Source organism: Paraburkholderia caffeinilytica, assembly GCF_046030355.1.
GTDB lineage: Bacteria > Pseudomonadota > Gammaproteobacteria > Burkholderiales > Burkholderiaceae > Paraburkholderia > Paraburkholderia caffeinilytica_B.
The window spans coordinates 401,518-459,188 of record NZ_JAQQCQ010000003.1; the positions used below are offsets into that span (position 1 = coordinate 401,518).

At 61.7% G+C, this 57,671-nt stretch carries 51 protein-coding genes and 1 pseudogene (1 of these 52 running past the window's edge); 15 read left to right on the forward strand and 37 right to left on the reverse strand.

The window, feature by feature from the left end:
* Window positions 1–184 precede the first annotated feature (184 nt).
* The 8 genes from PQQ95_RS06525 to PQQ95_RS06560 all read right to left on the reverse strand — a co-directional run bounded on the left by PQQ95_RS06525 (window position 185) and on the right by PQQ95_RS06560 (window position 11,652).
* Entirely contained in the window at window positions 185–1,267 is a 1,083-nt protein-coding gene (locus PQQ95_RS06525; RefSeq protein WP_408435942.1) for a formimidoylglutamase, read from the reverse strand.
* Window positions 1,264–2,040 carry an amino acid ABC transporter ATP-binding protein gene (locus PQQ95_RS06530; RefSeq protein WP_408435944.1) on the reverse strand — a complete coding sequence of 259 codons (777 nt, stop codon included), beginning with the start codon at window positions 2,038–2,040 and terminating at the stop codon, window positions 1,264–1,266. The genes PQQ95_RS06525 and PQQ95_RS06530 overlap by 4 nt, the downstream gene beginning before the upstream one ends.
* On the reverse strand, window positions 2,037–2,705 hold the full coding sequence (locus PQQ95_RS06535) for an amino acid ABC transporter permease (protein ID WP_408435945.1): 669 nt from the start codon (window positions 2,703–2,705) through the stop codon (window positions 2,037–2,039). The genes PQQ95_RS06530 and PQQ95_RS06535 overlap by 4 nt, the downstream gene beginning before the upstream one ends.
* 17 nt (window positions 2,706–2,722) lie before the next feature.
* Window positions 2,723–3,478 carry a transporter substrate-binding domain-containing protein gene (locus tag PQQ95_RS06540; RefSeq protein ID WP_408435947.1) on the reverse strand — a complete coding sequence of 252 codons (756 nt, stop codon included), beginning with the start codon at window positions 3,476–3,478 and terminating at the stop codon, window positions 2,723–2,725.
* Window positions 3,479–3,550: 72 nt separating this feature from the next.
* Window positions 3,551–4,300 carry an IclR family transcriptional regulator gene (locus tag PQQ95_RS06545; RefSeq protein WP_175048865.1) on the reverse strand — a complete coding sequence of 250 codons (750 nt, stop codon included), beginning with the start codon at window positions 4,298–4,300 and terminating at the stop codon, window positions 3,551–3,553.
* Between the two features lie 249 nt (window positions 4,301–4,549).
* Window positions 4,550–5,440: a transglutaminase family protein gene (locus PQQ95_RS06550; RefSeq protein WP_408435949.1), complete on the reverse strand. Its 891-nt coding sequence runs from the start codon at window positions 5,438–5,440 to the stop codon at window positions 4,550–4,552.
* The gene (locus PQQ95_RS06555; RefSeq protein ID WP_408435950.1) at window positions 5,437–8,112 is read right to left on the reverse strand and encodes a circularly permuted type 2 ATP-grasp protein; all 2,676 of its coding nucleotides are present in this window, start codon (window positions 8,110–8,112) and stop codon (window positions 5,437–5,439) included. The genes PQQ95_RS06550 and PQQ95_RS06555 overlap by 4 nt, the downstream gene beginning before the upstream one ends.
* A gap of 51 nt (window positions 8,113–8,163) precedes the next feature.
* Entirely contained in the window at window positions 8,164–11,652 is a 3,489-nt protein-coding gene (locus PQQ95_RS06560; protein WP_408435952.1) for a transglutaminase family protein, read from the reverse strand.
* Between the two features lie 20 nt (window positions 11,653–11,672).
* On the opposite strand from PQQ95_RS06560, the gene PQQ95_RS06565 reads away from it, so the two are divergent.
* Complete coding sequence (locus tag PQQ95_RS06565) at window positions 11,673–11,882, forward strand: hypothetical protein (protein ID WP_408435954.1); 210 nt, start codon at window positions 11,673–11,675, stop codon at window positions 11,880–11,882.
* Window positions 11,883–12,032: 150 nt separating this feature from the next.
* Window positions 12,033–13,097: pseudogene (locus PQQ95_RS06570) on the forward strand (zinc-binding metallopeptidase family protein); the annotation flags it as partial.
* 413 nt (window positions 13,098–13,510) lie between these two features.
* On the opposite strand, the gene PQQ95_RS06575 reads toward PQQ95_RS06570, so the two are convergent.
* The 4 genes from PQQ95_RS06575 to PQQ95_RS06590 form a co-directional block, all read right to left on the reverse strand.
* Complete coding sequence (locus tag PQQ95_RS06575) at window positions 13,511–14,785, reverse strand: DUF3443 domain-containing protein (protein WP_408435955.1); 1,275 nt, start codon at window positions 14,783–14,785, stop codon at window positions 13,511–13,513.
* Window positions 14,786–14,796: 11 nt separating this feature from the next.
* A complete protein-coding gene (locus tag PQQ95_RS06580; RefSeq protein WP_408436135.1) occupies window positions 14,797–15,246 on the reverse strand; it encodes a DUF2844 domain-containing protein in 450 nt (149 codons plus the stop codon).
* A 628-nt stretch (window positions 15,247–15,874) separates the two neighbouring features.
* Window positions 15,875–16,300, reverse strand: coding sequence for a TIGR01841 family phasin (phaP, locus tag PQQ95_RS06585; protein ID WP_408435957.1), 426 nt, complete (start codon window positions 16,298–16,300; stop codon window positions 15,875–15,877).
* 424 nt (window positions 16,301–16,724) lie between these two features.
* Window positions 16,725–16,958: a hypothetical protein gene (locus PQQ95_RS06590; protein WP_408435959.1), complete on the reverse strand. Its 234-nt coding sequence runs from the start codon at window positions 16,956–16,958 to the stop codon at window positions 16,725–16,727.
* Between the two features lie 169 nt (window positions 16,959–17,127).
* On the opposite strand from PQQ95_RS06590, the gene PQQ95_RS06595 reads away from it, so the two are divergent.
* A complete protein-coding gene (locus PQQ95_RS06595) occupies window positions 17,128–17,898 on the forward strand; it encodes a DUF4410 domain-containing protein (protein ID WP_408435961.1) in 771 nt (256 codons plus the stop codon).
* Window positions 17,899–18,061: 163 nt separating this feature from the next.
* Here PQQ95_RS06595 and PQQ95_RS06600 read toward each other — a convergent pair whose 3' ends face one another.
* The gene (locus tag PQQ95_RS06600) at window positions 18,062–19,159 is read right to left on the reverse strand and encodes an NADH:flavin oxidoreductase/NADH oxidase (protein WP_408435963.1); all 1,098 of its coding nucleotides are present in this window, start codon (window positions 19,157–19,159) and stop codon (window positions 18,062–18,064) included.
* Between the two features lie 87 nt (window positions 19,160–19,246).
* On the opposite strand from PQQ95_RS06600, the gene PQQ95_RS06605 reads away from it, so the two are divergent.
* A complete protein-coding gene (locus tag PQQ95_RS06605; protein WP_408436138.1) occupies window positions 19,247–19,576 on the forward strand; it encodes an ArsR/SmtB family transcription factor in 330 nt (109 codons plus the stop codon).
* A 76-nt stretch (window positions 19,577–19,652) separates the two neighbouring features.
* On the opposite strand, the gene PQQ95_RS06610 is transcribed toward PQQ95_RS06605, so the two are convergent.
* On the reverse strand, window positions 19,653–19,778 hold the full coding sequence (locus tag PQQ95_RS06610) for a hypothetical protein (protein WP_408435965.1): 126 nt from the start codon (window positions 19,776–19,778) through the stop codon (window positions 19,653–19,655).
* Window positions 19,779–19,803: 25 nt separating this feature from the next.
* Here PQQ95_RS06610 and PQQ95_RS06615 point away from each other — a divergent pair, with 25 nt between their 5' ends.
* Window positions 19,804–21,459, forward strand: a complete 1,656-nt coding sequence (locus PQQ95_RS06615; RefSeq protein ID WP_408435967.1) for a phospholipase D-like domain-containing protein — start codon at window positions 19,804–19,806, stop codon at window positions 21,457–21,459.
* 20 nt (window positions 21,460–21,479) lie between these two features.
* On the opposite strand, the gene PQQ95_RS06620 is transcribed toward PQQ95_RS06615, so the two are convergent.
* Entirely contained in the window at window positions 21,480–22,736 is a 1,257-nt protein-coding gene (locus tag PQQ95_RS06620) for a flavin-dependent oxidoreductase (protein WP_408435969.1), read from the reverse strand.
* A 297-nt stretch (window positions 22,737–23,033) separates the two neighbouring features.
* On the opposite strand from PQQ95_RS06620, the gene gtdA reads away from it, so the two are divergent.
* The 4 genes from gtdA to PQQ95_RS06640 all read left to right on the forward strand — a co-directional run bounded on the left by gtdA (window position 23,034) and on the right by PQQ95_RS06640 (window position 26,178).
* The gene (gene gtdA / locus PQQ95_RS06625; protein WP_408435970.1) at window positions 23,034–24,086 is read left to right on the forward strand and encodes a gentisate 1,2-dioxygenase; all 1,053 of its coding nucleotides are present in this window, start codon (window positions 23,034–23,036) and stop codon (window positions 24,084–24,086) included.
* A 59-nt stretch (window positions 24,087–24,145) separates the two neighbouring features.
* On the forward strand, window positions 24,146–24,844 hold the full coding sequence (locus tag PQQ95_RS06630; protein ID WP_408435972.1) for a fumarylacetoacetate hydrolase family protein: 699 nt from the start codon (window positions 24,146–24,148) through the stop codon (window positions 24,842–24,844).
* Window positions 24,845–24,923: 79 nt separating this feature from the next.
* Entirely contained in the window at window positions 24,924–25,568 is a 645-nt protein-coding gene (gene maiA / locus PQQ95_RS06635; RefSeq protein WP_408435973.1) for a maleylacetoacetate isomerase, read from the forward strand.
* Window positions 25,569–25,689: 121 nt separating this feature from the next.
* Window positions 25,690–26,178, forward strand: a complete 489-nt coding sequence (locus PQQ95_RS06640; protein WP_408435974.1) for a MarR family winged helix-turn-helix transcriptional regulator — start codon at window positions 25,690–25,692, stop codon at window positions 26,176–26,178.
* A gap of 93 nt (window positions 26,179–26,271) precedes the next feature.
* Here PQQ95_RS06640 and PQQ95_RS06645 read toward each other — a convergent pair whose 3' ends face one another.
* Complete coding sequence (locus PQQ95_RS06645) at window positions 26,272–27,861, reverse strand: ABC transporter substrate-binding protein (protein ID WP_408435976.1); 1,590 nt, start codon at window positions 27,859–27,861, stop codon at window positions 26,272–26,274.
* Between the two features lie 398 nt (window positions 27,862–28,259).
* On the opposite strand from PQQ95_RS06645, the gene PQQ95_RS06650 reads away from it, so the two are divergent.
* Entirely contained in the window at window positions 28,260–29,336 is a 1,077-nt protein-coding gene (locus PQQ95_RS06650; RefSeq protein WP_408435978.1) for a porin, read from the forward strand.
* Between the two features lie 255 nt (window positions 29,337–29,591).
* Here the strand turns inward: PQQ95_RS06650 and PQQ95_RS06655 are convergent, their stop codons facing one another.
* From PQQ95_RS06655 to PQQ95_RS06720, 14 genes are all read right to left on the reverse strand, one after another.
* Window positions 29,592–30,620, reverse strand: a complete 1,029-nt coding sequence (locus PQQ95_RS06655) for an ABC transporter ATP-binding protein (protein ID WP_408436141.1) — start codon at window positions 30,618–30,620, stop codon at window positions 29,592–29,594.
* Window positions 30,578–31,564 (reverse strand): ABC transporter ATP-binding protein, encoded by a 987-nt coding sequence (locus PQQ95_RS06660; RefSeq protein ID WP_408435980.1) that lies wholly within the window; start codon window positions 31,562–31,564, stop codon window positions 30,578–30,580. Before PQQ95_RS06660 ends, PQQ95_RS06655 begins: the two co-directional genes overlap by 43 nt.
* Window positions 31,561–32,436 carry an ABC transporter permease gene (locus PQQ95_RS06665; RefSeq protein ID WP_408436143.1) on the reverse strand — a complete coding sequence of 292 codons (876 nt, stop codon included), beginning with the start codon at window positions 32,434–32,436 and terminating at the stop codon, window positions 31,561–31,563. The genes PQQ95_RS06660 and PQQ95_RS06665 overlap by 4 nt, the downstream gene beginning before the upstream one ends.
* Window positions 32,437–32,560: 124 nt before the next feature.
* Window positions 32,561–33,538 (reverse strand): ABC transporter permease, encoded by a 978-nt coding sequence (locus PQQ95_RS06670; protein ID WP_408435982.1) that lies wholly within the window; start codon window positions 33,536–33,538, stop codon window positions 32,561–32,563.
* Window positions 33,539–33,679: 141 nt separating this feature from the next.
* Window positions 33,680–34,807 (reverse strand): histidinol-phosphate transaminase, encoded by a 1,128-nt coding sequence (gene hisC / locus PQQ95_RS06675; protein ID WP_408435984.1) that lies wholly within the window; start codon window positions 34,805–34,807, stop codon window positions 33,680–33,682.
* 60 nt (window positions 34,808–34,867) lie between these two features.
* Complete coding sequence (locus tag PQQ95_RS06680) at window positions 34,868–35,632, reverse strand: HD domain-containing protein (RefSeq protein ID WP_408435986.1); 765 nt, start codon at window positions 35,630–35,632, stop codon at window positions 34,868–34,870.
* A gap of 49 nt (window positions 35,633–35,681) precedes the next feature.
* On the reverse strand, window positions 35,682–36,350 hold the full coding sequence (locus tag PQQ95_RS06685; RefSeq protein WP_408435988.1) for a 4-carboxy-4-hydroxy-2-oxoadipate aldolase/oxaloacetate decarboxylase: 669 nt from the start codon (window positions 36,348–36,350) through the stop codon (window positions 35,682–35,684).
* Window positions 36,351–36,414: 64 nt separating this feature from the next.
* A complete protein-coding gene (locus PQQ95_RS06690) occupies window positions 36,415–37,089 on the reverse strand; it encodes an RraA family protein (RefSeq protein WP_408435990.1) in 675 nt (224 codons plus the stop codon).
* Window positions 37,090–37,091: 2 nt separating this feature from the next.
* Window positions 37,092–37,775 carry an RraA family protein gene (locus tag PQQ95_RS06695; protein WP_408435992.1) on the reverse strand — a complete coding sequence of 228 codons (684 nt, stop codon included), beginning with the start codon at window positions 37,773–37,775 and terminating at the stop codon, window positions 37,092–37,094.
* A 58-nt stretch (window positions 37,776–37,833) separates the two neighbouring features.
* Window positions 37,834–38,841: a DODA-type extradiol aromatic ring-opening family dioxygenase gene (locus PQQ95_RS06700; protein ID WP_408435994.1), complete on the reverse strand. Its 1,008-nt coding sequence runs from the start codon at window positions 38,839–38,841 to the stop codon at window positions 37,834–37,836.
* A 40-nt stretch (window positions 38,842–38,881) separates the two neighbouring features.
* The gene (locus PQQ95_RS06705; protein ID WP_408435996.1) at window positions 38,882–39,919 is read right to left on the reverse strand and encodes an amidohydrolase family protein; all 1,038 of its coding nucleotides are present in this window, start codon (window positions 39,917–39,919) and stop codon (window positions 38,882–38,884) included.
* 26 nt (window positions 39,920–39,945) lie between these two features.
* Window positions 39,946–40,668, reverse strand: coding sequence for a FadR/GntR family transcriptional regulator (locus tag PQQ95_RS06710; RefSeq protein ID WP_408435998.1), 723 nt, complete (start codon window positions 40,666–40,668; stop codon window positions 39,946–39,948).
* Window positions 40,669–40,885: 217 nt separating this feature from the next.
* Window positions 40,886–42,334 carry an NAD-dependent succinate-semialdehyde dehydrogenase gene (locus tag PQQ95_RS06715; RefSeq protein WP_408436000.1) on the reverse strand — a complete coding sequence of 483 codons (1,449 nt, stop codon included), beginning with the start codon at window positions 42,332–42,334 and terminating at the stop codon, window positions 40,886–40,888.
* Between the two features lie 80 nt (window positions 42,335–42,414).
* Window positions 42,415–43,674, reverse strand: a complete 1,260-nt coding sequence (locus PQQ95_RS06720; protein ID WP_408436002.1) for a Rieske 2Fe-2S domain-containing protein — start codon at window positions 43,672–43,674, stop codon at window positions 42,415–42,417.
* 256 nt (window positions 43,675–43,930) lie between these two features.
* Here PQQ95_RS06720 and PQQ95_RS06725 point away from each other — a divergent pair, with 256 nt between their 5' ends.
* Together PQQ95_RS06725 and PQQ95_RS06730 are read left to right on the forward strand one after the other, a co-directional pair.
* Window positions 43,931–44,890 carry a PDR/VanB family oxidoreductase gene (locus PQQ95_RS06725; protein WP_408436004.1) on the forward strand — a complete coding sequence of 320 codons (960 nt, stop codon included), beginning with the start codon at window positions 43,931–43,933 and terminating at the stop codon, window positions 44,888–44,890.
* A 156-nt stretch (window positions 44,891–45,046) separates the two neighbouring features.
* The gene (locus tag PQQ95_RS06730) at window positions 45,047–45,796 is read left to right on the forward strand and encodes a FadR/GntR family transcriptional regulator (RefSeq protein WP_408436006.1); all 750 of its coding nucleotides are present in this window, start codon (window positions 45,047–45,049) and stop codon (window positions 45,794–45,796) included.
* Window positions 45,797–45,953: 157 nt separating this feature from the next.
* On the opposite strand, the gene PQQ95_RS06735 is transcribed toward PQQ95_RS06730, so the two are convergent.
* On the reverse strand, window positions 45,954–46,610 hold the full coding sequence (locus tag PQQ95_RS06735; protein ID WP_408436008.1) for a hypothetical protein: 657 nt from the start codon (window positions 46,608–46,610) through the stop codon (window positions 45,954–45,956).
* A 192-nt stretch (window positions 46,611–46,802) separates the two neighbouring features.
* Here PQQ95_RS06735 and PQQ95_RS06740 point away from each other — a divergent pair, with 192 nt between their 5' ends.
* Window positions 46,803–47,426, forward strand: coding sequence for a LysE family translocator (locus tag PQQ95_RS06740; protein ID WP_408436146.1), 624 nt, complete (start codon window positions 46,803–46,805; stop codon window positions 47,424–47,426).
* Window positions 47,427–47,438: 12 nt separating this feature from the next.
* On the opposite strand, the gene PQQ95_RS06745 is transcribed toward PQQ95_RS06740, so the two are convergent.
* Window positions 47,439–48,854 carry an aminotransferase-like domain-containing protein gene (locus PQQ95_RS06745; protein WP_408436010.1) on the reverse strand — a complete coding sequence of 472 codons (1,416 nt, stop codon included), beginning with the start codon at window positions 48,852–48,854 and terminating at the stop codon, window positions 47,439–47,441.
* 213 nt (window positions 48,855–49,067) lie between these two features.
* Here PQQ95_RS06745 and aptA point away from each other — a divergent pair, with 213 nt between their 5' ends.
* Entirely contained in the window at window positions 49,068–50,396 is a 1,329-nt protein-coding gene (gene aptA, locus PQQ95_RS06750) for an omega-aminotransferase AptA (protein ID WP_408436011.1), read from the forward strand.
* A 201-nt stretch (window positions 50,397–50,597) separates the two neighbouring features.
* Here the strand turns inward: aptA and PQQ95_RS06755 are convergent, their stop codons facing one another.
* Window positions 50,598–51,122, reverse strand: coding sequence for a DUF6496 domain-containing protein (locus PQQ95_RS06755; RefSeq protein ID WP_408436013.1), 525 nt, complete (start codon window positions 51,120–51,122; stop codon window positions 50,598–50,600).
* 299 nt (window positions 51,123–51,421) lie between these two features.
* Between PQQ95_RS06755 and PQQ95_RS06760 the strand changes: the two genes are divergently transcribed.
* Window positions 51,422–51,673, forward strand: a complete 252-nt coding sequence (locus PQQ95_RS06760; RefSeq protein ID WP_408436015.1) for a hypothetical protein — start codon at window positions 51,422–51,424, stop codon at window positions 51,671–51,673.
* 92 nt (window positions 51,674–51,765) lie between these two features.
* On the opposite strand, the gene PQQ95_RS06765 is transcribed toward PQQ95_RS06760, so the two are convergent.
* The 4 genes from PQQ95_RS06765 to PQQ95_RS06780 all read right to left on the reverse strand — a co-directional run.
* Window positions 51,766–52,974, reverse strand: coding sequence for an ABC transporter substrate-binding protein (locus tag PQQ95_RS06765; protein WP_408436017.1), 1,209 nt, complete (start codon window positions 52,972–52,974; stop codon window positions 51,766–51,768).
* A gap of 188 nt (window positions 52,975–53,162) precedes the next feature.
* The gene (locus PQQ95_RS06770; RefSeq protein ID WP_408436019.1) at window positions 53,163–56,774 is read right to left on the reverse strand and encodes a molybdopterin cofactor-binding domain-containing protein; all 3,612 of its coding nucleotides are present in this window, start codon (window positions 56,772–56,774) and stop codon (window positions 53,163–53,165) included.
* Window positions 56,771–57,277: a (2Fe-2S)-binding protein gene (locus tag PQQ95_RS06775; RefSeq protein ID WP_408436021.1), complete on the reverse strand. Its 507-nt coding sequence runs from the start codon at window positions 57,275–57,277 to the stop codon at window positions 56,771–56,773. Before PQQ95_RS06775 ends, PQQ95_RS06770 begins: the two co-directional genes overlap by 4 nt.
* 31 nt (window positions 57,278–57,308) lie before the next feature.
* Window positions 57,309–57,671, reverse strand: the 3' end of a protein-coding gene (locus PQQ95_RS06780; protein WP_408436023.1) for an amidohydrolase family protein. 837 nt of this gene lie beyond the right edge of the window; only the last 363 of its 1,200 coding nucleotides appear in the window; its start codon lies off the right edge, out of view; its stop codon occupies window positions 57,309–57,311.

Here is a 57,671-nt window from a genome sequence, read left to right on the forward strand (position 1 = left end):
CGCACACTGTCAAGTTTCCTTTTTGTACGATGAATATTTCCCAAAAAGTGATTTCGCTCCTGTCGCTTGGGGCGTTCGCGCGGTAACTACGCGCGCCCGAAATGGAAAACGGCTCGCCGGAGCAATCCGGTGAGCCGTTCTGTTTGGGGCAGTGCACTGCCCTGCCCTGTGCGATCAGCCCGTGTTAAAGCAGCCGGTACGCCAATCGTGCCGCAGCCCTCGCCGTGCGCTTATCCTGGTCGAGCGACGGGTTGTACTCCGCAATATCCGCCACGCGCAGTTTGCCCGAGGCACGCACGCGCTGCACCATCGCTTCGACCACCGACAAGGGCACGCCCAACGCGGCAGGCGCCGACACACCCGGCGCGGTAGCGGCCGGGAGCACGTCGAGATCGATGGTCAGGTAGACGTCGTCTGCTGAATCCAGCAATTGCTGCAGGTCATCCAGACGCTGCGGCAATTGCGGCTCCTGCATGTCAACGTCGAGCACGTAACGCACGCCAAGTCGTTCTGCATGCGCGAACAGTGAAGCGGTGTTGCCCAGATCACTGATACCAAAGCAGGCGTAGTTGAATGGCACACCCCGCTCGGCGCAGTCGTTCGCGATCTGATCGAACGGCGTGCCCGAATTGGCCGGCCGTTTCTGGCGCAGATCGAAGTGGGCGTCGAAGTTGATGATGAGTAGTTGGCGGGTTGCAGTTGCCGACATGACTGCCGAACTCGCACCCGCACTTGCTTGCGCATCCGCAGCCACTGGCGTTACCGAAGTGGCCGCGGCCTCAGCACCTCGGCTCGCTGCCTCATCCACGCGATCCTGATGCAAACGAAAACCGCTATACGTCCCCCACGCGACCTCATGGCCGCCGCCGAACACCAACGGCCGCCCGCCGCTCGCGAGCACCTCGCTCACTACATTCGCGAGTTCCGCCTGCGCGCCTTCGAGGTCACCGTCGTCGCACACCACATCACCCGCATCGGCGAGCGCCGCCATCGATGCTTTCGCCGGTAAACCGGCCAGCGCTCGACGCAACTCCTTCGGCGCGTGAGCCGCGCCAACGCGCCCCTGATTGCGCCGCACCCCTTCATCGGAGCCAAAGCCGACGATCACCGGCGTATCGCTTCCCATGCACGGCGCACCACGAAAAACATCCTCATGCCGTGCCGCGCCGCCGAACGGCGCGACCTGATTGAAAATACGCCGCGTGTCGCCGGGCTCACCTTCATCGGAACGGCCGCTCCACACCTTGTCATCGAATGGAACTCTCATGCGCGCGACAACACCGCCTGCAAAAAGGCCCGTGTGCGTGGCTGCGAAGGCGCCGAGAAAATCTCAGCAGGTGGCCCCGCCTCGACGATCACGCCGCCGTCCATCACCACCACCACATCGGCGACCTCCTTCGCGAACCCCATTTCGTGCGTGACGACGACCATCGTCATGCCCTCGCTCGCAAGCAGCTTCATCACTTGCAGCACTTCGCCGACCAGTTCAGGGTCGAGCGCGGACGTGGGTTCGTCGAACAACATCACGCGTGGCTGCATCGCCAATGCGCGAGCGATGGCAACACGCTGCTTCTGACCGCCCGACAAACTCGCCGGCATCCCATGCGCTTTGTGAGCAAGCCCGACTTTTTCCAGCAACGCCATTGCAGTTGCTTCGGCTTCGGCCTTGCTGGCGCCACGCAACATCCGCGGACCAACCGTGATGTTATGCAGCACGGACAGGTGCGGAAACAGATTGAACGACTGAAACACCATGCCCACTTCGGTGCGCAGCGCATTCAGCGAACGCTCCTTGAGCATCGCTCCATGATCGACCAGCCGATGCCCACAGATATCGATCGTGCCGCCCTCTGCCTGTTCAAGCCCGTTGCAGCAACGCAGGAAAGTACTCTTGCCCGAGCCGCTCGGCCCGATCACGACCACCACCTGCTGCGGCTGAATATCGAAGTCGATGCCGTTCAGCACGGTATGCGAGCCGAACGATTTGGTCAGCCCGCGAATGCTGACGATAGGTTCCTCTACTTTGGCTACGGTATTCATTGCACCATCCCTCCTGCACGCAAGCGGCGCTCCACACGATGCAGCGCGTAATTCGTTACCTGCGTCAATACCAGATACACCAGCGCGATGGCCAGATACACTTCGAGCGAACGGTACGACACGCTGATGATCTTCTGGCCTTCGTGCATCAGATCGTCGATCGTCAGCAGCGACACCAGCGCCGAGTTCTTGATCAGCGCGATGAACTCATTGCCGAGCGGCGGGATCATTCGCACAATCGCCTGCGGCAGAATGATTGCGCGCATTGCCTGACCCGACGACATGCCGATCGAACGCGCCGCTTCCATCTGCCCGCGTTCCACCGACTGAATCGCACCGCGCACGATCTCCGATACATAGGCTGCCGAATACAGGCCGAGCCCAAGCATCCCGCACACGAAAGCCGGCAATAGAATGCCGAATTGCGGCAAGCCGAAAAACAGCAGGAAAAGTTGCACGAGCAACGGCGTGCCGCGGAAGAACGTCAGGTACGCGGTACAGAAGCCGTACACGATGCGCCGCTTCGGCGTAAGCCGGCCGATGCCGATCAACAGGCCCAGCACGCAGCTCAGCGCGAGTGCCGCGGCGGTCACTTCGACCGTCACCAGTGCGCCATGCATGATGTCCGGCCAGCCGGCAATTACCGGCGAAAAATCGAGTTCCATTATGTCTGCCCAGCCGGTTATTGCGCGGTGGCGCCGAACCACTTCTTGACGATCGCCGCGTACGTGCCATCGGCCTTGATCTTCGCCAGCGCCGTGTTGAATGCCGCCTTCAGTTGCGGTTCGTCCTTGCGCACGGCGATGCCGTAGGCTTCGGTGGTCAGCGGTTTATCGAGTACGCGGAAACCGCCGCGCGTCTTCACCAGTTGATAGGCGGCCGGTTTGCCGGTCACAGCAGCGTCAGCACGGCCGATACCGACCAGGTCGAACATCTCCTGATTCTTTTCGACTTCGACGCGGTTGATTTGCGGGAAGTTGTCGCGCAGGAAGTTGACCGACTTCGTGCCCACCTGAACCGACACTTTCTTGCCGTTCAGATCGGCGACCGACTTGATCGGCGAATCGCTTTTCACCAGCGCGACCAGACCGCCGGCATAGTACGAATCGGTGAAGTCGACCACTTTCGCGCGCTCATCAGTGATGTAGATGCCGGAGATCGCCGCGTCGAAACGATGCGCGATCAAGCCCGGAATCAGGCCTTTGAAGTCGATATCGGTCCATTGCACGCGTTTGCCCATGGCTTTCGCGAGCGCATTCATCATGTCGACGTCGAAGCCGGTACGTGCGCCGTTTTCGGTGTACTCCATCGGCGGGAAGGTCGCGTCGGTAGCGACGTTCAGCACGTCCGGCGTTTGTGCGGACGCTGCACCGGAAAAGCCGGCAAACGTCACCGCAAACGTGACGCATGCGAGGGACAACAGTCGATTCAGTTTCATGGGAAGGCTCCTGGTGGTCGTTCAGTTCGTTCGGTATCCAGATCGAATATGGCCGCGAGCGGCCCTGCCCGATCAATCGGTTTGCATATGCTCGGAAATAGCGCGGGCCGTACGTAGCGTCCCGTCGATGAATTGGCTTTCGCGGCCGATGGCGCGCGTGGACGGCGCCATCAGCGTAATCGACGCGCTGCTTCCGGCGCCGCGTCCGCTGCGATGAAATATCGGGGCGCTCACGCCCCACACGCCCGGATCGACTTCACTGTCGCTGACGGCGTAGCCTTGAGCGCGAATCTGTTCAAGTTCGGCTTCGATTGCGGCACGGCCGGCGGGGTCGTTGTCGAAGACGCTATCGAGCACTTCAGTGCGCGCCTTGTCGGCCATGAATGCCAGCAACGATTTCGCCGAAGCGCCGGCTTTTAGCGGTACGGCGCGGCCTTTTTCGAACGAGCAGCGCAACGAGTGCTGGCTGTCGACCATTTCCAGGCACATCACCTGATGCTTGACCGCGACCACCAGCCCAATGCTTTCCTGCGACGCACGCGCCAATTGCTGCATTTCCGCACGGCTCGCTTCGACGAGCAGCGAATTCACGTCGAAGCCGAGCGCGAGCTGCAGGCTGATCGGACCCGGCGCGTAATGACCCGCGTTTTCAGCGACGAAACCCCAACGCTTGAGCAAGGCGATCTGCCGATACAGCGTACTTTGTGCGAGACCGGTGACAGCGAGCAGGTCCTTGACCGACATGGCCTTGCCATGACTGGCGAGCGCCGCCAGCACCAGCAGCACCCGTTCAGCCCCTGTCACACTCTGTTCCGCGTTCACGATGAAAACTACCCACAATGAATAATGGAATCAGAATGCCAGAACATTCTCGGATTTCAAAAAATGGATTCCCGGTGAATGGGAATGATGAGAGAGGGTTTTCCCGGAAGCGGGATAAAAGAGCGTGCCGCAACGGACGCGCGGCACGTGGAGTGAGTTCGTCTGACCAGAAAGCGGCTTGCTGAAGAGCTAAATGAAGGGCTAAACGAAGGGCTAAAGCGAGTTGAAGCAGCCGGTAAAAGCGGCGGCTTAAAGCGCCAACACCGTCACCCCCACTTCAACCCGATGCGCCCCGCCTCCCAGGATCATCCCGCGCAGCAACGACACGTCGCTATAGTCACGCCCGATTGCGAGCGTCACGTGATCCATATCGGCGAGCACGTCATTGGTGGGGTCGAGATCGATCCAGCCACTCTCGGGACAATAAACGGACACCCACGCATGCGAGGCATCCGCGCCGATCAACCGCGGCTGCCCAGGCGGCGGATCGTTACGCAGATAACCGCTCACGTAACGCGCCGGCAAACCCAGCGAACGCAAACAACCGATCATCACCTGCGCGAAGTCCTGGCATACCCCGCTCTTCAATTCGAAAGCCCGGTCGGCCGGCGTATCGAACATCGTCGCCGACGGTTTGTACGCGAAGTCTTCGTGAATCCGGTGCATCAGATCGATCGCCCCCGCCACAATCGGCATGCCAGGAGGAAAGCTCGGCAGCGCATAAGCGCGCAACGACGGCCGCGGCACGATGTTCGGCGACGCAAAGCAGAACTCCACTTCGGGCCGGAATTCGCCGCCTACCCAGAAACGCAACGCGTCCGCCACCTCTTCCCATTCAGGCGTCTCGTCGGGGTCGAGATCGGTCCAGCGCGGCGTCAGCGCCACCGTGGTTTCGCTGACGAGTTGCAGGCGTTCGTGCGGGGCATCCAGCGCAAAGTACAGAACGTCATTGCCGAATGCGTCGATACGGCTGGTCTGATACGACGGCTCCGGTTCGATCTTTTCGCTGTGAGAGACCACACGCTGCCACGCACAGGCGATCGGCCGGATCGTCGCGAGATGCTGGGCGGTCTCCACATAGGTGGAGTAGTGGTAAGTCGTGCGATGCGAAACGGACAACACGGTCGGTGTATTCTTCATGACCACACCTGCGATGCCACCGTACTGGCATGACTGAAATAGCGCGCGCTGATCTCATGCGCCGCCGCGCCGACATAGCCGCCAATCTGATCGCACACCGTAATCAGGTCGGCGTATGAATCGTTTTCGTCGATGGCGCAGAGCAATTCGAGCGCCGGTAAAGAAGCGGCAGGCGGCATCAATTCCGCAAACGGACGATGCCGCATACTGCCCGCGGCCACGGCGATCTCGTCGAGTTTCTTGCGCAGGCGCTCATAAACGCCATAGACGCCGCGCGGGTTAGTCGGCTCGATCACCAGCAGGTCGAGCAAGGCCGGCACTTCGAAACGGCCCGGATACAGCGAGCGATATGTCAACGTGCTGTCGAAAAATTGCAGCAGCAGATCGAATCCGGCCGGCGTCGAGAGTTGGCCCTTATCGGCGACCACACGCACAAACGACGTCATCGCCGACACGCGTTCGATGTGCCGTCCGACAAATAGCAGACGCCACGCTTCGTCGCGTGTCATGCGGTCACCTTGCGCGCCGCTGATCGCCGATAGCTGCACCGACAGGTGCTCGAGCGCGTTCATCAGCGTCACGCGGTCGTAACGATCGTAGCGTTCGCCGCGCTCAGCGCGACCGTTGCCATTCGCGCCGCTCTGCGATGAACCACTACCGCTGCCGCCACCACCACCGCCATTGCCATTGAGACCCGCAGCCGGCATCAAGGTCTGCAACGCATCGCGGAAGTCATTACGCGCCGCGAGAATCGTGCGCCAGTGATCGTTCGACAGACGCCCGCGCACTTCGCCATTCGCCCGTGCCTGGCAACTGAGGTTCTGACCAATGCCCGCAGCGCCGGTGCTCTCACTCAGATTCGCGACCAGCGCGCGCTCGAATGCTTGCGGCGAATACGGCGAGGACATGTCGCCGGCTTGCACGAGACCGCAATGCATCGCAAGCTCGACCAGGGTCGGGAACATCGCGTCGGCATCGTTGCCTTCCAGCGAGCCGAGAATCAGCCGCAACAGCCGCACATTGTTTTCCGCGCGTTCGCCGTAGCGTCCGGCCCAGAACAGATTTTCCGCCGCGCGGCTCGACACGGTGCGATGCTTGCGCGCGAGATCGGCGGGTTGCATCGGCGAAGGCAGCAGCGTGAAGGTCGACGTCGGCTGACTCGACAATACCCACGTGTCGACGCTGCTGCCGCCGTATTGCATCGACACGGTCGCCCGGCGCTCGGCGGCCATTCGCGTGAAGCCACCTGGCATCACATGCCAGCCGCCGTTGACGTCGGCAATCGCATACACACGCAACACCGATGGCCGACGGCCGATGGTGCCGTCTTCGTAACGCGGCGTGCAGGAAAAGCGTTGCGGCTGCTGGATCGTATAGGCGTCGGGCATCGCTTCGATGCGTTCACGCCATGTCGATAGCCGTTGCCTGCCGTGCTCGATGCCAGGTGGCGCATCGCGCGCCGCGACCGGCCACGTCGGCACGATGAACGCTTCGTCCAGCCGCCCGAATGCGTGGACGCGCGCCGCCTTTTCGCCGCACCACCAGGTCGCCACGCTCGGCAGCACGAGGTCCTCGTCGAGCAGAACCTCGGCGATGCCCGGCAGAAAGCCATGCAAGGCCGGTGATTCGACAAAGCCCGAGCCCGGCACGTTCGACACGATCACATTGCCCGCGCGCATCACCTGCAACAGGCCCGGCACGCCGATGCTCGAATCCGCGCGCAGTTCGACCGGATCGCAGAACGCGTCGTCCAGACGGCGCAGCACGACGTGCACGCGTTCGAGACCGGCGAGCGTTTTCAGATACAGCATGTCGTCACGCACGGTCAGGTCTTTGCCTTCGACCAGCGTGACGCCGAGATAGCGCGCGAGAAACACGTGCTCGAAGTAGGTTTCGCTAAATGGTCCAGGCGTGAGCAACGCAATATGCGGCAAACCATCGGCGCCGGAACTGTCGTGCGCCATCGTGGCTTGTGCGGCCTGCGCGAGCGTCGCGATCAGTTGCGAATAAGTCGGCGCGAGGCGGCTCACGCGCATCGCGCGGAACGGTTCGGCGAACAGCGTCGACACGATCAGCCGGTTTTCCAGCGCATAACCCAGGCCGGACGGCGCCTCGGTGCGATGCGCCATGACGGTCCAGTTACCGTCGGGCGTACGCGCCAGATCGACGGCAACCACCTGCAGGTACTGTCCGCCAGGCGGCGTGAAGCCTTTCACGGATCGCAGATAGCCCGGATGCCCGAACACCAGCGCGGGCGGCAACTGCCCACGCTCAAGCAAGCTCTGCGGCCCATAAATATCGGCGACGATGGCATTGAGCAGATGGGCGCGCTGCGTCACGCCACGCTCGATATGCGCCCACTCGGCCTCGCTGATCAGGAACGGCAGCAGGTCGAGCGCCCACGGGCGCGGCTCGCCGTTATCCGCGTAGACGTTGTAGCTGATGTCGTTGTCGCGGATCTGCTGCGCGATCGACGCGTAGTGATCTTCCAAACGCGCGATGCCGTCTTCGCCGAGCCGCTCGAAGAATTGCCGCCACGGTTCGCGCAACGCGCCTGAGGCGTCGCGTAACTCGTCCCAATGTCCTTCGGAAGCCGGCAAGAGCCGTAATAAGGACGAAGCGTCCGCGCGGGCGGCGGACGTTTCGAAGGGAAAAGTCGATTGAAAGGCCAAGGTCGTGTCGTTCTTAAAGGTGGGCTGCCGCTTTTTTTTCAGTCTACCAGGTTACCAGTAGCGCAGGTCCAGCGTGAACGGAAACTCGAGGCTGCGCTGCGGTACACCGACCGTGAGCGGCCCCGGCGTATGACCCGAGGCGAAGAAGCGCGCGCGCCGCCTGCTCTCTGCCTCATACGCGTTGACCGGGAAGGTCTGATAGTTGCGCCCGCCCGGATGAGCGACATGATACTGGCATCCGCCCACCGAGCGGCCCGTCCATGTATCGATCAGGTCGAAGGTGAGCGGCGCATCCACGCCGATGGTCGGATGCAGCGCCGAGGGTTGCGACCACGCGCGAAAACGCACGCCGGCCACATATTCGCTGACGCGGCCCGTCGGTTGCAACGGCACCGGCACGCCGTTCACGGTCACCACATGACGGTTGGCGTTCAAACCGAGTGCGCGCACTTCAAGCCTTTCCACCGACGAATCCACGTAACGCACCGTGCCGCCCGGCGACCCCTCCTCGCCCATCACGTGCCAGGGTTCGAGTGCATTGCGGATGGTCAGCGAGACGCCGTCCACCGTGGTCTCGCCGACCAGCGGGAAGCGGAATTCGAAGTGCGGCGCGAACCAGCTGCTTTCGAAGGCGAAGCCCGCCTGATTGAGTTCGCCGAGCACATCGTCGAAATCCATCTTCGCGAAGGTGCCGAGCAGGAAGCGGTCATGCAGCTCCGTACCCCAGCGCGTGAGCCGCTGCGTGTAGGGCGTGTGCCAGAAGCGCGCCACCAGCGCACGCAGCAGCAACTGCTGCACGAGACTCATACGTGCATGCGGCGGCATTTCAAAACCGCGCAATTCGAGCAGGCCAAGGCGGCCGGTCGGACCATCGGGCGAATAGAGTTTGTCGATGCAGAACTCGGCGCGGTGCGTGTTGCCCGTCACGTCGATCAGGATGTTGCGCAACGAGCGGTCGATCATCCACGCCGGCAGGTTCGCGCTGTCGCGGCCGCCGAGCAGATCAATCTGCCGCTGCAACTCGCGGAACGCCACTTCGAGTTCATACACCTGATCGTTGCGCGCTTCGTCGACACGCGGCGCCTGGCTGGTCGGCCCGATAAAGAGCCCGGAAAACAGATACGACAGCGACGGATGGTTGTGCCAATACGCGATCAGACTCGCCAGCAGATCGGGACGGCGCAGGAAAGGACTATCGGCAGGCGTCGCGCCGCCGAGCACGAAGTGATTGCCGCCGCCGGTCCCCGTATGCCGGCCGTCGGTCATGAACTTCTCGCTGCTCAGATAGCTTTCCGCCGCGGACTGATACAGATACTCCGTGTTGTCGACCAGTTGCTCCCAGCTCGAAGCCGGATGAATGTTCACCTCGATCACACCCGGGTCAGGCGTCACCTGCAGGACCTTCAGGCGCGCATCGCGCGGCGGCGGATAGCCTTCGAGCACCACCTGCATCTGCAATTCGGCCGCCGTCGCTTCGATCGCGGCGAGCAGATCGAGGTAGTCGTCGAGTTCGGTGAGCGGCGGCATAAACACATGCAGCAGCGAGCGGCCGCTGCCGAACGCTTCGGTTTCCGCTTTCGGACCGGCTGCGCGTTTCGGGTCGCGCGCTTCGACGCAAATCGCCGTGCGCAATGTTTCCTTCGACGACTGCCCCTTTGCCGGCGGCGACTGATCGCCCGGCTGAGGCGCAAAGGCCAGCACGCCGCTGCCCGCCATGCCGCTCAGCAAATCCGCTGCCGACGACGACAACGCCGCCGCACGCCGCGCATCGGCAGAACTCAAGGTGCGGCGGGACTCCCCGTCGCCGTCGCTGTCGTATTGCATGCGCAATTGCGCGGCCGGGCGCAACGGCACCGGCGGCGCGAACGGATCGTGCGCGTGCTGATACGGATAGTCGGTCTTCGACACCCATGGCAGCGAATCGAGCGGCAAGCGATAACCCATCGGCGAGTCGCCGGGAATCAGGAACATGCGTTCGTCGCGGAAGAACCAGCGGCCGCTGACCCACTTTGGCGCCTCGTTCGGCACATCGCGTTCGCGCGCGAGCGGCAGGACAAAACCGGTCGCGCCGCCCAGGCCCGCATCGAACACGCGCCGCAGACGCACGCGTTCCAGCTCGTCGTCCAGACGCGCATCGAGCGGATCGACGTTGACCGGCAGGCGGCGCTCACGCCACAGGTAGTACCAGACGTCTTCGAAGCCGGGCTGGATGCAATCCGTGTCGAGCGACAGCTTGGTCGCCAGATGCGAGAGGAACCGTTGGGCGTCGTCGGCCGTATAGGTGCCCGGCTCGCGTTCGTCGGCGAAAAGCGCCGGGTCTTGCCAGCACGGCTCGCCGTCGGCGCGCCAGTAGAGCGACATCGCCCAGCGCGGCAACTGTTCGCCCGGATACCACTTGCCCTGACCGATGTGCAGAAAGCCGTTCGCGCCGTAGCGCGAGCGCAGCTTGTCCATCAGCGCGACTGCGTAGCCGCGCTTGGTAGGGCCGAGCGCGTCGGTGTTCCATTCGGCGGCGTCGCGATCGCGCACCGACACGAAGGTCGGCTCGCCGCCCATCGTCAGGCGCACGTCCATCTCGGTGAGGCGCTGGTCGACCTGCTCGCCCATTTTCAGCACGTCGCTCCACACTGCTTCGCTGAACGGCCTGGTGACGCGCGGCGTCTCCAGGACCCGTTCGATCGACATGGTGTGCTCGAACTCGACTTCGGATTCGTCGACTGCGCCGGAGATCGGCGCCGCGCTGCCGGGTTCGGGTGTGCAGGCGACCGGAATATGGCCCTCCCCGGCGAGCAAGCCGGAGGTCGGATCGAGACCGATCCAGCCCGCCCCGGGCAGGTAGACCTCGCACCATGCGTGCAGGTCGGTGAAGTCGACTTCGGTGCCGCTCGGGCCGTCGATAGATTTGACGTCGGGCGCGAGTTGCAGCAGATAGCCGGAGACAAAGCGCGCCGCCAGCCCCAGTTGCCGGAGCGTCTCGACCAGCAGCCACCCCGAATCGCGGCACGAGCCCGCCGCGCTCACGAGCGTTTCCTCGGGCGTCTGCACGCCGGGCTCCATACGGATCAGGTAGCGGATCTCGCGTTGCAGCCGTTGGTTCAGTCCGACGAGGAAGTCCGCGGTAGCCATCGGCGTGCGGTCGATACTCGCGACGAACTCGGCGAAGCGCGGCGTCATCGGCCGCTTGACGCGGTACGGGGCGAGTTCCAGCGCGAGGCCGGGCGCATACTCGAACGGAAACTGTTCCGCCGACGGTTCGAGAAAGAAGTCGAACGGGTTGTAGACCGCCATCTCGGCGACCAGATCCACGGTCACCTTGAACTCGCGTGTCTTCTCGGGGAATACGAGGCGAGCCTGATAGTTGGCAAACGCGTCCTGCTGCCAGTTGATGAAGTGTTCAGCCGGTTCGACCCGCATCGAATAAGACAGAATGGGGGTCCGGCAATGCGGCGCAGGCCTGAGACGCACGACCTGGGGCGACAGCGCAACCAGCCTGTCGTAGCGGTAATGTGTGACATGATTCAACGCGACGCGTATGGACACACCGGACTCCTGGACAAGGGATGGCAGCCCGCCAAAAAGCAAGCTTCATGCCGTTGATCAAAAAACCGCTCGAACTGCCTGTATTGCCCGGACGACCGACTGCTGCGAAGTTTGCCGCCTCTGCCGACCGTCCGGTCGATCGATCTGCGCGCCTTTCTACTGCCTTTTCGGCGGACACGCACCAAAGCGGCGCAGTGCCGATGCACGATCATGTACGTAATGTGCGTTAAACCAGTGACGTCTGGCAAATGCGGCATGAAGATTGCGCATCGTCTTCGCTCTCGCAGGCGCGCAATGGTGCCCGGCAGCCGGGATACGGCCGGCTGGTGCAACGCCCCGCCTGCTGCTCCACGACTGCTACCCATCAACAGGTCCGATCGATGAAAACTTTCCACTGCAATCGCTGCTCGCACCTTGTGTTCTATGAAAACGTTCGTTGCGAACGGTGCGAGGCCTTGCTCGGATATGTGCCTGAACTGGCCGAAATCAGCGCCTTCGAAGAGGCCGGCGAGGGCCGCTGGCGCAGTCTGCATCCGAATGCCGGGGGCGCGCTGTTCCGGCAGTGCCACAACTACGCGGTCGAAAATGTCTGCAACTGGATGATCCCCGCCGACTCGCCCGACACGCTGTGCCGCGCCTGCCAGCTCACCCTCACGATACCGAATCTGAGCGCGCCGGATAACCGGCTCTACTGGTACCGGCTGGAGATGGCGAAACGGCGTCTGCTGTACACGCTGGCCGCGCTCGGCCTTGACGTTCCATCGCGCCAGACCGATCCGGAGCACGGCCTCGCATTCGAATTTCTCGAGGACGGCGGCGACGGCGAACGCGTCATGACCGGCCACGACAATGGTCTCATTACGCTGAACATCGCCGAAGCCGACGACGCCTACCGCGAAAAAGTGCGCAGCGCGATGGGCGAGCCCTACCGCACGCTCCTCGGCCACTTCCGCCACGAGACGGGCCACTACTATTTCAGCCAGTTGATCGAAAACGATCCGCGCTGGCTCGAACCCTACCGCAAGCTGTTCGGCGACGAGCGGGCCGACTACGGCGAAGCGCTGACGGCTTACTACCGCGACGGCGCACCGAAGGACTGGCAGGCTTCCTATATCAGCGCCTATGCGACGATGCATCCCTGGGAAGATTGGGCGGAGACGTGGGCGCACTACATGCTGATTGTGGACGTGCTGGATACGTCGACCTCGTACGGCCTCGCCTTGCTGCCCGACGACCCGAGCGAGCCGACGCTGACCGACCGCACGCCCGTCGAAGATGCGAGCTTCGAGAATCTGATGAAACGCTGGTTTCCGCTCACGTATGCGTTGAACAGCCTGAACCGCAGTCTCGGCATGCCCGACGGCTATCCGTTCACGCTGGCGTCGCCGGTCGTGGACAAACTGCGGTTCGTGCATCGGGTGATTGCGGCAGCCGGCGACAAAACGCAACCGCGCGAAGCGGCGACGCCGGTGAGCGAAACCGCGGCGGTGCAGGCGCCGTTAGAAACGACAGCGGCCGGCGCACCGCAGACGACGTCCGCGCCACCCGCCATGCAGCCGGTGGCGCAAGGTGTGGTGTCACAAGAACCGCCGCCACAACCGGCTCAACCCGTCGCCCAAGTGGTGGTGTCGCAGGACTCCGCGCAGGCACCCGCCACGCAAGCGGTCGCTTCTTCAACACCGCCGTTGCAATCCGAACCCACCATCGTCAAAACAACACCGCCCGGGCGGGCCGCGCGACGTCGCTAGTGCGGTTGCAACACTCACGTCTTGCGCGCTGTACGCAACCATAAATAAAAAGCCCGCTGCCGAATCAGTCGGCAACGGGCTTTCTCGACAGGCACGCCTCGCTATATCGCTCAATACGCGACGTAAGGCCCCGTCCCGCCCGGTGTCGGCTGCTGCTCGACGGCGGCGTACACGTTGCGCCCGTAGAAGAACGGCAAGCCCCAGTCGAAAATCGACGACGTCACGAAGGCCGGTCCGGCCAGCAGCGGCAACGCTGAATCGCCGCTGTACGTCTGGGAGATCATCGTGGCATTGCCGACGCTGAAGTTCACCGTGCTCGTGACGCCGTTCGCCCCCTGGATCATTGCACTCAACGGTTCGGTCGACACCGGGCAGTAGTACGCGCTATTGGGACTCGCGCACGTCGGCAAGCCACTGGTCTGGAAGAACAGACCGGTCGAGCCGCTGTCCAGAATACTGCTGGAATACGTCGTGCCGTTCTGCACCGTCGTAAAGGTGCCATTCGACGGACTCACCCCGATTACCTGCGCGCTGCCCAGCGAATTGTTGGTCTGCGTACCGATGCCGAACACCAGTTGCCCGCTGACGGACTGCGCACCGCCCGACACCATCGGCAGGCTCAGCATGGAACCGTTGTTGTCGGTGGTGAAGTACGGAACCGGATTGGCGACCTGCAGCGCTTCGGCGAGCGGAATCGACGTGCAGGACGTGCCGCTGCAGCCGTAATACGTGCCGGCCACCGCCTGTTGCACACAGTTCGCGCCGCAGTCGTGCTTGAACACGCCGATGCCCAGAATGCCGTTGGCCTGCAACGTGCCCGGCGTATTACGCGACGCGCCGACGCTCGCGCAATCCGACGGCACCGAAGCGTAGTTCGGGTCGATCACCTGAATCGGCAGCGAGGCCGCTTTTTCACCGGCGATCTGCAGGTCCGCGAGCTTCACCGCGCCCCACGTGTAGCCGTCGAAGAACTGCATGCATTCGGCAACCAGATTGCCCGAGGCGTCCTTCTGTTGCGGCAGCGTCATCGACGCGGGCAATTGCGAGGCAAATACGCGCACGCCCCACGAACCGGTATCCACCAGGATGTGATCGATGGTTTGACACTGGGTGGTGCCGGGCGCGCAAATCGTGATGCTGACGAACGGCATGTTCGGCACATTGCTCACGCCGGAATCGACCGTTACGCGCACCGCGTTGGCGGCCACCACTTGTGGCGAAGGCGACGTGTTGGTGACGGTGGGACCGGCCGAAAGGCTCGTCGTGCCGGAACTCGACGAGGAACCGGAACCGCCGGAGCCCCCGCCTCCGCCGCCGCAGGCACTCACGAGCAACGCGAGCAGCGCCGCGCACAACAAGGTAACGAACGAAGACGTATGACGCATGATCCGCTCCGTTATTGAATGACACTGACATCGACGCCCGCAGGCACCGCTTGCGGCAGATAGGCATAGCCGGCAAACGCGCGCAGATGCCCACCGGAATAGATCACCAGGTCGCTGCTGGACACCGCGAGCGGCGTGCCGCGCCGCGTTGCGGTGGCGGCGACGTATTGGTCGAACGAGGTGCCCAGCATGGATTTCAGATCCGGCAGCGTCGGGCCTTGCCACGCGACACCGAAGACGATGCCGTTGGGCGCCACGTACTCGCGCACCAGCGTGCCGGACGGCATCGTCATCAGGTGCACCGAATACGCACTTTGCGTGCTGGCGGTATGCGCCACTGCGTGAAGGCGTGTCTGATCGCTGTCGACGGTACTGACGTTCTGGCCGAGCGTGGCGTGCGCGGCAAACGACAGCGCGCAGCTTGCCCCGAGCATTACGCGAGCAATGCTTGTAGAGAGCATCGGTTTCAAGAGATTTCCTTCGAGGTGAAACGCTCGTGTCCGGCGGGTGAGCCGATCACGAACGGGAATCCAGGGGCGCATTCCTGACCGGCGGTGCCGGTTCTGCATTCACACCGGTTGGGTTGCGTAAATGCGTCTACGGAGTGGCGGCGCGAAACTTTAGTCAGCGCGAAGGGGCACGGCAATCGTTTGCGGGGCGATTCAAACCTTCTACGCGCCAGACGCCGTTTTAATCTGTTTGATATTTGAGGACAGGATCACCAAGGGGCATCGCTTCCGCGCCCATTTTTCCGATACGCGCTGTTTAAAGCGAACACACTCATCGAATAGCGAGGCCCCAGCAGAAAAAATACCAATGCGCGTCGCATGCCACAAGCAATGTAAGCGCTCGCTGAATAATTCGCCTCGACCAGCCTGTTTCATCTGATCATTGCGGCGCATACGGATGTCTTTTGTGTGAAGAGAAAGTCGCGTATGAACGCAGTTCGATGCGGCAAAAAAAATGCCGCGGATAACTTGATCGTCATCTGCGGCATCGGGTACTTCACTGCTGCTTTATGGCAACTTCATGGCAACTTCGGCAAGCCGCGCCGGATTCGAATCGGGCGATTCGATGCGGCAGCGTCCGTTACTTTTTCTGCTGCTGCAAGAGTGATTTAAGCTCCTGCACATTTTCTTCTACGCGTTTTGCGATCACGGCATACGACTCGGCCTGCGTTTGATACGCGGCTTGCGCCAACTGCTGCATGTCGGCGAGCGATTTATGCAGGCTTTGCTGGATCAGTTCGGCGGCTTTCGCAGGAGGCGCAGCGCCGCCGGCCGACAGTTGCCCCGTGAGGGACTGCAATTCGCCCAGCGTGGCGCGCAGCATCTCGGTCTGTTTCTGCGCGAGCGACTGCATGCCCTGGAATGCCGTCTGGTTCGCCTGAACGAGTGCTTCCACGTCCTTGCGTCGCGCTTCCATGATGGCGGGTACGTCGAAGCCGGGAAGCTTGAACTGCTCCAGCATTTTGGTGAAATCGCCAAACGGATTGGTGGCGTCAGGTCGGTCCATGCGAAATCCTCCTTAACGGTTGAATACTCGCCCGCAGTGCATCGCCGCGATGGGTTTCTCCGGCATATGCACCAGTGGCGTCGCGTGCGCCGCACTCCCGCAAAGGCGTGCTGCTTCTGGGGTCGGACGGCACATTGCATCAATCATGCGCCATCCGGCCACATTGCGCCAGCGGGCACACCCTGGCGTCGAGCGTCTCTTCATCCGTTTCAGTTTCATCGTGCCGGCACGCATGCGCGTTCACTTCCAACGTTCGTCTTCATACACCGGTAATTTCAACCCATGAACACGGATCCGGCAATTCGTCCCGATGCAGAATCGGTTGGAAGCGCTCCCGTCGAAAAGCAGCGCAGCCGTTCGGCGCGCTGCGTTAGCTTTCGCACATAGCCGCCTCACTGACCACTTTTCATCTTCCATCAGGTGATTAGGATGAGAGCACCCCAACGCTGGTGCCTGGTGAACAATGCGCTATCCGCTGAATATGGCCGTCGCCGCGGTCCTTCTCGTTCTGGTTCTTGGCTGCATCATCAAACTCGCCTTGACTTGACACCTCCGCCGTCGCTTTCACCCCATGCCAAACCCGCTCCGCAGCTGCATGTTTCGCCGTGACATTGCGCGAAATAATTGTTGAATGGAGTTCGGGAAGTGACTCACTCATACTTCGTCTCGCTGCCGGTGCGTACGAAAAAAGACGCATGAGATCAAGGGTGCTTTACGTGAAAATGCGCGTGCGAATGCGCTCCCGATGATCAACGATCCCACGGTTGCCCGATCATCGGAAGATGCGTTCGCAACGAACGGCACTGCGTGCCGACGACAGGACGAACATGTTGACTTCAGTGAGTTTCCTCAAAAAGAATGCCGCCCGTTTTGCATGCATTGCAATGGTCTGCTGCAGCGCGCTCCTGACCGGCTGTGCCGGCGGCAGCATCAACAATGCGACCCAAGCCAGCGCGCAGCCGCAGGTGCGCCCGGACAACATTTATGTCTACACCTTCGACAGCAATCCGGATCAGGTAAAACTGGACAACGGTGGCATGCTGAAGAAATTGAAGTCGCAATTCGACGGCTCGACCGCTGCGGAAAAGCAATCGGCCGATGCGATTGCCGTACGTGACCAGGTGGCCGATGAAATCGTGCGTCAATTGCAATCGATGGGGCTGCGCGCGATTCGCTCGGACATCCCCGCGCCTGCTGACCAGAACGTCCTGCTCGTGCAAGGCAGCTTCGACACGATCGACGCGGGTAATCGCCGCCGCCGTGTGCTGATCGGCCTGGGTGCGGGCAAGAGCGAGGTGAGCGGCTCCGTGCAGATTCTGTACAAACCGGCAGGCGGCACAGCGCGACTGGTGCAAAGTTTCAATGCTACCGGCGACAGCGGCAAAGCACCCGGCGTGGTTGCAACAGCCGGCGTGGGCGCCGCGGCCGGGAGCATCGCGACTTCCGCAGCGGTGGGCGGCGGCTTGCACGCAGTCTCCGAAACCAGCAAGGCCGGTGTTGCTGCCGACGCCAAACGCCTGGCTGACGCGGTGGCAAAACAGGTGGCGCAGATCGGCGTAAGCGGCGGCTGGCTCTCGACGGAGCACCTCAAAGGATAAGCAGCCCGCAGCAGGTTCGGACTGTTGTAGATGGCGCGTGGCGGAGAGTGAATGGAATTCACACCCTGCCACGCGCATTTTTACGCCTTCACAGCCTTCACAGCCTTCGCAGCCTTCACAGCCTTCACAGCCTTCACAGCCTTCATGCAGCGTATCGCCGCGCTCAAGCGACGGCGTAACGTTCGAGCCAATGCGCGTACGGCGCCGGCAGCGTCCACGAAGGACGTTCAATCCCCAGCTTGCGCGCCGCATGGTACGGCCAGTGCGGATCGGCCAGATGCGCGCGGCCGACCATCACCAGGTCCAGTTGCTCGTTCCTGACGGAGCGGTCGGCCAGTTCCGGCGTATCGATGCCCCACGCCGACGAAACGGCGATGCCGGCTTCGCGGCGCACACGCTCAGCGATCGGCGCAAGAAACGCCGGTGCCCATGGAATACGTGCCGCGGGCGTGGAGAAGCCCACGCTGACGCTCAGCATATCCAGCCCTTCGCGCTTGAAATTCTTCGCCAACTCGATCGATTCGGCGAGGGTTTCCTCATCGCGCCCGTCGTACTCGATCACGCCGAAACGCGCCGTCAATGGCAGATGCTCGGGCCACACCTTGCGCACCGCGGCCAGTGTTTCCAGCAGGAAGCGGCTGCGGTTTTCGAGGCTGCCGCCATACGCATCGTCGCGTTGATTGGAGTGCGTCGAGAAAAAGCTTTGACCCAGGTAGCCGTGTGCGAAGTGCAGTTCGAGCCATTCGAAACCCGCATCACGCGCCCGCCTGGCGGCGGCGACAAAATCTTCGCGCACGCGTGCGATGTCGTCGAGCGTCATTGCTTTCGGTACTTTCGGCAAGCCACCGCCGAAGGCGATCGCCGACGGCGCGATAGTCTGCCAGCCGCGGGGATCGTTGTCGGCGATGTGGTCATCACCTTCCCATGGCCGGTTAGCGCTGGCTTTGCGGCCCGCGTGACCGATCTGGATGCCCGGCACGGCGCCCGCTGCCTTGATCGACGCGACCACCGGCGCGAAAGCCTGCGCCTGCTCGTCGGTCCAGATGCCCGCGCAGCCCGGCGTGATACGGCCTTCGGGCGACACAGCCGTCGCCTCGACGATCACCAGCCCCGCACCGCCACGCGCCAGACCGGCGAGGTGCACGCGGTGCCAGTCGTTGATCAGGCCGTCTTCGGCGGTGTACTGGCACATCGGCGGAATGGCGATGCGATTGCGCAAAGAAACGTCCTTGAGCTTGTAGGGCTGAAATAATGCGGACATCAGGCTAAACTCCTGTGAATAAGCTTGTACGGTAGTTCGATAAACATCGAACTATGGAGTATGGCAGAAACCCTTATCATCTGCACCATGCGCACATATACCCATCCTGCCGCTGAGGACTTCACGCTCGGCCGGCTCTTTCATGCTCTTAGCGACCCAGTGCGCCTCGAGATCGTCCGTCAGCTTTCAACAGTCGACGAGGCCACCTGCGGCGACCTCGACGGCGGCCGTCCCAAGTCGAGCGTCTCCCATCACTTCCGGATCCTGCGTGAAGCGGGACTGGTACGCACACGCGTTGCCGGCACCGTGCATCAGAATTCGCTGCGGCGAGCCGAGCTGGATGCACGATTTCCGGGCTTGATGGAGGCGATCATCAAACAGATCGTCAATGAACCGGCGCTGAGCGAACCCGCTTGATTGCCATTGCTCAGGATTGCCTGGCAGCGGTCGCCGTGGTGACGGCGCCGGCGGCGAGATTGTTACAGCGGCCGGCTCAGGCCGCGGCCGCATAGGTCAAACTGACCGGTAAATCCTGCATTGCCATCGGCAACCTGCACAGGAGCGCCTTACTGCTGTCATGGCTGCGCCACATCACCGCGTCACGCTGTGCATGAGTCATTCCGTCCTCGTCATGGAGACATCTCATGCTGACCGCCTGCGCTGGAATCGTGTCGCAATCCGCCCTCGCACGCTACACCGACGGCGGCGCTGAGTCCGCATCGATCGATATACGGGGCGTGCTCGATGCGCACGCCGAATCGTTCCGGCACGCAGGCGTGCTGTCCGTGCGCAGCGGCTTGCAGTGGCCCGCATCTGGCGACACGGCCGCACACGCGATCGTCGTGACCGTCATGGCGGACAAGCTTGCCACGCTGCAGGCCGCGCTGCCACAGCAGATCGACGGCGTACCCCTCGACGTACGCGCTGCGGACGCAATGGAATCGATGCAAGCGCTCGACCCTTCACGATATTGTGCACTGGCGGACGCTCGCCACGAATTGCGGCAGCCTTTTTTCGCGGACCAGGTATTCTTCGACAAGCAAGGCAACCCGCTTGCCAATGCGCCCGCACCGCTGCTGGCATTCGCTGCCGCTCGGCCGCACAAAGAGGAGATTGCGTATACGCCGGCGCCCGGCGCGAATCTCGATCCGGTGACCGGACAAGTCACGCTGGTGCTGCATGCAAGTCCTGATGCCGGATGGGCAGAGCTATCGAACTTCATCGCCGGTATTCGCGAAGAACTGGTGGTGGGTATGTACGACTTCACCTCCGCGCACATTCTCACCGCCGTGGAGACCGCGTTTGTCGACGGCAAAAAACTGACGCTCACGCTCGACCATCCCGCGAAGAATCCCACCGCCGATCAGACCGACGAGCAAACCCAGACCGATCTCTCGCACCGCCTCGGCGACCGCTTCGCCGGCACCTGGGCGCTCACCAACGCCGACCCGAAGGCGCCCGTCTGGATCTATCCGAACGCGTATCACATCAAGGTCGCTGTGCGCGAAGACGATACCTTCTGGCTCTCCTCGGGCAACTGGAACAACAGCAATCAGCCCGAGATCGATCTGTCGAACGTGGCGGCCGCACGCAAGCTCGCGGAGACGTCCGATCGCGACTGGCATGTGATCGTCACCAACAAGGCGTTGGCAGACACGTTCCGCGCCTTCCTGCAGCACGACTATACGGTCTCTCACGACGCGATCACGCAAGCTCGGGAACAGCATCGGGCTGTTCAAGGCGCGGGCGCCGTCGCACTCGAAGTTCCGATCGAAGCGTTTGCCACCGGCCGCGCTCCCCACCAGTTCTTCGCGCCGAAGACCTTGTCCGGGAGCGTAACGATCCAGCCGCTACTCACACCCGATAACTATCAGCCTCATGTTCTCGCGCTCATCGAGTCCACGCAGCAGCACTTTTACATGCAGACTCAATATATCCATCCGAGCGGACGCCCTGACGATGCGGAACATGACGCGTTGATCGCGGCGCTGAAGGCGCTGATCGAGCGCGACCTCGACGTGCGCCTGATCACCAGCCAGTTTCAGAACGACGCATGGGTCGAGAAGCTGATCGCCGCGGGCGTGCCGTCGTCCGTATTGCGACGGCAGGCGAATGTACACAACAAGGGTATTGTCGTGGACGGCAACGTCGTTCTGGTCAGTAGTCAGAACTGGTCGGCGGACGGCACGCTACGCAATCGCGATGCGGGCCTGATCATTCATAGCGCCGAGGCCGCGGCTTACTTCGAGCAGATTTTCCTGCACGACTGGAATTACCTGGCCTCGCCGGTAAGCAGTTGAGGAGCTTGCAGTGGGTTGCATCACCCTACCCGTTGCTTTGCCTTCAGATCGTCGAGATGAAAACCGGCCACCGTCTTGTACTGGTTCGCGATCTGACTCAGCTCCTCCGCACTGACCACGTCTTCGATCCGCTCGAAGCGCTGCCCTTGCGTGCGCTCATAGACCACCTGCAAAATCCGGTCGGGCGGCGCCTTGCGGTTCATCAGCACGACGTCGCCGGTCGCTTTGACGCGCGCCCGGTCGTAGGCTAGCAGCGCTTCCTCGCACACGCCCAGCTCCGCGCAACGGTCCGCCAGAAAGCGAGCGTCCAGAATCGCCTGCCCGGCGCCGTTCGAGCCACGCGGCACCATCGGATGCGCCGCGTCCCCCAACAGCGTAATGCGGCCAAAGGTCCAGCGTGGCAGCGGATCCTGATCGACCATCGGATACTCCAGAATCGTCTCCGTTGCTTCGATCATCGCGGCCCCGTCCAGCCAGTCGAAATGCCAGTCCGCGAATGCCGGGAAGAAATCGGCGAGTCGCCCTTTTCCGTTCCAGTCGCGGCGCGCAGGTTGCGGAGCCTCGATTTCGGCGACCCAGTTCACCAACTGATTACCCGCGGCATCGACGTTATCGCGGATCGGATAAATGACCATCTTGCCGTGCGTCAGCCAGCCGGCACGCACCATGCTGCCACCGGTAAGGAACGGCGGCGCTACGATCGTTCCACGCCACATGTTGAAGCCGGAATAGCGCGGCGCGCCTTCGTCCGGATAGAACTGTTTGCGAATTACCGAGTGAATGCCGTCGCACGCCACGATCGCCGCGCCGCTCGCGAGATACTCGTTGCCGGCGCTGTCGGCAAAGCGCGCGATGGCGCCCGTTTCGTCCTGAGTCGCGCTGATACAGCGGCGGTCAGTTACCACGCTGTCTGGTCCCAGGCGTTCAAGCACCGCCTTCAGCAATACGCTCTGCAGGTCGCCGCGATGAATTGAGAACTGCGGATGATCGTATCCAGCGAAACGCCCGGCCGGCTCGCGGTAGATCAACTGGCCATGGCGATTGAAAAACACCGATTCCTGCGTCGTCACACCTACCGCGGCCAATTCGGCGAGCAGATCGAGTTCCGCCAGTTCACGCGTTGCGTGCGGCAACAAGTTGATGCCGACCCCGAGTGGCCTGATTTCAGGCGCCGCTTCGAAAATCCGGCTCGCAATCCCTGCCTTGTGCAACGTCAGCGCCAGCGTCAGCCCGCCAATCCCTGCACCGACGATGACAACCTCACTATCCTTTTTCATCTGTCTCCTCTTTCGTGTTGGGCGCTAAACCGCGCCGTTGAATCTGTCTCCTTCTCTGCGAGAATGTTCACCATTTACGCAGACGTCTGCCGAAATATAGTGAGCCGTTTCTGCTTCGTCAAGCGGTTCATCTGGACAACGGAATTCATTTGACATGGCGATCGAGATTCAATATCTTTTGACATACGTCTGCCTATTATTCGTCAGAACACTGCCAGACATCCTCACGTATCGCCGGATAAACACACATCGTTCGACGAGACACCGAGATTTCAGAAAAAGGACAGGAGACAAGCAATGAACACCAGCCTTCCCACGTCAGACAGGAAAGCTTTCTACGCGCAGATCCGCGAACTCAACATGACGCCCCTATGGGAATCGCTCAGCACGCTGGTGCCGCATCAGCCCAACGGGCCCTGTGTGCCCGCACTATGGAAATGGCGCGACGTACTGCCCTACATCGAGCAAGCCGGCACCTTGATCACGGCGGGGGAAGCCGTGCGCCGCGTGCTCGTGCTGGAAAACCCCGCGCTGCCCGGAAACGCCAGCGTGACGCAATCGCTCTATGCCGGATTGCAACTGATTCTGCCGGGCGAGGTCGCGCCAGCCCATCGCCACGTGCAATCGGCATTGCGCTTTATCGTCCACGGCCGCGGCGCCTATACGGCGGTCGACGGCGAACGCACCACCATGATGCCGGGCGATTTCATCATCACCCCGAGCTGGACATGGCACGATCACGGCAACGACGGCATTGACGGCGAGAGCGAACCGGTCGTCTGGCTCGATGGGTTGGATATCCCAATGATTCGTTTCTTCGATGCGGGCTTCGAGGAAAAGAGCGCGGCAATGTCGCAACGCGTGACCCGCCTCGAAGGCAACGCACTCGCGCGCTATGGACACAACCTGTTGCCGGTCGACTATCAGCCTTCATCGCCTACCTCACCGATTTTCAGCTACCCGTACGACCGCACGCGCGAGGTGCTCGACCGCCTCTATCGCGACGGCGAGCTCGACGCCTGGCATGGCATCAAACTGCGCTACGTCAACCCGGCAACCGGCGGCTGGCCGATGCCAACACTTGCTACGTTCATGCAGTATCTGCCGGCCGGTTTTTCCGGAAAACCGTTCCGCAGCACCGACGGCGCCGTGTATTCGGTGGTCGAGGGAACCGGACGCGCGGTCATCGACGGCCAAAGCTTCGAGTTCGGCCCGAAGGACCACTTCGTGGTGCCGTCGTGGAAAACCTTCACGCTGCACGCGAACGACGATGCGATTCTGTTCAGTTTTTCCGACCGGCCAGTGCAAGCCGCGCTCAACATCCTGCGCGAAGAAAAACTGGACGCGTAAGCGCGGCACAAGCCATCGCTGCGTCCGCACAAAACACAATCACACATGGAGAATATTCAATGAGTCTGGTCTTTGAGTCCGCACCCGCGGTAACAGTCCCGGTTGCCGGTTCGGATGACGCGTTTCCCGTGCGCCGCATTTACTGCGTCGGGCGCAACTACGCCGCCCATGCGCGCGAGATGGGCTTCGACCCTGATCGCGAGCCGCCGTTTTTCTTCTGCAAACCGACCGACGCCATCGTCTACGTCGCGCCGGGCACAACGGGTGAGTTTCCGTACCCGTCCGAAACGGACAACTGTCACTACGAAATGGAACTCGTGGCCGCAATCGGCAAAGGGGGCAAAAACATCGCCGTCGGCGATGCACTCGGCCACGTATTCGGCTACGCGCTCGGCCTCGATATGACGCGCCGCGATCTGCAAATGGAGATGCGAAAGATGGGCCGCCCATGGGATATCGGCAAGGCGTTCGATCACTCCGCGCCGATCGGCCCACTACATCGCGCTGAACAGACGGGGCATCTGAAAGACGGTTCGATCTGGCTGAATGTCAATGGCACCTCGAAACAACGCGCGGACGTCTCGCAACTGATCTGGTCGGTCGCGGAAACAATCGCATATCTGTCGCGCTTCTTCGAACTGACGCCCGGCGACCTGATCTATACCGGCACGCCGGAAGGCGTCGGCGCAGTAGTCAAGGGCGATACGATGCACGGCGGCATCGACGGGCTCGGCGAATTCCAGGTCAAGGTAGTCTGATCAACTCACGTCATTTCGGAGCGTCATGCGAGCACTACTAGCGATGCCCGCATGACGCTCCGTTTATCGGGGATATTCCGTGCAGCTTCACAATTTTTTCCGTAGTTCCGCATCGTATCGGGTACGGATCGCGCTGGGTCTGAAAGGCCTGCCGTTCGACTACCTGCCGGTGCATTTGTCACGCGACGGTGGCGAACAATTCGCGCCCGCCTATCGCTCGCTCAGCCCGGAGGCGCTCGTTCCCGTGCTCAGAGACGGTGAGGTGTCGCTCCATCAGTCGCTTGCGATCATCGAGTACCTGGACGAACTCCATCCCGAGCCTCCGCTATTGCCAGGTGACCCGCTCGGCCGCGCCACGGTGCGCGCGCTGGCCCTGGACATTGCCTGCGACATCCATCCGCTCAACAATCTGCGCGTACTCAAGTACCTCGGAGACAAGGCCGGAATGTCACAGGAAGCACGAGACGCCTGGTATCACCACTGGGTCCACACCGGCTTCTCCGCGTTGGAAACACGGCTGGCTCAGCGTCACACAACGGGCCAGTTCTGCTACGGCGACCAACCGACGCTGGCCGATCTCACACTCGTGCCACAGGTTTTCAACGCGCAACGTTTTAACGTCGATCTGAACGCCTATCCTGTGCTCAGCCGCATCGCGCAACGCTGCGAGCAATTGCCTGCGTTCGCTGCGGCGGCCCCTTCGCAACAGCCTGACGCACAGTAAGCTACGCGGATGACGACGCTCATCCGCCCCGCTCTGCAACCATCCGTTTACACTGCGCGATAATATCCGCCAGTCACGCTTGCCGCCCGACCACGGGCAGCCCACTTCCAGATACGAGTCCATGGCAAAAAACCCGGTGGCGCGCGATACGCGCCAGACTCCGCTCGACCGCCTGTACGCCCGCCCCGGCTTCATGATCCGGCGCGCACACCAGATTTCGACCGACCTCTTTATCGAAGCCTGCGCCGCGCTCGACATGACGCCCAGCCAATACGGCGTGCTGTATATCCTGTTCCATAGCGGCCCGCTCGAACAGATTGGCATCGCGCGCCTGATCGGCCTCGACCGCTCGACCACCGCGCTGGTCGTCAAGATTCTCAGCGAACGCGGCCTGCTCGAGAAAACAAAAAGCGAAACGGACCAGCGCAAAGTGGAAATCTCCCTGACTGAAGCGGGCCGGCAATGCTTCCGCCAGTGCGAGCGCTACGCGCAGAAATCGGTCGACGCGTTGCTTGCGCCGTTCGAACCTGCCGAGCGCACGCAATTTCTTGCGCTGCTCGACAAGTTCGTTTCGCACTTCAACGACAACACGCGCGTGACATTGGGATAAACGGATCAGCGACGCGCCTGCCCGCTGACCTTTGTGCTACTGCTTGTTCGCCGCTCGCGCCGCTCGCTGGCAACACGTAGCGGCGCTCACCGATTACTTCGCCGGTGCGGCGTCAAACCCGTACATCTGCGAATCGACGCGCGGCACGATGTGAATCCCGTTACGCGCAGCGAAAGTCGACACCTGCAGATGGGTCGGGATGATGCCTACTTCGTCATGCAACACCTTCGACGTTTCCTGGTAAAGCGCTTCACGCTTCGTATCGTCGACCGTTGCCAGCCCCGCATTCAGCGGCTTCCAGAAATTCGGCGAATCGTACGTCTGGATGTTGATCTTGCGGAACGGATTGTTGGTCGGATTCGAGAACAGCGATTCGAGCTGCACGCCCATGTCGCCCGCATCCGCGCCCCAGCCGATCATGAAGAAGCCCAGTTGCAACTGGTTCACGCGAGAGATGAACGTGCCCATCGGCTGCGTCTCGACCTTGGTCTTGCACCCAATGCGCGTCAGCATTTGCGCGACACCCTGGGCCAGTTGCGAATCGTTGACGTAGCGATCGTTCGGCGCAAACAGCGTCAGCGAGAAGCACTCCGGATAGCCCGCTTCGGCCAGCAGCTTCTTCGCTTCATCGGGCTTGTACGGATCGGGCGGTAGCGCCGGGTTATAGCCGAACATCGTGCTCGGCACACTGTTCTGCGTCGCCACGCCCAGGCCCTGCAGAACCTTGTCGACCAGTACCTGGCGATTGATGGCGAGCGAGAACGCACGGCGCACACGGACATCCTTGAACGGATTCTTGCCCAACGGTTTGCCGTTGTTATCCGTCACATACGGCGCGTTGTCGTTGAGCTGATTCATCACCCAGAAGACCATCAACGTACTGGGCTTGGTGTAGACGGCAAGCTTCCTGTCAGCCTTGATGCGCGAAACATCCGCGCTCGGCACGTCGATCACCGCGTCGACGTCGCCCGACAGAATGGCTGCCACGCGCGCCGCCGCATTCGGCAGGATACGCACCGTCACTTTGTCATAAGCGGGCTTGTCGCCCCAATACGCGTCGTTGCGAACGAGTTCGACACGATCGCCCCGCAGGAAGCGGGAAAACTTGTAAGGCCCGGTACCGACGAGGCCCTTGCCGGTTTCGAAGTCTGCGCTCTTGAGTCCCTGCGTGTCTTTCTTCGACAGCATGAAAATCATCGACAGATAGTTCGGCAGCACCGCCAGCGGGCGGGCCGTTGTGAGCTTGACCGTGTACGGATCGACCACCTGCACCTTGGTGATGTCTTTCGTGAAGACGCCGAATGTAGCCGGTGAATTGGTCAATGTGTCGGGACGTGCGAGCGAATAAACCACGTCATCCGCCGTGAACGAAGAGCCGTCCTGGAACTTGACGTTCTTGCGCAGCTTGATTTCCCATGTCTTATCGTCAAGCGGCTTCCACGATTCGGCGAGCCCCGGTTGCAAGCGGCCGTCTGGTGACATATCGATCAACGGTTCGAACACGTTGCGCGCCACGTTGCGGTTGCCCGGCAAGTTGGCGAACTGAGGATCGAGCGACGTAACGTCCGCGCTGACTCCATACTTGAATTCCGCTGCACCTGCATTCTGCTGCACAAATACGCTCGCGGCCAACGCACCAGCCATTACCGCCAGCCGGCCCAAGCCCCGCAAAGTTGTTCCCATCTCCGTCTCCTATATGTGCAGAACCCGCAAGGGTACCCGCTTTATTGAGGGAGCCGTCAACGACTTGACGGCTCCCCTCTGAAAACAGCGCATCGAACTGAAAGCCCGCGCATTACCGGCAAGTGCGCGGTCGAGTCACTTCGTGTTTACGAGCATCTTCGTCGCTGCAAAATGCCTTCTGTATAACTATATTATCGTTATACACTTCTATCGAAGTCAAGCACTGCTCAAGTTGATGACGGGCGATGCAGGACCGCCGCGCGGCCTTTCGTTGCCACAACAAAATGGTTGCGCGTGCAACACGTTGCGAGGCGGGAACAACTGCGAACGAAGCCTCGCAAAACATGCGGCATCTTCAACAAAACTGGCGCAGACTATTCATGGATAGGAGACAAACAATGAGAAAAACCCTCGCGGTACCCCTTGCTGCCGTATCGCTTTTTGCTTTTGCAGCGGGTGCGCAGGCGCAGAGCAGTGTGACAATTTACGGGATCGTCGACTCGGGCATCAGCTACGTGAGCAACAGCAACGGCCATTCCGCATGGGTCTTCGATACGGGTGTCCCACAGGGCAACCGGCTCGGCTTCATGGGCACGGAAGATCTCGGCGGCGGAATGAAAGCGCTGTTTCGCCTGGAGAACGGTTTCAACCTGAACAACGGCACGCTCGGACAAGGCGGCATCTTCGGGCGTCAGGCATATGTCGGCCTGTCGAACCAGATCGGCACGCTCACAATGGGCCATCAGTACGACTTCATGGGCGACATCATCGGCAACTATTCGATTGCCTACGTTGCCGGCGTGTATGCGTTCCATCCGGGTGACTACGACCGCGTATCGGGCGACCGTCTGGACAACACGGTCAAATTCGTCAGCAATAACTTCGGGGGTTTCACCGCCGGTGCGATGTACGGCTTCGGCAATACGGCCGGCAACTTCCATCAGAACAGTTCGATGAGTTTTGGCCTGACCTACGATCATGGCCCGCTCAGTCTTGGCGCTGCCTATACGGATATCAACAACTTCCGCATCGACCCGAGCAACGATCTGGGTGTCAACACACTGTTCGGCCAGCCGCTGACTGGGCCGATCGTGGCGGACAGCTTGAAGACATGGGCACTCGGCGGCAGCTATTCGATCGGCAAGTTCGGCATCATGGGGAACTACACCGGTACGCGGATCTCGTACATGGGCAATGCATCCACGCTGACCACCCTGGAAGGCAGCCTGCTGTACCACTTCACACCGGCGCTGGTCGGTGGCGCGGGATACACGTGGTCGAAGCTCGAGAGTTCGCATTGGGGCCAGACGTCAGTCGGCCTCGATTATTTCCTGTCGAAACGCACTGACCTGTATGCACAAGTCAACTATCAACAGGCAAGCGGCGACGGTACACGTGCGGTGATTCTGACGCTGCCAACGTCGAGTACCAACAAGCAGGTCGTCGCCGGCGTTGGCATCCGTCACAAGTTCTGAGCCGGCTTCAACCCGATTGATCGCGAGAAGTGCCGCTCGATGGCGAGAGTCGAGCGGCCCGATTTGATGCCGGCTCAAGCCGGCTTTTTTGCGCCGTCGGATCGAGGCTCACACGGACACACCGGCTTACGTTTATACCGCCCATGAAAAAACCCGGTGTGGATTGCATAGCTTAACTGCCATGCAATCCACACCGGGCCGGACTTCAAGACTACAAGACTTCAAAACTTCAAAACTTCAAGCGTACCGCCGACCTCAGTCGATCAGATGACACGCCGCGAATTGTCCATCTGCAGCGCGCTTCAATTCAGGCGCGGCTTCCTTGCAAACGGGCAACGCGTGCGGGCAGCGCGGATGAAAATGACATCCCGCAGGTGGATTCATCGGCGACGGAATCTCGCCCTTGATGGCATAGAACGTCTTCTTGCGCTTGTCGAGCGACGGCACTTCCGCCAGCAATGCCTGCGTGTACGGATGTTGCGGATTCTGATAGACCTGCTCGGTGGGGCCCGATTCAACGATCTTGCCAAGATACATCACGACAATGCGATCCGCGATATGGCGCACCACGCCCAGATCGTGACTGATGAAAAGATAGGTCAATCCCAGCTCTTCACGCAGCTTGATAAACAGATTCAGCACCTGTGCCTGGATGGACACGTCGAGCGCCGCCACCGATTCGTCGCAAACGAGAAACTTCGGATTCACCGACAGTGCGCGCGCGATTCCGATACGGGCGCGCTGCCCGCCGGAGAACTGATGCGCGAAGCGGTCCATCGAATCGGGATCGAGGCCCACCCGCTCAAACAGCGTGCCGACGAAATCGCGAGTGTCCGCCTTGCGAATGAAACCATGCACGTGCGCCCCTTCCGCGACGATATCCGCGGCACGCATACGCGGATTCAGCGACGCGTACGGGTCCTGGAAGATCATCTGGATATCGAGCTCGGCACGATCGCGTTCGCGCCGTCCGAGCGAGGCCATGTCCGTATCCTGCCAGTAGCGTTTTCCGCTCGTCGGCCAGTAGACACCGGCCGCAAGACGCCCGACTGTCGACTTGCCGCAACCGGATTCGCCGACGAGGCCGACCACTTCGCCCGCGCTCACACTCAGGCTCAGATCGGTGACCGCATGCACGCCCTTCGGCGGCTGCCGCCCGGTGACGGCCCGCACGAAGCGTCCGGTTGCATCCTGTCTGGGCGCGAACGTCTTCGTGACATTGCGCAATTCGAGCAGCGGGGTCATGCAATCTCCTCGTGTTCGTCGACGACGGGCCGGATACAGCGAACCATGTGGCCGTCGTGGTCAATCGTTTCGGCAATCTCATGCGCGCATTCGGGTACCGCGGAGGAACAGCGCGTGCGGAATGCGCAGCCCTCGCCCAATGCGAGCAGCGACGGCGGCGCACCGGGAATCTGCCGCAGCATCACACCTTTGGGATTGCGGCTCGGAATCGAATTCATCAAGCCGCGCGTATACGGATGACGCGGCATATCGAGCACCTGATCGACGCTGCCGTGTTCGGCGATCCTGCCGCCGTACATCACGCACACGCGATCCGCGAGCCCCGCGACCACCGACAGATCGTGTGTGATCCAGATCAGCGCCGTGCCCGAGTTGCGGCAAAGCTGCTGAATCTCGCCGAGAATCTGCGCCTGAATGGTGACGTCGAGCGCGGTAGTCGGCTCGTCGGCAATCACGACTTCGGGCCGGTTGATCAGCGCGATCGCAATCGCCACGCGCTGGCGCATGCCGCCAGAGAACTGATGCGGATAGCACTTCAGCCGCTCGTCCGGCGCGGGGATACCCACCTGAGCAAGCGCCGCGCGTGCTTCGTCGAGTGCCGCGCGACGACTCATCGGCCGGTGTGCGAGCACCGCCTCGATCATCTGCGTATCGATGCGCAGCACGGGATTGAGCGTCATCATCGGATCCTGGAAAATCATCGAGATCCGGTTGCCGCGAATCTTGCGCCACTGTGCTTCGGTGCATGCGGCCAGCTCCTCGCCCGCGAGCTTGATGCTGCCGCTCACCACCTTACCAGGCGGATCGATCAAACCCATGATCGAATAGCCGGTTTGCGATTTACCAGATCCTGATTCACCGACCACGCCCAGAATTTCGCCGCGCGCGACGCTGAAACTCACACCGTTCACCGCTTTCACAATGCCGCGCGGCGTCGTGAAGTGGGTGCACAGATTGTTCACCTGCAATGCGGGCTGAGTCATTTCTTCAACCTCGGGTTGAGCACATCGCGCAGGCGATCCGCCATCAGATTCAGGCATAGCATCAGCAATAGCAGCGCGACGCCGGGGAAAACGCTGATCCAGTAAGAACCGGACAGCAAGTAGTTATAGCCGTTCGAAATCAGCAGACCGAGTGAAGGCTCGGTGATAGGCAACCCGAGGCCCAGAAACGACAGCGTCGCTTCGAGCGAGATCGTGGTCGCCATCTGCACGGTTGCGACGACCAGCAGCGGCGGCACGCAATTGGGCAGCACGTGGCGAAAGATAATCCGCGTGTCGCTCAGTTTCAGGCAGCGCGCCGCCTCCACGTACTCCTTGCGCAACTCGACGAGCGCGGAGCCGCGCGCGGTACGCGCATACACCGCCCACTGAACCAGCACGAGCGCGTAGACGATCTTGTCGACGCCCTTGCCGAATGCAGCGATAAACACCAGCGCAATCAGAATCGAAGGAAACGAAAGCTGGATGTCGGCGAGCCGCATGATCAGCGCGTCGACCTTGCGTCCATAGAATGCACCAACCAGACCCAGCGCTACGCCGAGCACCAGCGCGAGCACGGTACAGGCAAGGCTCACATACAAGCTCGTGCGCATGCCGTAGAGAATCGCGGACAGCATGTCGCGCCCCTGATCGTCCGTGCCGAGCCAGTAGATATGCGTGCCCATCGACGCATGCGCGAGCGGCGGCAGTTGCGAGTCACTCAGGTCGAGTTGTGAGAGGTCGTAGGGGTTCTGCGGTGCAATCCAAGGCGCGAATACCGCCAGCGCGGCAATCGCGATGAATAGCACGAGCCCTATGAGGGCGAGTTTGCTCTGGCGGAATTCGCTCCACAGCGCGCTCAGTTGACCGCCCATGCGTGCAAAACGATGCGGGGTTTTCACCGGCCTGGCGGAGGAAAAAGCGCCGTCAGTGGAACTGGCGGGTACAGCGGATTGGGCGCGCGGCTCAGCCATGGTTGTTCCTGTAGTGGGTCCCATGTCAACTCACCTCCGCCGTCACCGAGATGCGTGGATCGAGCAGCGAATACAGAATGTCGACAACCAGATTGATCAGCATATAAATCGCCGCGACGGTCAGCAGATAGGCAATGACTACGGGGCGATCGAGCGCATTGATCGAATCGATCAGCAGTTTGCCCATACCCGGCCACGCGAACACGGTTTCCGTGACGATCGAAAATGCGATCAATCCGCCCAGGTTGATGCCGATCACCGTGACGAGCGGGATCATGATGTTCTTCAGGATATGCACGCCGACAATGCGCGACGAACTCAGTCCTTTGGCTCGCGCGAATTTGACGTAGTCGGTCAGCGCGGTTTCGCGCGTCGACGAATACGCGAGCCGGATAATCAGCGCGATGTTGAAGAGTGCGAGATTCAGCGCCGGCAACAACAGATGCTTCCAGCCGTCGAGCGTCAGAAAGCTCACCTGCATGCCGAGCCACGACGTCGTGGTGCCGCGTCCGCCCGAAGGCAGCCAGCCGAGAACCACCGAACAGACGAGAATCAGGATCAGGCCGACCCAGAACGTCGGCAAACTGAAACCGATCGTCGACGAAGCGGTAATAATGCGCGAGGAAAGTTTCTCAGGACGCAATCCCGCATACATGCCGAGCGGAATGCCGATGACAATCGCCATCAGCATGGCAATCACCGACAACTCGAGCGTAGCGGGCATGCGCGAGACGATCATTTGCGCAACGGGGGCACCGGTTAGAAACGACGTGCCGAAGTCGCCGCGCAACGAGTGTGAGAGGAAATGCCAGTACTGGAGCCACCACGGCTGATCCAGTCCGAGCGATGCAATGATGCGTGTGCGCATTTCAGGCGTGGCGCTGTCGGGAACCATCAGCGCAATCGGATCGCCCACGACGTAGACGCCGGCAAACACGAGCAGCGACATCGCCCAAAGCGCAAGCACGCTCTGGAACAGTCTCCGCAGAATAAACTCAAACATGGATTGTCTCGCTCCAACTGGGGATCACTTCAAGCGACAGGACTTGTATTTGCCTGTTTGTGGCCACGGATGCTGCGGGCAGTCCGTGGCCGCGCTTTGTCTGGAAAGTATAATATAGTTTAATTTAGGTGAGTTTCCATCTCACGCATTGACCGCCACGAGTTCACGCAACGCCGTGAAGAACCTTTCGTTTTCCTCCGGCAAGCCAACCGTGACGCGCAGCCACTCGCCGAGCCCGTAGTCCACCACCTTGCGCACGATGATGCCGCGCCTGAGCAGCGCATCGAACAGTTCGGCCGAATTCCCCACCTTGATTACGACGAAGTTGCCCTGGCTTTTCACATACGGCAGACGCAGCGCCTCGCAGACCTCGTAAAAGCGCACGATCCCCTCACGATTCAGGCGATACGATTCGTTCAGATAGTCGTCGTCGTTCAGCGCGGCGATCGCGGCGGCCTGCGCCAGCGAATTGACGTTGAACGTCTGCCGGACACGGTTCAGAAGATCGGTCACGTAAGGCGTGGCGATTGCAAAACCCACTCGCAGACCGGCAAGCCCGAATGCCTTGGAGAAGGTACGCGATACGACGAGATTCGGATAGCGCCGCACGAGCTCGGTGCTGTCGTAACGATGGTGCGGTTCGAGATATTCGTTATAGGCCTCGTCCAGCAGCACCACGACGTTAGCCGGGATGCGATCGAGAAACGACGTAAGTTCGTCGACGCTGAAGAACGTGCCAGTCGGGTTATTCGGATTCGCCAGATACACCACGCGCGTCGCAGCGTTGACGGCTTTCGCCATCGCGTCGAGATCGTGCCCGTAATCTTTGGCGGGCACGGCGACCATCCGCGCACCGGTCGCCTTGACCGCGTTCTGCCATGCCATGAATGCGTATTGCGACGATACGGCATTGCAATCGCTATCCGGTTGCGCGGCCTGCAGGAACGCCCGCGCGACGAGTTCGAGAATGTCGCTCGAACCGTTGCCCAACGTGATCCAGTTGCGCTCTACGTTGTACTTCTGGCCGAGCGCCACCTTCAGCGCATGGCCGTTCGGATCGGGATAGCGTGCACCGCTATTGATGATCGCGTCGATTGCCGCGCGCGCTTTCGGCGGCATGCCGAGCGGGTTTTCATTGGATGCGAGCTTGATGATGCTGGCTTCCGGCAAGCCGTATTCACGCGCCGTTTCTTCGATGGGTTTGCCTGCCTGATAAGGCTTCAACGAGCCGACGTAAACCGGAGCGACAGGAAGCAATTCGTTTGTCATGGGAACACCTTTGCTGACTTCGATAGAGGAATGAGAATGCATGGCGCCATCACCGGGCAATTACAGGAACTTCGTCGGCCAGATCATCGTGCGCCAGATATGCGCAGACGGACTGCCGTCGAAACCGAGCCCTTCCTTCGGCTGCTTGAAGTTGCGTCCGATGATGTCGACGAAATCGTCGAGACTCACCACCGCGTTCGGATCGAATGAATAGATGTCGTGCAGCGTGATCGAACGGCTCGACATGTACCATTTGTGATTGCGCGCGTATTCGTAGTCGCGTTTGATATACGGCTCCGGCTCGTAGTCCTTGCCGAAATAGCGCAGATACGCATCCGGATACCCATATCCCACGGATTCGTCCGCGAAGAAGCGTAGCGCCTGGTGATACTGGATCGCCCAGCTCACCTCCTCGTCCACATACGGCGCAATCATTTGCGCGCCCCAGTAGCCGTGATCGCCACGAATGAAACCGGCTACACTGATGTCATGCAGCAGGCAAGCCAGCACGATCTTCTCGCTCTGTCCGGCTTTCAGTGCATGCGTCGCGCTTTGCAGTACGTGATTGGCCGGCCCGAAGCGATACTTGAAAAAATCGATCAGAGTAGGCTTCGCCGGCATTGTCTGCAGACGCGGATCATCGCCCATCATGAAGTGGCCCGTGCCCGGTGGCGGCGGAATGGCCTGGGTCGGATCGCGGTCGCCCGAGGTGTAGATCACCGATTTCACCACGCGCCGGTCCAGCTCCGCGATCATCTTGTGTTCGAGCGCGTCGGCGCGCTCGGAAAGCGTCGGCTCGTGCCCGCTTGCGGTTTGATTGCTCATTGCAATTGCTCCTCTGTCTCTTCTGTCTCTTCCGTACCGAACCGCGTGTCTAGCGATTCCAGCCGTAAATATCCAGCGTCAACTCGCCTGCGGCAATGCGCGCGAGTATTTCCGCTTCCTTGTCTTCGCGTTCGCGTGCGGACCGCAGGGTCGCGTCGATCGATTCCTGCGCGAGTACTACCACGCCGTCCGCATCACCCACTACCAGGTCGCCTGCCCGCACGGCGACATCGCCGATCCGCAACGGATGATTGATCCAGCCGCGCGCGGCAAAATCCTTGGTCGTGCCGCGAATACACAAGCCGCGCGAGAACACGGGAAAGCCGATCCGTGCGAGCAGGTCGGCATCGCGGACGCAACCATCGATGACGAGACCCGCCACGCCGCGCTCCTTGGCCGCGGTCGACATGACTTCGCCCCAATAGCCCGCTTCGTAGTAGTCGCTCGTGTACACCACCAGCACGTCGCCCGGCTGTGCGACGACCAGCGCGCGATGCAGCCAGAGATTGTCGCCGGGCGGCGAATGCACGGTGACCGCCGGGCCGCAGACACGGAACGCCGGACTGACCGGCTTGATCGCCGATGGCAGCGCGCCGAGTTTATTGGCCGCTTCGAGCAAGGTCGCCGACGGAAAGGCGCGGGCCGCCTCGATCATTTCAGCGGCCGGCCGCTCGATCGACGCGGTAACCAACGGCGAATCGATGAAAGGGTACGACATGATGTCTCCTGATGGATATTCTGATGGTTCGCGTGGCGTAACGTTGCGCCGTGAGCGCCGGCGCTCAGGCGCTCACTTTGCTCTGCAACGCGTGATAGCGATGTTGCCTGCGCGCCTCGTCGAGCCGCATGCCTTGCCGCGCCGCTTCGCGAATCGCATGCTCGGCGGCGTGAATCTCTTCGGCAGCGGCCAGCACGCGGTCCTCGTGAGCCTGCGGAATCACGATCACGCCATCCGCGTCACCAATCAGCAGGTCGCCAGGCAACACACGCGCGTTGCCGATGTTGACTGGCACCTGGGTGCTTTCAACCTGCACGCGATCTTTGCCGGTACGCATCCAGTGTCCCTTGCTGAACACAGGGTAACCCAGCGATAAACACAGGCTCACATCGCGGCAGATTCCATCAATCACCGTGCCGGCGATTTTCCGCCGATGCGCGATTTCCGTGAGAATGTCGCCCCACACCGTACAGTCTTCACGGCCTGCGTTATCCAGTACGATCACGCCGCCTTCGGGCACATCGTCGATATAGTCGCCGACGGTGCCGGGCGGCATTGTCGGCGGTCCGTAGAGAATCGTGAATGCACGGCCGCACAGTCGGAAGCTCGCATCGCGCGGCTTGATTCCGGTGCATTGACCCACAATACCCAGGCGATCCAGCGCATCGCTCAGTGTCGCGGTATCGAGGCGCTGGGCACGCTGTGCGTTTCTGTCGTTCGCGTTGTTCGTCTCACTCATGTTTATCCCCTGTCCTGCAGCATATATTCGTAGTCCGCCCCCATCACCTGAGCAATGGGCACGCCGTTGAGCAGCTTTTTCGCCATCGCCGCTTCCTTGCCGGCGATCTGCTCGGCGGCGGCCAGCACGCGCTCGGCGTCGGCAGCGGCGATGAAAATCACTGCGCTGTTATCGGCAATCACGTAGTCACCCGGATTGACGCGTACCTCGGCTACCGTGATCGGCACATTGGTGCCGGCTTCGGCGACACGATTACGCGCGGTGAAGGCTGTCAATGCGCGCGCGAAAACCGGGAAATCGTATTGGCGCGCTTCATCGATATCGCGCACCGGGCCATCTGCAATCACCCCTCCGATGCCGCGCAACGAAGCGCCCAGCGAGAGAATGCCGCCCCAACTGCCTGCGTCGAGGCCCGTATGCTGTTCGACCACGATCACGTCGCCCGCACCGGCGGATTCGATGGCGGTCGTGCCGAGATGGCGCGGCGCTCCGGTATGGGCGGCTGCATTCACTTGCGCGGCCGCCACCAGTTTCACGGTCACAACCTTGCCGGCGATGCGGCGCGTGCTCGAGCGTTGCGGCAAACCGGTCACCGTGCCGGTCAGACCGAGCTTGTCGAGTGCATCCGATACTGCGCAACAGTCGAGCCGCTGCAGGCGTCGAGTGATGTCATCTGCTTGTTTCATGCGTGTCTGCTCCGTTCCTCATATTCGTTCTTCGCCACTGCCTGGCGGCGGTGCGGGTTCATTCCCAGCAGGCAAACGCCATCCCCGAACCCGTCCCGGCTTCCGAGCGATAACAGGCGACGTAGTCGATCAGCGTCATCTTGAGCGACGCGCTCGCGGCAAGACCCACAAGCGGCAGCCAGCTCTTGATTTCCGACGTATTGCCGTTGAAATACGGCTCCGGAATAGCGCGCAGCGTGGCCTCGTCGCGTTCGGCGAGCGCGGCCAGCACACGCTGATCGAGCGCTTCGTCGACCACGAAGTGGCTCATGCCACCAGACGCGACCACCACGACACGAAGTTCCGGCGGCAAGCGTCGGATCGCCGCGCCGAGTGCATGGCCGAGCGCGAGGCAGCGTGCCACGCGCGGCTGATTCGGCGCCACGCCGACGTTTAGAAACACAGGCACGGATGGCGGCGGCGCATCGCACATCACGCGGCGATAGACGAAACCGAACGCATGCGGAATACCGTGCTGACGATCGTCGCCCTTGGGTAAGCGGTTCGATACGGCAATATCGAAACCGTCGTCGACGAGCGAGCGCACGAGTTGCAATGCGTGATCCGGCGCGCCGGGATAGACTGCCCCTTCAGGCGGGCAGTGACCGTCCTCTGCCTCGGCGACGCCCGGCGGCAAACGGCGGCGCTGCTCGTCCGACAGCGGCAGATTCTCGATCTGCTCGCCGCCGAATATCGTGATCGCCGGCGTCAGGTCGTCCTTGAACACTTCGCGTTGATCGTTGCCGAGCACGATGACAAGATCGGCCTTCATCGCGTGGAAGCGTTCGGCGAGCGTATCGAGTGCGCGCTGGCAAGCGATGTAGCGCTCCTGCTTTGACGCTTCCGTGACTGCGTTCGCGAATCCCGGTGAGCGTGCTTCCAGCAGCGCCGCGTAGTCGTACGAACGCCCCTGAAACCAGTGCGCGGGATTTTTCAGATCCGCGCCGGCCCGCAAATGCCAGAGCTCGGGCGGCATCGACAGCAAGGGGCCGTGCGACGTGGCGATTGCGCCGATCATCGTTGCCATGCCGCGCTCCCGTTGAATGTGTTGTTCATAACCGATGGTTTCAACGTGCCGCGGCCGTGCCGGCTGGCGTGTCGAGACGGAACACCTTGCGAGCGTTGCCTTCGAAAATCATCCGTTTCTCGTCGCCGCTCAGCCACTCGAAACCTTCAATGATCGGCCGGATGTCATCCAGCCAGCGGCCTGTCTGCGGATCTTTCACCGTGCCGACACCCGGCCGCTCCGCGCCGAAGATGCAGCGATCCGCGCCGACCGTCTTGATGAGCAGACGCAGCGCCTCTTCCGAATACAGCACCGTGTCGTAGTAGAGACGGCGCAAGCTGTCGAGAAACGGTTCGCTCGCGCGTCCCGGCCGCAGCGAAGGCGCCTGGAAGCGGCCGAACTGATACGGCACCGCGCCGCCGCCATGCGAAACGACGATCTTCAACTGCGGGAAATCCTTGAACACGCGCGAACGGGCGAGCGCCATCACCGCAATCGTTTCCTCATTGATGAAGTGCAGCGAGTAGTTGTGCCGCTCCGAACGGCAGCCCGCCGAATGGAGATAGGCGGGTACATCGAGCTCGACGAGCTTCTCGTACAGCGGATACCAGTATTCGTTGCCGAGGTCGGGTACCTCGTTGGTCGCCAGCCCCTCGCTCGGGTCGGTATTCAGCAGCACGCCGACCAGACCGAGCTCCTTGATGCAGCGTTCGAGTTCCGGCAGCCATCCGCTAACCGGCTCGCCCCATGCCTGCGGCAAACCGCCAATGCCGCGAAACGTCTGCGGCATGAGTCGCGCCTGTTGCGCGATCATGTCGTTGGTTTCCTCGGTGAACCAGTGAACGATCTTCGCGGGCTTTTCGCTATGCATCATCTGATACGGACGCGGTGAGATCAGTTGCAGATCCGTGCCGATGTCACGCAACTGCTCGACGTGCGATTTGGTGCCGAAGGTCGGCGCATTGAGCACCGCAAGCATCTCATCGTCGCTGATCTGTGCGGTGCCACGGCCGTGCGCGCCGCGATGGGAAACAAGGCCGGATTTCCAGACGTAAAGAGAATCCGGCGCGGTAACGTGCGCGTGCGCATCGATGATCATGAATGTCTCCGTTAAATATTGTGGGTTCAGGCCCGGACCGCTTCCGGATCGGGTTGGATGTATACCGTCGACGTCATCGGAATGAAGCTCGTGCGAACGATCAGGATCCGCTCCTGCATAAGCCGGCGGGCCAATTCGACCTCGCCACGGCACACCGCGTCGAATAGACGTCGATGCGAAGCGATCACGCGATTCGCTGTATCCGCGCTCGTATAGGTGGCAAGCAAAGGCGTCAGCACAAAACGCAGCGCCTTGAATTGCGCGAGCAGAACCCGATTGCCTGACGCTTCAACGAGTGCTTCATGAAAGCGCAGCGACGCATCAGTAAATGTCTCCAGTTTCTTGCGTGCGTCCTCTACGCCGTGCAACGCATCCCGCAGTGCAGTACGACGCATTACTGTCAGGTTTTCGGCAGCCTTCTCCGCCGCGAGCACTTCGATCGCCATTTGCGCATCGAACACTTCGTTCGCGCCGGCGCCGATGAGACTCAGCTGTATCGACAACGCGTCGGCAAAGCGCTCCGGGTTCGCACCGGCAATCCACACGCCGCCCTTCGCGCCCATGCGGATCTCGACGATGCCAACCGCTTCCAGCGTTCTCAGCGCATCGCGAGCGGCGGTACGGCTCACGTTGAATTGCTGTGCAAGCGACGCCTCGCTGCCGAGAAAATCGCCCGCCTTCACCTGCTTCGAGAACAGCGCGGCACGCACCTGCGAGGCGACACGCCATGAAAGTTTTTCCGTGTGCACGGACTCCCAGACTGTCGGCGTCCGAGTGGGCCTGGCATCGTGCGGGAGATTTTCTTTCATTAGTTATACGAATCGTATGGGCTATTCCACTAGCAGCTTGGGAACGATGCTCAAAGGCTTCACTGCTTCGGGGGAATGTTGTTAACTATAATATATATAACTTTTATGAGATTGACCAGCGGCGATCGACTTTTCGACCGCCGCTTTCGTCACCCATTCAGGACACGGCTTGCTGAACGAACTTCGTAACCAGATACGCCTGCAAGCCCTCGATGCCGTTTTCAGAGCCAATGCCACTCTCCTTAACGCCGCCGAAAGGCACTTCCGGCCCTGAGACCAGCATGCTATTGATTCCGATCATGCCGGCCTCGAGACCATTCGACAGCTGCAACGCACGTCGATCCGAGCCGGTAAACGCATAGGCCGCCAGTCCATATTTCAATCGATTGGCACGCTCGAGCACTTCTTCAACAGTCTTGAATGAACTGAAAGGCACCACCGGACCAAATGGTTCTTCATTCATGATCCGCGCCTGTTCAGGCACATCGGCCAGCACGGTCGGCGCGTAGAAGAAGCCGGGGCGATTCAGGCGCTGGCCGCCGAGCAGCAACCGCGCGCCGTGCGAGACTGCATCCTTGACGAACTCGTCCGCCGCGGCGAGCCGGCGTGCGTTGGCAACCGGGCTTGCCTGGGTGTCGGGTTCGAAGGCCGAGCCAACCTTCAGCTTCGCGGCCACCTCGACGAACTTGTCGATGAAGGCGCCGTACACGCCCTCCTGAATGTAGAAACGTGTCGGCGAAATGCAGGCTTGTCCGGCCTGGCGAAACTTGGCATTGGCGGTCATCGTGGCGATACGTGCGACGTCGACGTCGTCGCAAACGATCATCGGCGCATGGCCACCCAGTTCCATCACCAGTTTCTTCAGGCCGTGGGCTGCGGCCAGCCCCGCGAGATGCTTCCCGACCGGAATCGACCCGGTGAATGCAACGGCCTTGATGACGTCCGATGCGATCAGATATTCCGATACCTTGGCCGGCACGCCGAACACCAGGTTCAGCACGCCGGGCGGCAAGCCCGCATCCTGGAAGCATCGCACCATCGCCGTGGTGGATCCGGGCGTTTCTTCGGCGGCCTTCAGAATCACCGAACAACCTGCGGCGAGCGCAGCCGCCACGGTGCGCGCGGGAATCCGCACCGGGAAATTCCATGGCGTGAAGGCCGCCACCGGTCCAACCGGCACCTTCAGCACGAGCTGACGCGAATTCGCCAGCGGACCTGGCACCACGCGCCCATAGGCACGCCGCCCCTCTTCCGCGAACCATTTGACGATGTCGGCCGAACTGTGTGCTTCCTGCAAGCCGTCGGCCAGCATCTTGCCGTGCTCGAAACTCATGAGTGTGCCGATCTCGTTGGCACGTTCGTGCATCAGCGCAGCGGCTTTATCGATGATGGCAGCCCGCTCGGACGCGCTCATGCGCGACCATGTGGCAAACCCGGCCGCCGCCGCGGCGAGTGCATCGTCGAGGTCGGATTGCCTGGCAAGCGGCAAGTGGGCGAGCACCGTTTCGTCAGCGGGATTGACGACCGGCTGGGTATCACGGCCACCGGTACGCCATTCCCCGTTGATGAACAGGCCGAGTTGAATGTCGTAACTTCTGGTATGCATCTGCGTCTCCGATATCTGATATCCGGTCGGCGCAAAGCGCCGCCGTGTGCTGTTTTCGCACCGTTACTGTAGCGCGGACGTCAAGGCTCCATGCCCATTGCATCGAGAAAAGCCTTCCTGACATGCTCTGGCTGGCCCGCCTGAAAACGGAAATCCTGCAAATGGTGCTTCCATAAAGGATGATTCGCGATTTCCGCGCGCGTCATGCCTTCAACGAACGTGGCGCGCGCGGCAATGGGCAGTTGCACACATTCATTGAGCTGCGGATCGCGAATGATGCCCTTCGGCTCGCCGCCGTTGGCGATCACGTCCAGTTCTTCGAAGAAACGCCGGCGCAGCATGACGATGCCGCGATCACTGCTGCCCAGGTTTTCTTTCGTGCGATCGGCCACCACGCCCTGTCCCGCCCACGCGACAAAATCCTGGTTCATCACGTGACTCGTGATCCAGCGGCCGGTTTGCGGATCGGTCACCGGACCGTACCAGGTCGGCACGCTCGTTTGCTCATAAGGTTCGCTTTCCTTCGGCACGCGGGTGAAAGCCCAGGTCACGCTCAATGTGCGCGAATCGTCGACCGGCACGCGCCACTCGAAATGCTCGCCGAGAAAGAACGCATTCGGCCACAGACATACCCGGCCGATCGACCACAGCGGGTCGTTTTCGTCCGCATCGCCGCGCAGGCGCTTGTAGATGAACCCGTAGTCGAATTCGTCGAAATCGAGCTGTTTATGAGCGGGCGAGTACGGACCCATCTCGCCATTCAGGCGTGTGGTCCAGTTGTTGTGCATCCATTCGAAGTGGATCGGATCGATCGAGTTCTCCTGGCATTGCAGCCAGTTGCATGGCACCTCGGAAATCACGATCTGCGCAAAGCCGTTCCTCCAGGAGAACGGCTCCCAATTCGGCACGAGCGGCGCGGGTTGCGGCCCAAGGTAGGCCCACAGAAGCCCCGCCTTTTCCTCGACCGGATACGCCTTGATCTTCACGCGCTCTTTCAGTTTCAACTGCGGATTCGCCACGTCCTCGTACGGTTGCTCCGTGCATTTACCGCCCTGGTCATAGAGCCAGCCGTGATAGTTGCAGCGCAGCCCGCACTTTTCGACGAAACCATAGGCGAGATCGGCACGGCGATGCGGGCACTGGCGGTCGATCAGTCCGAAGTTTCCGCTCAGGTCCTTGTACAGCACGAGGTCTTCGCCGAGCAGGCGTACCGGCTTGACGGCCACTTCGTCGAATTCGCTCACGCCGGCAATCGGCATCCAGTAACGGCGCAGCAGCTCGCCCATCGGCTCGCCCGGCCCAACCTTCGTCAAGAGTTCGTTCTTCGCTTGGGACAGCATTCTTCAAGTCTCCATTGTTATCGCTCGGCCGTGCATCGGACCCACAAAAGCTTCGGCAGCCTCGGCCGGCCATCATTCCTGTCGCTTCCAGAATCGCACTAATGATAATACACATTATACATTATAGAAGCATCCAGCTATCCGATCGACTTTCGCTTCACGCTTGTCGACGCTGTTTCGATAATATATATTACACATATAAATTCGCGCAACAGAATTTACGGATGCGCGGTGAGACAAATCCGGACAAGTCAACATGAAGAAGGCTATGGATACGCTACAGGTGCAACTTCGCGCGATCAGATACGAGGCGCCCACCATCAATACGTATGAATTTCGCGCACCTGACGGCTCACGGCTGCCGGGCTTCACGGCCGGCGCTCACATCGATCTCCACCTGCCCAACGGGATGATCCGCAGTTATTCGCTGTGTAACTCTCCGGAGGACACGCACCGCTATGTGATCGGCGTAAATCGCGATCCGTCGAGCCGTGGCGGCTCAGCCTGGATGCATGAGGCGCTGCGGGTCGGCGCCGTGCTGACGATCGGCACACCCGCCAACAATTTCGCGCTTGTCGAAGAAGCCGCGCATACGGTGCTCATCGCCGGGGGCATCGGCATCACGCCGCTCATGGGCATGATCCATCGCATGGAAACACTGGAGCGGTCGTGGGAACTGCACTATTGCACGCGAACCCGTGAGGCCACCGCATTCATCGACACGTTGCGTCAATACGGTTCGCGCGTCCAGTTTCATCACGACGGTGAACCGGGTGGGAAGCGGCTCGATTTCGCCACGGTATTGACGCAGCACGACGAGCGCACACATTTCTATTGCTGCGGCCCTTCGGCCATGTTGAATGCGTTCGAAGCCAGCGCGGCGGACTGTGGCGGTGGCACACGTTTTCATGTCGAATACTTCGCAGCCGGCGAAGCGCCCGCAACGGCCGGCGGCTTCAACGTGCAACTCGCGCGCTCAGGCCGGGTGATTCAGGTGAGCGCTGGCAAGACGATTCTCGACGCCCTGGTCGCCGAAGGGATCGACGTCAGTTATTCCTGCTCTCAAGGGGTATGCGGCACCTGCGAAACGCGGGTGCTCGCCGGCGTGCCGGACCATCGCGACATGGTGTTGACCAAGGGGGAACAGGAGGCAAACCGGTCAATGATGATTTGCTGCTCCGGCAGCAAAAGCGACTGTCTGGTGCTCGATTTATGATCCGCGGATCGGACTGACGGAGATGCGAACTGTATAAACGTATGATTATTCAACGGCTATGCTAACATCGCGATCAGTCTTTCGGGGTCGCACCACGCCTGTCGCGTGTGCGGCTTCGGTTCACCCCGTCGCAACGCTCAGGTCCGGAGATCCGAATTGAAAAAAGGTACTGTCGAAACTACGCCGCTGTGGGAACCGGTGCAGACGGAAACCTTATCCTGGCGCATCGTTTCGCAAGTGCGCGCAGCCGTCTTTTCAGGTCAGATCAAGACGGGGGATTTCCTCGGCAGTGAAACGTCGCTGTCCGCCCAGTTCAACGTGAGCCGCATGGCCGCTCGCGACGCACTGCGCACACTCGAAGCAGTCGGCATCGTGGAAATCCGCATGGGCGCGAAAGGCGGCGCATGGATTGCGGAAGGTAATCCGGAACGCTTTGCGGACGCGCTGGCCATTCAACTCCATCTGATCGGCGTCACCGGCGAGGAAATCTTCGACGCACAAATGGCGATTGAAGTCACGTCTGCAGAACTCGCGGCACAGAACGCCACGGAAGAAGACCTCAGAAAGCTGAGCGCAATCCTGGCCGAACTCGACAAGCTGCGCGACGACCCGCTTGCATTCACGGATGCGTCGCTGCGCTTTCATGAAGCGATTGTGGAGTCGTCGCATAACCGGGTGCTGCTCGCGCAATTCCGGGCGCTGCGCTTCGTGTTGCAACCGCTGCTGGCGCCGAACACCACGCACGCGATCGCCGCACGCGTGATCCGCTCGCACAAGTCGGTGCTGAATGCGATCGAGGCACGAGACGGTGTCAAGGCTCGCGAAATCATGCAGCAACGGGTGAAAGTGATCCGTTCGCGCGTGCTGTCGGGCACCGCCGCTCAACCCGCATCCGACGACGAATAAATTTCGTCCGTCACCTGCCAGCAATATGGCGGTGCAATGATGATGCTTCGTACCCGCCCCCGCGGCTCGAGAAATTGCAGCCGGATGTGCTGCAGTCCGACACCGCCCGGGCGGGCACGATTTCAGCTAAACCTTGCATCGAACTCCGATGCAAGGTTTAGCCTTTCGCGGGACGGCCCGTCTTCACCGTCTCGAGCGACGACACCGCGGCAAGCAGACGCTGCGGCGCTGCCGATTCCAGCATCGCCAGCCCTGCTCGCAACAGCTCGCTCTTCTTGACCGGCACGCCGGCGTCGAGGCACTTCTGTTTGAGAGACGCAATCTTGTCATAGTCCGATTTCGGCATCGTGAAGCTGTCGCGCACGACTTTCTCTTTCTTCGGCTGCTTGGTCTTCTTGGCTTCAGGAGCGCTGACTGGCGCGGCGGCTTCCGCCGTTGCCGAACGCTTCGGCTTGGCTGCTTTCTTAACGGCCTGTTCCGCTTCGGCAGTTGCCGATGGCTTGGTTTTGGCTGCCTTCTTGACTACAGGGGCCGCTTCCGCCGCCGAGCGCTTTGCCTTCGCTGGTTTTTTGGTAGCGGGCTTCGCTTCCGTAGCCGTCGCGCTTTTCGCTTTTTTGGCTGCTTTCTTGACGACAGGCGTTGCATCGGCAGGGGCCGCGCGCTTCGCCTTAGACGCCTTTTCGACCACAGGCGCCGCTTCCGCCGGTTGTTCCGGCGCGACTGCCGGCTCCGCGCCATCTACTGCCTGCTTGCGCGAGCTCTTGGGAAAATGGAAGGCCTTCTTGGTGTGCTCTTTAGTGACGGGTGCCGTCATGTGTTTCTCCGTGTTGATAACCGTATAAACAGTATATACCGTTTATTTTGCCGTCGGGACCTCGGTTCCGACCCCGACCACACCGCCGCCTGTACCGGACTCCATCCCAAAAACCGTACAGGTACTGTACCGGTATGGTTCGCTAGAATGCTCCAAAGGTCCTATTGACCGACACCGGAGCCACCCATGTCCATGTCCTACCTCAGCCTCAGCGCGCTGCCCGCCGGCATTCTGTTCGCGCTCGTCACGACCATCACGCCCGGTCCGAATAACACGATGTTGCTCGCCTCGGGCGTCAACTTCGGCTTTCGCCGGACGCTGCCGCATCTCTCCGGGATCAGTGCCGGCGTCGTGCTGTTGATGCTGTCGGTGGGGATTGGGCTGGGCGAAGCGTTCGTTCACTTCCCGGTGCTGTACACGGTGCTCGAAGTCGCGAGCGTTGCGTACCTGCTGTACCTTGCGTGGAAAATCGGCACGTCGGGCGAATTGAAGGTCAAGAAAGGCGATCGCCGGCCCATGAAGTTTCACGAAGCCATTGCGTTCCAATGGGTCAATCCGAAAGCGTGGATGATGGTGCTGACCGCCGCCACGACAATCCACCTTAGCGAAAGCACCAGCATGAACGCGATCGCGATGGCGGTGATCTTCTACGTGATCGGCTTTCCATGCATCTGCCTGTGGGCGGGTTTCGGCACCGCGATGCGCAAAGTGCTGTCGGACCCAAAACGGCTGCGCATCTTCAACGTGGCGATGGCGCTGCTGCTGGTGCTCTCGCTGTATCCGATCGCACTGAAGCTGCTGGGCCACGCTGCTTAAGAGCGCACCCGGCTAGATCGCACCCTGCCCGACGCGCTCGATGAAGCGCCACAACGCGTCGTCAGTCGAGTACGGCGCGTTGAAACGGAACCAGGCGCTCGGGGCGTCGTCGGGACGGAAGTAGGAGCCGGGCGCGAGCCAGATGCCGTGCTTGAGCGCGGCGGTCGCCACGTCCCCCGCGCGCTCCGCTTCGATCGGCAGCCGCGCCCACAGGAACAGGCCGGCTCGCGGCCGGTGAAACAATTCGAGGCCGAGCGAGTCGAGCCGCTCTTCGACGGTGGCATGCGCGAGCTTGAGCCGCTCGTTCACGGCCTCGACGTGACGCGTATAGCGTCCTTCGAGCAACACCTTGTCGACGATCCGCTCGATCGCCTCCGACGACGTCAATCCCACCGCCATCTTCGTGCGCGCCAATTCGCGCAGCACGGCCCGCTCGGCGACCACATAGCCGCAGCGCAACCCCGGCGTCACCGTTTTCGAAAAACCGCCGACGTAGAGCACACGCTGCAGGCCTTCCATGGCCGCAAACAAAGGCGCGCCGGACGGCGCCAGTTCGCGGCTGACATCGTCTTCGATCACCCACATGCGCTGGCGCTCCGCGATCTGCAGCAGACGGAACGCCGCCGACATGCCGAATGTGGCGCCGGTCGGATTCTGCAGCGTGGTGTTGACGAACATCGCCTTCGGCTTGTGCTGCGCGACCAGCGCTTCGAGCACGTCCGTATCGACGCCGGCCGGGGTGCGCGGCACGCCATGCACCACCAGCCCCGCCAGCTTGAGAATCTGCAGCAGATTGCAATAGCCGGGATCTTCGACGATCACGGCATCGCCCGCGCGCAGCAGCGTGCGGACGATCAGATCCAGCCCTTGCGTCGCGCCCTGCGTGAGCAGCACGTTGGAGACGTCCACCGGCAAACCGCGCCGGTCGAGTTGCTCGGCGATCCGTTCGCGCAGCGGCGCGAAGCCGTACGGATGCCCGTAGTCGCCGAGCCGCGCCGCCGGCACCCGGCTCATCGCGCGCAGCGCATGCTGCAGCCCCGTCTCGTTGATCCACTCGTTCGGCAGCCAGCCGCCGCCCGCCTTGATCGGCACCGAATGGTCGGCGAACACGTCGGACAACAGCCAGGTCGCGGTCAGGCTGGGCGGTTGCCAGTCGGTCGGGGCGGCGCGCGCGGACTGCGCGCGGGCCGCTACGCGATAACCGGAGCCGCGCCGCGCCACCACGAGGCCCATCGAAACGAGACGGTTGTAGGCCTCGGTGACCGTGAAGGTGCTCAGTTCGTGGCTTTGCGCCAGCTGTCGCACCGACGGCAATAGCGCGCCGGCGCGCAGCGACTGCGCCTCGATGGCGCGCGCGAAACCCTGCACGACCTGTTCGACGAGCGTAGGAGCGGCGCGTCGGTCGCGCTCAAGTTCTAGTTCGATCATGATCTGGAATGAGGAGGCCGGTCGCGACGACCGGCTAAGTTGCCAAATAGATGGCCAGCAAGGCACCCAGATAAAGCGTCGAATCACGTCGCCGCGCAATCGACACAGTTACTGCAATTCCACCAACACAGTTAGCACCACACTACGTCAACTGTTTATGCCGCCATTAAACCGCGGACGCTACAGTTTCGCTACCACTTCGAGGAGAAAACCATGACTTCGCGCCCCGTCATCGACGACCTGTCGTCTTTCTGGATGCCCTTTACCGCCAACCGCCAGTTCAAGGCTGCGCCGCGCCTGCTGGAATCGGCCAAGGGTATGTACTACCGCACCACGGACGGGCGTGAAGTGCTCGACGGCTGCGCGGGTCTCTGGTGTGTGAACGCCGGCCACGGCCGCGACGAAATCGTCGCCGCGATCACCCAGCAATTGTCCACGCTCGACTTCGCGCCGACCTTCCAGATGGGCCACCCGTTGGCATTCGAAGCGGCCACCAAGGTCGCCGAACTGATGCCGGACGGCCTCGACCGCATCTTCTTCACGAACTCCGGCTCGGAATCGGTCGACACCGCCCTGAAAATCGCGCTGGCGTATCACCGTTCGCGTGGCGAAGGCCAGCGCACGCGTCTGATCGGCCGCGAGCGCGGCTATCACGGCGTGGGCTTCGGCGGCATTTCGGTCGGCGGCATCGCGCCGAACCGCAAGACGTTTTCCGGCGCGCTGCTGCCGGCGGTCGACCATCTGCCGCACACGCATAACCTCGAACACAACGCGTTTTCGAAGGGGCAGCCGGCCTGGGGCGCGCATCTCGCCGACGAACTCGAACGCATCGTCACGCTGCACGATGCATCGACGATCGCCGCCGTGATCGTCGAACCGGTGGCCGGCTCGACGGGCGTGCTGATTCCGCCGCAAGGCTATCTGCAGAAGCTGCGCGAGATCTGCACCAAGCACGGCATCCTGCTGATTTTCGACGAAGTGATTACCGCTTTCGGCCGCGTCGGCAAGGCGACGGCGAGTGAATACTTCGGCGTGACGCCGGACCTGATCACCATGGCCAAGGCGATCAACAACGCCGCGATCCCGATGGGCGCAGTGGCCGCGAGCCGCACGGTCCACGACACGATCGTCAACGCCGGCGCACAGGGCGCGATCGAGCTGTTCCACGGCTACACGTACTCGGCTCACCCGGCTGCGGCAGCCGCCGCCGTTGCGACACTCGACCTGTATCGCCGCGAGGGCCTGTTCGAGCGCGCGGCGACGATGGCGCCGAAGTTCGAAGCCGCCGCTCACTCGCTGCGCGGTGCGAAGCACGTGAAGGACGTTCGCAACCTCGGCATGATCGCGGGCGTCGAACTCGAGCCGCGCGACGGCGCGCCGGGCGCGCGTGCTTACGAAGCGTTCGTGAAGTGCTTCGAAGCGGGCGTGCTGGTGCGCTTTACCGGCGATATCCTCGCGTTCTCGCCGCCGCTCATCATCGATGAAGAGCAGATCGCGCACATCTTCAAGACGGTGGGCGATGTGCTGGCGACGGTGCAGTAAGACCGAGAGATGCGGCGCGCGTGAGTGGCGCGCGCCGTATTACCACCGGATCAAGGGGAACGGTAGCGCCGGCTTCGCGCGCGGCGTGTGAAGTGCGCGGGCCGTGATTCAATCGCCTGCGGCACGCCCTCACAAGCACTAGCGTCCGTGCGACGCATGTGAAAAGTGCCCCTTCGCTCACCTCACCCTCTTAGCGCCATATCAGTGATGCGCGCGCGAAGCCCTCGTGTGTGCGGCTTTTTTGGCTGCCGCCGAGCGGCCTGACGCGCCCTTGGTCGCTGCGGCCTTCTTCGCTGCTGCCGAACGGCTGGCGGCCGGACGCTTGGCCGCTGCCGACTTCGTCTGCTTCGACAACGCCTTGTGCGACGCTCCCGCGCTGCTTTCACGCTTCAATGCCTGAGTTGCCGCACGCGAGCGCTTAGCCGTCGACTCGCTGCTCGTACTCTTCTTTGCCGTGCTCTTGTGCTGGCCCGCGGCATTGTCCTTCTCCGCTTTCTTGCGAGTTACCCCGTTCGTCGCGCCCTTCCTGGGTGACTTCACGGCGACGCCTGCGCGGCGCGCTTCCGACAGGCCGATCGCAATCGCCTGCTTGGCCGACCTGACGCCGTGCTTGCCGGCGCGCACCTTATCGACCTGCTCCTTGACGAATTCGCCAGCCTGGGTGCTCGATGCCTTGCCGGCACGCTTATCGGCTTGGGCACGCTTGATGGTTTTCTGCTCGGGCATGACAGTCCTCCGGTTAGCTGTTGGCGTTGTACATGCAGCAACGGCTGTGCCGGGGGTGTTCTTCGCGGCTGCAGATGCGGATGTGGCTTGAGCACGGCCTGGTTGGAAGCCTGGCGCTTTTCTGCGCGGCGCAGGCGTATGCAGAGATATTGCCACTGGGGTGACAAAAACTTCCGGGAAACTCATGGCAGCGCGGCGAAACGTCAGGAAACTGCTCAACAAGGCTCGCGCCTCGCAACGGGACGGCGTATGGTGATAGCAAGGGTTGGCGCCGTGGTCCGACCCGACGGGAGACTTCCATGAAGATAGCTACCGTTCGCGCAGGCGCGCATATCGAAGGCGTGCATTGGGTCGCCGAATACGCCGAAGACGTTCACGAGATTCGCGTGTTTCGCGAAGGCCAGGAAGTGGACGTGCACAATGCGCCCTCCACCTTGTTTGGCGATGAAGAAAATTCAGGGTCGAAGAGTACAGCCGACCATCGGGCTATTGAAGCCGCCGTGCTGGCTTATTTGAGGCGGTTTGTAATCGAGCATGATGCGGAGGAGTAGCCTCGTTTTCAGTACTCTCCACCATTTTTGTATGCCTGCGGCATTGACCGCCGCAGGCATACAGACAAAAAAGCGCCGCAGGGAAGAAATCCTTATTCAGCCGGCCGCAACTTCTTAACCTCGGCATCCGACGGCTGCACGCTCGCGCCATCGAGGTAACGATACGAAGTCATGACGCCCTTGCCGTCCTTGAGACCGGTGACACCCACAAAAGCCCCCATGGTCGACTGATTGTCCTGCGCACGATACGTGATCGGCCCAAACGGCGTGTCCACTCCTAGCCCCTTGAACGCGGCGGCGAGCTTATCGGAATCCGTAGACCCGGCCTTCCTGATCCCGGCCGCGATCGACATCAACGCCGAATACCCCACCACCGACCCAAGCCGCGGATAGTCGTGATACTTTGCCTGATACGCATCCACGAACTTCTTGTTCGCCGCCGTATCGATCGAATACCACGGGTAGCCGGTGACGATCCAGCCCGTCGGCGCCTCCGCACCCAACGGATCGAGATAGTCCGGCTCCCCCGTCAGCAACGACACCACGCTGCGGTCCTTGAACAAGCCGCGCGTATTGCCCTCTCGCACAAATTTGCCGAGATCGGCGCCGAACAGCACGTTGAAAATCGCATCCGGCTTGGCGTCGGCGATCGCCTGCGAGACCGCGCCTGCATCGACATTGCCGAGCGGCGTCGCCTGTTCGGCGACAAACTCCACGTCCGGTTGCGCCGCCGTCATCAGCTTCTTGAATGTCGCCACCGCCGACTGCCCGTACTCGTAGTTCGGATAGACGAGCGCCCAACGCTTCTTCTTCAGCTTCACCGCCTCCGGCACCAGCATCGCCACCTGCATATACGTCGAAGGACGCAGACGGTACGTATATTTATTGCCGTCGGCCCAAACGATCTTGTCGGTCAAGGGCTCGGCCGCGAGGAAGAAAATCTTCTTCTGCTTCGCGAAGTCGGTCAATGCAAGACCCGTGTTCGACAGGAACCCGCCGAACAGCAATTGCACCTGCTCGCGTGCAATCAGTTCCTGCGCCACGCGGATGGTGTCGCCCGGATTGCCGTTGTCGTCGCGCGACACCACTTCAAGCTGTTTGCCGAGTACGCCACCCGCCGCATTCACCTGTTCGAGCGCGAGATTCCAGCCGTTCTTGTAAGGCCCGAGAAAGGCGGGCTGCGCCTTGTAGCTGTTGATCTCACCGATCTTGATGGTCTGCTGTGCACTCGCGCCAAAGGCCGCGAGCGATAGAACCGTTGAAACTGTGAGGCGAGAGATCCATCCTGCGCGCGTGGTCATGCGTTTCTCCGTTATCAAAAGGATTGCGGGAATGCGGTCGTTTTTATCAAGCGTTGAAGCCTATCGCGATTCTGTCGGCGAGCCAGCCGTGTTGCAACTCGTGCTGCTCGGGTTGCGCTCTAAATGCTGCGAGTGTTGCGCGTGTTGCAAGTGCTGCGGCGAACCGTGCCGCCATGCCTGCGGCGGCTTCACTCTGCCCGCGGCGTTGCGCGAATTCTTGCAACGCTCGCCGTGACGTCCTGCCATGCCGGCTTGCCGCCGGCGAATTGCTGACGCAGGTATGACACGAGTTCGGCAACCTGGGCGTCGTTGAAACTGTCGCGGTAAGCCGGCATCGTACCGAGTTCGGGGCGCGCAGGCGAGCCGATACCCTCGAGAACCACGCGAATCAGATTATCGGGCGTCGTGCTGTGCAGATTCGTGTTAAGCGCCAGCGACGGATGCGCGCCGAACAATTGCGGCCCCTCGCCGGTGTGATGACAGGCCGCACATGCGCCGTCGAAGAGACGCGCGCCGAGGCCGGCCGCCGTACCCGTCATCGTGCTGGCCTGTTCGTATTGACGCGCCGTCGCCGCCGGATCCGCGTTCGGCTCCAGGGGATTCAAAGACGCCAGATACGTGGCCATCGCGCGAATGTCGCTGTCAGGCAGCGCCGCCAGATCGCTGACGACCGGCGCCATCGGCCCGGCCGCGACGCCATGCAACGGCGCATGACCGTAGCGCAGATAGCTGAACAGTTCGTCTTCGCTCCAGGGCGCGGGCGCGTTGGAAAGCGTCGACAGCGCGGGCGCTTCCCACCCTTCCGCCAGGCCGCCGCCCATGAATGCCGCGCCGGTTTTCTCGGCGCCGAACGCATTGCGCGGGGTATGACATGCGCTGCAATGGCCGAGGCTATTCACGAGGTACGCGCCGCGATTCCATTGCGCGCTTTGCATCGCGCTAGCGGTAAACGTATTGCGTCCGAGGAAGAGCCCGTTCCATGCGGCCATCAACGGACGCACGCTGAACGGATAGGCCAGCTTCGTTTCCGGCGGCCTGGAACGCACCGGGGTCTGCGCCATCAGGTACGCGTAGAGCGCTTTCAGATCGTCGTCGGATGTATTCCTGAACGACGTGTAGGGGAACACGGGATACAGGCGATGTCCATCGCGGCTGATGCCTTGCCGCATCGCCCGCACGAAAGCATCGAGCGACCATGTGCCGATACCCGTTTGTCCGTCGGGCGTGATGTTGGTGCTGTAGACCGTGCCGAATGGCGTATCGAGCGCTTTGCCGCCCGCATTCGGCACGCCGTTGTGCGCGGTATGGCAAACCGCGCAATTGCCCAGCGACGCCAGCAGTTTGCCGCGCGCCACCAGTTCCGGCGCAAACGCGTTAGCAAGCGGCGGTGCGATCGGTGCAATGGCATGCGGCGCCAAAGTCAACGCACCTAGCCAGCCGGCCGCGCCCGCAGCGATCGTGCCGAAAAAGCCGAGCCGCCAGCGCTTCTTTTTACGCGCCGCCGCTTCTTCCGCCTGCGCATCGGCGAGCGCGGCGCGAATCGTCTCCGGTGTGAACGGCGGCCTGCGAAAACGCACACCTGTCGCGTCGTACAGCGCGTTGGCGATCGCCGCGGCGCCAGGCAGCGACGCCGATTCGCCCGTGCCCATCGGGGGCTCGCCGTGGCGCGGCATCATCACGACCTCGATCACCGGCACTTCGCGGAACGTCAGAATCGGATACGCGCCCCATTCCTGACTCGTGACCGCGTTATCGCCAAACGTCACGCGTTCTTTCAGTGCCCGGCTGGTCGCCTGAATCACGTTGCCGTGTATCTGATGACGAACGCCGTCAGGATTCACCATGGTGCCAGTGTCCTGGCCGACCACCACACGCGTCACGGCGAGCTCGCCACTCTTGCGATTGACTTCGACGTCGGCGACCCACGCGGACCACGCGGCGCCGAAACCCGGGAATTTGCTGTGCACGTAGCGGGCGTAAGCGAAACCCCGGCCCCGCAGAACATCGCCCGCCTCCTGATCCTCTTTCAACGCGATGTTACGAGGCTGCCAACCCGCTTTCCCGGCCACGGCCTTGACGAGATCGATCGCGCGCGGATCGGTCAGATGCTTCAACCGGAACTCGACCGGATCAACGCCCGCTTCGGCCGCGAGTTCGTCGATAAAAGATTCATGCGCGAAGGTGTTCGGCAATGCGGAGACGCCCCGCAGCCACGACGCGCGCACGATCGGCGGCGTGTCGTCGCAGACAATGCGCATGGTCCGGTAATCGTACGGCGGCACGGACGTGCGGTCGCCCATTTCGAATACCTGGGGCTGCGCGGAGATAGTGCCGGTGAGCAGCAGGGCCAACGTGGGGGCGTCGTTCGATGGATAACGCGTCGCGAAGTCGTACGCCGCGAGCTCGCCTTCCGCACCTAGCGCGCCACGCACGTCCATCAATTGCGCGGCCCCTTTGGGCTCCCATGCATGCTCGTCTTCGCGCGATAGTTGCACGCGCACCGGACTGCCGGTTGCACGCGACAGCAGGGCTGCGTCGGCGGCGACATCGTCCGCACAATTGCGGCCATAGCAACCCGCCGCATCCATGCGCACGATCTCGATGTGCGCTTCGTCCAGCGCCATCAGCAAGGCGAGATCGGCACGCAACGAATGGGGATTCTGCGTGCCCGACCAGACTTTCAGCTTCGCGTCCCGGTAATCGGCTACAGCACATGACGGTCCAATCGACGCATGCATCTGAAACGGCCATACGTAGGTGCGTTTCAGGGTTCGGGCAGCGTCTTGCAAGAGAGCTGCGTCGATATCGCCCTCGATCAACAGATCGCGCCGTTTGGCCGGATTCGCCCTTAGCGCGGCTTCCACTTCTTCACTGGTTTCGAGCGGAGGCAAACCCTCCACGGCTTTCCACTGCACATGCAAGCGCTTCACCGCCTGCTGCGCGACCTCTTCACGCTCAGCCACGATACCGACAAAATCGCGGATCACCACGACCTTGACGATGCCGGGCAAATCACTGACCGACGCTTCATCGACATGCAGCAAACTATTGCCCATGAAGTCGCCCTGCGCGACACCGGCATACGGTGGGCGGACAACGCGACCGTGCAGCATGCCCGGCACACGCACGTCATGCACGAAACTCAATTCACCTGTTGCCTTCGCCGGAATATCGACACGCGGCGTGCTTTTGCCGACGACCTTGTACGCGTCCGGCGACTTCAAGGGCGCATCGTCGGAAAGGCTCAATTCGATGCGGCGCCCGGTGATCAATTCGCCATACCCAATGCTCTTTTCCGTCCCGCCGTCACGCGCGAAAACCACACCGTCTCGCACGTCGAGTCGCGCCGCGCTGACGTTCAACCGCGTCGCCGCTTGCGCCAGCAGAAATTGCCGCGCTTGCGCCGCTGCGTGCCGTAATGGCACGGCCGATATCTGGATCGTCGCGCTTGCAATCGTCGGACCTTGATTCGGCGCTTCGCTGGTGTGGCCGAGTACGACCGACACGCGCGTCAACGGCACATCCAGCTCCTCCGCGACGATCTGCGCAAGCGCGGTGCCGATGCCAGTACCGAGATCGACGTGACCGTTGAACGCCACCACGCTGCCGTCGTCGCGCACCACGAGAAACATGTCCGCTTCAGTCGGCACGAACGACGAACGCGACCCGGGCTGGCCGATCGCAGGCTTCACGGGTGCTTGCGGCGGCCGCGTGATGATGAGCACACTTTGCGCGTCATAGAGCTGTCGCCGTGACGGCGGGGCGGCGCGCCGATCGACGCTGAAATCGGGCCCCGTCATGCGCGCACTCCCTCACGCACGGCAGTTTGCGCAGCGAGCAATTCTGCTGCGCGTTGCACCGCGCGCACGATCTCGACATGCGTGCCGCACCGGCAGAGATTGCGCGACAGCTCCCGCCGGATCGTCTCGACGCTCGGATTCGGATCGCGATCGAGCAAAGCTTTGGCGGTCATGATCATGCCGTTCAGGCAATAGCCGCACTGCGCGGCCTGTTCTTCGATAAAGGCCTGCTGGACCGGATGCAGTGCGTTGCGCGTGCCCAGTCCTTCGAGCGTGGTGATTTCACGCCCCGAAGCAACCTTCGCGGTCGTCACGCACGAACGTGTCGGCATGCCGTCGAGCAGGACCGTACACGTGCCGCATTCGCCAAGTCCGCAACCGAATTTCGGGCCGTTCAATGCGAGGTCGTTACGCAGCAGATAAAGCAGCGGCGTGTCGACAGCGGCGCTGACGAGATGCGTCGCGCCGTTGACATTCAGCGTAAGAAGCGCCGGGCGGTTCATGACGATGCCGGCCACGCCGGGCGGCGCGTGTTCAAAGCACCACCGGCACTTCGGTCGCCGGCGGCGTATTGCGGCTGCGCCGGCAGCGGATCAACCCGTCGATCATCACCATGCCGACGCCGGGAATATCGCCGAGCTGCACGCTTTCCAGCAGCGTATCGGCGGCCGTGTGCTGCGCGCGGTCCATGAAGACGAGATCGGCGGGACGGCCCACTTCGATCAGTCCTTGCCGCAGATTGCGTTGCCGCGCGGTATTGCCGGTCGCGAAGCAGAAGGCAATTTCCGCCGGGATGTCGGCGAGGCTGGAGATCAGTGCGATCATCCGTAGAATACCGAGCGGCTGCACGCCGGAGCCCGCCGGACTATCGGTGCCGAGAATGATCCGATGCGGACA

Bases quoted from the DNA above. Each gene is read 5' to 3' on its own strand.
- PQQ95_RS06525 (WP_408435942.1), bottom strand. From the start codon at position 1,267: ATGAGAGTTCCATTCGATGACAAGGTGTGGAGCGGCCGTTCCGATGAA.
- PQQ95_RS06530 (WP_408435944.1), bottom strand. From the start codon at position 2,040: ATGAATACCGTAGCCAAAGTAGAGGAACCTATCGTCAGCATTCGCGGG.
- PQQ95_RS06535 (WP_408435945.1), bottom strand. From the start codon at position 2,705: ATGGAACTCGATTTTTCGCCGGTAATTGCCGGCTGGCCGGACATCATG.
- PQQ95_RS06540 (WP_408435947.1), bottom strand. From the start codon at position 3,478: ATGAAACTGAATCGACTGTTGTCCCTCGCATGCGTCACGTTTGCGGTG.
- PQQ95_RS06550 (WP_408435949.1), bottom strand. From the start codon at position 5,440: ATGAAGAATACACCGACCGTGTTGTCCGTTTCGCATCGCACGACTTAC.
- PQQ95_RS06565 (WP_408435954.1), top strand. From the start codon at position 11,673: ATGGCAGCCCGCCAAAAAGCAAGCTTCATGCCGTTGATCAAAAAACCG.
- PQQ95_RS06575 (WP_408435955.1), bottom strand. From the start codon at position 14,785: ATGCGTCATACGTCTTCGTTCGTTACCTTGTTGTGCGCGGCGCTGCTC.
- PQQ95_RS06580 (WP_408436135.1), bottom strand. From the start codon at position 15,246: ATGCTCTCTACAAGCATTGCTCGCGTAATGCTCGGGGCAAGCTGCGCG.
- phaP (WP_408435957.1), bottom strand. From the start codon at position 16,300: ATGGACCGACCTGACGCCACCAATCCGTTTGGCGATTTCACCAAAATG.
- PQQ95_RS06590 (WP_408435959.1), bottom strand. From the start codon at position 16,958: ATGAGTGAGTCACTTCCCGAACTCCATTCAACAATTATTTCGCGCAAT.
- PQQ95_RS06595 (WP_408435961.1), top strand. From the start codon at position 17,128: ATGTTGACTTCAGTGAGTTTCCTCAAAAAGAATGCCGCCCGTTTTGCA.
- PQQ95_RS06600 (WP_408435963.1), bottom strand. From the start codon at position 19,159: ATGTCCGCATTATTTCAGCCCTACAAGCTCAAGGACGTTTCTTTGCGC.
- PQQ95_RS06605 (WP_408436138.1), top strand. From the start codon at position 19,247: ATGCGCACATATACCCATCCTGCCGCTGAGGACTTCACGCTCGGCCGG.
- PQQ95_RS06610 (WP_408435965.1), bottom strand. From the start codon at position 19,778: ATGACTCATGCACAGCGTGACGCGGTGATGTGGCGCAGCCATGACAGC.
- PQQ95_RS06615 (WP_408435967.1), top strand. From the start codon at position 19,804: ATGCTGACCGCCTGCGCTGGAATCGTGTCGCAATCCGCCCTCGCACGC.
- PQQ95_RS06620 (WP_408435969.1), bottom strand. From the start codon at position 22,736: ATGAAAAAGGATAGTGAGGTTGTCATCGTCGGTGCAGGGATTGGCGGG.
- gtdA (WP_408435970.1), top strand. From the start codon at position 23,034: ATGAACACCAGCCTTCCCACGTCAGACAGGAAAGCTTTCTACGCGCAG.
- PQQ95_RS06630 (WP_408435972.1), top strand. From the start codon at position 24,146: ATGAGTCTGGTCTTTGAGTCCGCACCCGCGGTAACAGTCCCGGTTGCC.
- PQQ95_RS06640 (WP_408435974.1), top strand. From the start codon at position 25,690: ATGGCAAAAAACCCGGTGGCGCGCGATACGCGCCAGACTCCGCTCGAC.
- PQQ95_RS06645 (WP_408435976.1), bottom strand. From the start codon at position 27,861: ATGGGAACAACTTTGCGGGGCTTGGGCCGGCTGGCGGTAATGGCTGGT.
- PQQ95_RS06650 (WP_408435978.1), top strand. From the start codon at position 28,260: ATGAGAAAAACCCTCGCGGTACCCCTTGCTGCCGTATCGCTTTTTGCT.
- PQQ95_RS06660 (WP_408435980.1), bottom strand. From the start codon at position 31,564: ATGACTCAGCCCGCATTGCAGGTGAACAATCTGTGCACCCACTTCACG.
- PQQ95_RS06665 (WP_408436143.1), bottom strand. From the start codon at position 32,436: ATGGGCGGTCAACTGAGCGCGCTGTGGAGCGAATTCCGCCAGAGCAAA.
- PQQ95_RS06670 (WP_408435982.1), bottom strand. From the start codon at position 33,538: ATGTTTGAGTTTATTCTGCGGAGACTGTTCCAGAGCGTGCTTGCGCTT.
- hisC (WP_408435984.1), bottom strand. From the start codon at position 34,807: ATGACAAACGAATTGCTTCCTGTCGCTCCGGTTTACGTCGGCTCGTTG.
- PQQ95_RS06680 (WP_408435986.1), bottom strand. From the start codon at position 35,632: ATGAGCAATCAAACCGCAAGCGGGCACGAGCCGACGCTTTCCGAGCGC.
- PQQ95_RS06685 (WP_408435988.1), bottom strand. From the start codon at position 36,350: ATGTCGTACCCTTTCATCGATTCGCCGTTGGTTACCGCGTCGATCGAG.
- PQQ95_RS06690 (WP_408435990.1), bottom strand. From the start codon at position 37,089: ATGAGTGAGACGAACAACGCGAACGACAGAAACGCACAGCGTGCCCAG.
- PQQ95_RS06695 (WP_408435992.1), bottom strand. From the start codon at position 37,775: ATGAAACAAGCAGATGACATCACTCGACGCCTGCAGCGGCTCGACTGT.
- PQQ95_RS06700 (WP_408435994.1), bottom strand. From the start codon at position 38,841: ATGGCAACGATGATCGGCGCAATCGCCACGTCGCACGGCCCCTTGCTG.
- PQQ95_RS06705 (WP_408435996.1), bottom strand. From the start codon at position 39,919: ATGATCATCGATGCGCACGCGCACGTTACCGCGCCGGATTCTCTTTAC.
- PQQ95_RS06715 (WP_408436000.1), bottom strand. From the start codon at position 42,334: ATGCATACCAGAAGTTACGACATTCAACTCGGCCTGTTCATCAACGGG.
- PQQ95_RS06720 (WP_408436002.1), bottom strand. From the start codon at position 43,674: ATGCTGTCCCAAGCGAAGAACGAACTCTTGACGAAGGTTGGGCCGGGC.
- PQQ95_RS06725 (WP_408436004.1), top strand. From the start codon at position 43,931: ATGAAGAAGGCTATGGATACGCTACAGGTGCAACTTCGCGCGATCAGA.
- PQQ95_RS06735 (WP_408436008.1), bottom strand. From the start codon at position 46,610: ATGACGGCACCCGTCACTAAAGAGCACACCAAGAAGGCCTTCCATTTT.
- PQQ95_RS06740 (WP_408436146.1), top strand. From the start codon at position 46,803: ATGTCCTACCTCAGCCTCAGCGCGCTGCCCGCCGGCATTCTGTTCGCG.
- PQQ95_RS06745 (WP_408436010.1), bottom strand. From the start codon at position 48,854: ATGATCGAACTAGAACTTGAGCGCGACCGACGCGCCGCTCCTACGCTC.
- aptA (WP_408436011.1), top strand. From the start codon at position 49,068: ATGACTTCGCGCCCCGTCATCGACGACCTGTCGTCTTTCTGGATGCCC.
- PQQ95_RS06755 (WP_408436013.1), bottom strand. From the start codon at position 51,122: ATGCCCGAGCAGAAAACCATCAAGCGTGCCCAAGCCGATAAGCGTGCC.
- PQQ95_RS06760 (WP_408436015.1), top strand. From the start codon at position 51,422: ATGAAGATAGCTACCGTTCGCGCAGGCGCGCATATCGAAGGCGTGCAT.
- PQQ95_RS06765 (WP_408436017.1), bottom strand. From the start codon at position 52,974: ATGACCACGCGCGCAGGATGGATCTCTCGCCTCACAGTTTCAACGGTT.
- PQQ95_RS06770 (WP_408436019.1), bottom strand. From the start codon at position 56,774: ATGACGGGGCCCGATTTCAGCGTCGATCGGCGCGCCGCCCCGCCGTCA.
- PQQ95_RS06775 (WP_408436021.1), bottom strand. From the start codon at position 57,277: ATGAACCGCCCGGCGCTTCTTACGCTGAATGTCAACGGCGCGACGCAT.